A 49,817-nucleotide genomic window follows, 5' to 3' on the forward strand; every position below is an offset into this window, starting at 1 on the left:
CTACCGGCCCCTCCCGGCCCACCGCCCGGCCCTTCACCCCCGCCGGCGGGGGTGAAGGGCCGGGCGGTGGGCCGGGAGGGGCCGGTAGGGCCTGCGAGGGGCCCTGTGGGGCCGGAGGGACCGGCCGGCCGGGGCCCGAAGGGCTCCCATTCCTGGTCGCTCATGCCGTGATCCCCCTCTCTTCGAGTGCGAGCTTCATGGAGCGCAGTGCGTAGAAGACCCGGGACCGCACCGTGCCACTGGGGATGCCGAGCACCTCGGCCGCCTCGTTGACCGTGCGGCCCTTGAAGTAGGTCTCGACCAATGCTTCCCGGTGGGCCGGGGTCAAATCGTCGAGCGCGTCGGAGAGCGTCATCAGCCACAGCGCCTTGTCGATCTCGTCCTCCGCGGGAATGACCTCCAGTGGCGACGGGTCGACCTCGTGCGGCCGGGCCTGCCGGCTGCGGTGGCCATCGATGACGATGCGCCGGGCGACCGTCACCAGCCAGGGCCGGACGGAACCGGTGGCCCTGTTGAGCGAACCGGCGTTCTTCCAGGCACGGATGAGCGTTTCCTGCACCACGTCCTCGGCGCGCTGGCGGTCGCCGGCGACGAGGCGGAGTACGTACGCGAGCAGGGGTCCGGCGTGTTCGCGGTAGAGCGCCCGCATCAACTCCTCGTCGGGGACGTCGGAGGGTGACGGGGGCGGCCCACTGCGATGCCGGGCCCTGTGCGGACGGTCATCGGCCACGGCCGCATCCTTGCGCACCCGAACCTCCCGGTCGAGACCTGTCGAGCTCCTTGGCCATCGATACGGGGATGCGGGGCGAACCATTCAACGCGCGTCCAAGATTCTTTGGAACGGCCTTACGGACCGGGGGGCTTCGCGGTCCGCGAGGAGGCCATGCGGACCGGGGGCGTCGCGGTCCGCGAGGCCCGCCCTACGCACCCGGGGCGTCGCGGTCCGCGAGGCCCGCCCTACGCACCCGGGGCGTCGCGGTCCACGAGGCCCGCCCTACGCACCCGGGGCGTCGCGGTCCGCGGAGCCGGCGGCCGGCTCGGTGTGGCGCCTGCGGTGCCGGGCGACCCGTTCGCGGTTGCCGCAGACCTCGCTGGAGCACCAGCGACGGCGCCGGCCGCGTGAGGTGTCCAGGTAGACGCGGCGGCAGTGGTCGCCCTCGCAGCGGCGCAGGCCGGCCAGGGCGGTCGGATCAGTGAGGAGTTCCACGGCGTCCCGCGCCACCGCGGCCAGCAGCGCGCCGCAGCCGGGCTCGGCGCTCAGGCCGCGGACCAGGGCGCCGTTCCCGGCGCGCACGGCGCACAGGCCGGGCGGTGCGCCGGCCGCGAGCGCGTTGACGCGCTCCAGCGCGCCGTCGGCTCCCCGCCCGCCGAGCTGCGCGGTCAGCAGCCGGTCGACGGCGCTCCTCAGCTGCCGGAACCGCACGAGCCACTCGTCGTCCACGCCGTCGAGCCGGGTGCCCCGGGGTACGGCCCCGGCGGCCACCAGCCAGGCGGCGAGCCCTTCTGGCCGCTCCAGCGGGTCGGCGGTGCCCGGGTTTCCGGCGCCCGTCGCGACCAGGTCGAGGCAGAGCCGTCCGGAGTCGAACCGCCAGTCGTACGAGCCCTTGCGCGTCGCCATGCGCATGCCCCCGCTTCGGGTCCGGTCGCCGTCCCCACCAGAGTGCCCCGCTCGGCTCCCGGCCGTAACCCCTGGCGCGCGGGCCGCGGCAACTCCCCTCATACGATGGGCCGATGAGCGACCAGCCGCGCAGTGCCCCCCTCCGGTCCGGTTCCCTGGTGCTGCGCCCGTGGCTGCCGGGCGACCTCCCGGCCCTGCTCGACGCGTACCGCGACCCGGCGATCCAGGCGGGGTCGCGCGCCCCGGTGGAGGACGAGGCGGCGGCGGAGCGCTGGCTGCGGGACCAGGAGGAGGGCCGGGAGTCCGGGCTGCGTCACAGCTTCGCCGTGGTGGACACGGTGCTCGGGACCGGCCCGGTCGGCAACGTCGTCCTCGTGTGCCCCGCGCCCGGCTCGGACCGGGCCGAGGTCGGCTACTGGACGGCGGCTCCCGCCCGCGGTCGCGGCATCGCCCCGCAGGCGCTCGAAGCGCTGACGGAATGGGCGTTCACGGTGTTCGCCGACGACGGGCTCGTCGCGCTGGAACTGCTGCACCGGGCGGACAACGAGGCGTCGTGCCGGGTGGCGGAGAAGGCCGGGTACGGCTTCACGGAGACGCTGCCCGCACATCTGCGGTGGCCGCGGGAGGGCCACCGCCACGAGCGGCGGTCCGCCTGACCCGCCCGCCTCACCAGGACCCGGGCCGGACCACCGCCACGCGCCGCGGACAGCCCGACCCCGTCCACCGCACCAGGCCGCGCCCCGGGCCACCCCCACAAGCACAAGCCACAAGCCGCGAGCCGCCAGCCGCCCGACCCGGCAGCCTCAGCGGGCTCCGGCCCCCGGCCCCGCCGGCGCCCCGGTCACCGGGCCGTCGTGCAGGACGCGCTGGAAGAGCCGGTGGTCGCGCCACGCGCCGTCGATGTGGAGATAGCCCGGGGCCAGCCCGATCCGCTCGAAGCCGCACTTGGCGAGCACCCGCTGCGACGCCTCGTTGTACGGCAGCGTGGCGGCCTCGATCCGGTGCAACCGCAGCTCGTCCCGGGCCAGTTCGCAGATCAGCCGCACCGCGGCGGTGGCCAGCCCGCGCCCCGCGAAGTCCACGTCCACCCAGTAGCCGAGGGCGGCGCTGCAAAACGGCCCGAGCACCACGCCGTTGAGCGTGAACGTGCCGATCGCCCGGTCCTGCGCGTCGCAGAGCACCCAGGGCATCGCGCGTCCCGCGGCGCGGTCCGCCAGCGCGACGGCCAGCCGCTCGCGCTGTCCCTCCTCGGTGTAGAAGGCATCGGGCCGCACCGGCTCCCAGGGCCGCATGTACGTGCGGCTGCGGGTCAGCGATGCGGCGAGAGGACCCGCGTCGGCGAGGACCAGGGGCCGGAGCCGTACCTCGGCGTCGAGCCGGTGTGCTTCCACGGTCATCCCCGCACCGTATCCCGGCACGCCAAGGCGCTCACGTGGAGCCGGGCCCCGTCGGCGGTCTGCCCCGTTGGACGCCCGCGAAGGCAACTGCGCGCCTGAACCATGGAGCGGGCGGGACCACGCCACTTGACTGGCTCCATGACAACCAGCGGGCCCGACCGGCCGATCTCCGCCCTCCACCATCTCGTCCTCGGTGCCGCCGCCGTCGCCACCGGCCTGATGGCGGGCACCTTCTACGTCTTCTCGTGCGCGGTCATGCCCGCGCTCGGCCGCAGCGACGACCGGACCTTCGTCGAGGTGATGCAGAACATCAACGACGTCATCGAGAACCCGGTCTTCTTCGCCGGCTTCCTCGGCGCGCTGTTCCTCACCGCGGCCGCCGCCTGGCAGCAGCGCCGATCCCCCGTTCCGCGCCGGTGGATCCTCGCCGCGCTCGTCGTGTACGCCGTTGCCTTCCTGCTCACCTCGGGCGTCAACGTGCCGCTCAACGACGAGCTGGCGCGGGCCGGGAACCCGGCACGCATCGCCGACCCGGCCGCCGTGCGCGACCGGTTCGAGGACGCGTGGGTCGCCTGGAACGCCGTACGGGCGGTCCTGTGCACCGCCGCGCTCGCGCTCCTGCTGCGGGCCACGTACCTGATGGGGCGCCGGCGCCCTCAGGAGTCCGCGTACTTGGCGTCGGACGCGGGGTCCAGGGCCAGCCGGTAGCCGCGCTTGACGACCGTCTGGATCAGCCGGGGCACCCCGAGCGCGGTGCGCAGCCGGGCCATCGCCGTCTCCACCGCGTGCTCGTCCGTGCCACTGCCGGGCAGGGCGCGCAGCAGGTCGGCGCGGGCCACCACCCAGCCGGGCCTGCGGGCCAGGGTGTGCAGCAGCGCCATGCCGGCGGGCGGTACCGCGCGCAGTTCGTCGTCGACCAGGACGGCGTGGCCGCGGATCTCGACCCGGTGGCCGGCGACCGGCAGGATCCGCGCCCGGGCGGGCAGTTCGCGGCAGATGAGCTGGACGAGCGGGCCCAGCCGGAAGCGCTCCGGCTGGGCGGTGGCGATGCCGCGGTCCTGCAGCGGGAGAGCGGTGACCGGTCCGACGCAGGCCGAGAGGACGTCGCCCTGCAGGACGGCCGTCAGCTCGTTCAGCAGGCCGCGCTCCCCGGCCCTGCGCAGCAGGGAGACCGCTGCCGGGGCGCTGGTGAAGGTGAGCGCGTCCAGGCCGCCCGCCACGGTGATGTCGATGAGCCGGTCGAGGGGGGCGATGTCCTCGGGCGGCATCCAGCGGTAGACGGGCACGCCGACGACCTCGCCGCCGGCCGCGCGCAGTGACTCGACGAAGCCGGGGAGGGGTTCGCCGTGCAGCTGGAGGGCGATGCGCCGGCCCTCGACTCCTTCCTCCAGGAGCCGCTCCAGTACCTCGGCCATGGACTCGGACGCCGGTGACCAGGTCTCGGTCAGCCCGGCGGCGCGGACCGCGCCCTTGACCTTGGGGCCCCGGGCCAGGAGTTCGACCCCGCGCAGGGTGTCCAGCAGCTGTTCGCCGATGCCCCAGCCGTCGGCGGCCTCGATCCAGCCGCGGAAGCCGATCGCCGTCGTCGCGACGACCACGTCCGGGACGGTGTCGAGGAGTTCCTTGGTGGCGGCGAGCAGTTCGCTGTCGTCGGCGAGCGGCACGATCCGCAGGGCGGGCGCGTGCACCACGGTGGCACCCCGCCGCCGCAGCAGGGTGCCGAGTTCGTCCGCCCGGCGCGCGGCGGTGACACCGACCGTGAAACCCGCGAGGGGCCCGTGCTGTGCGTCGTCGTGCATATGGTCTACCCGGCTCTCGTCCCGCTGCTGCTCAATGGTGCGGAGGTCCGAGCCTGCCAACGAAGCGTGACAGGCTCGGTTCACCCGTATTTCCCGCCCGTTACGTCACCCGACATGTCAGGGCCGGCCCAAGGTCATCATCACACTTCGGCGTAGCTGAGCTGGGGCTTCGCCGGGACGGCCGTGGTCCGGCGAAGGTATACCGCCCAGGTGAGCGCGAAGCACACGCCGTAGAAGGCGAGGAAGGACCAGAAGGCCGCCGTTCCGACCCCCGAGGTCTGGAAGGACTGCCGGAAGGCGAGGTTGATGGCGAGGCCGCCGAGCGCCCCGACCGCGCCGATGAGTCCCATCGCCGCCCCGGACAGCCGCCGCCCCTGAGCCGCCGCTTCTTCGCCGCGCAGTCCCTGGGCGATCGCCTTGGCGTGGAAGATGCCCGGGATCATCTTGAACGTCGATCCGTTGCCGAGCCCCGTGAGGACGAACAGCGCGGTGAAGCCGATCAGGAACACGGTGAGCGATTCGATGCCGGAGGCGTAGACGACGATGCCGGTCGCCACGGCCATCGCGGCGTAGTTCGCCAGGGTGATCCGGGCGCCGCCGTACCGGTCGGCCAGCCGGCCGCCGACCGGCCTGATCAGCGAGCCCAGCAGCGGGCCGACGAAGGTGAGCGAGGCGGCCTGCAGCGGGGTCCGGCCGAACTGGGTCTGCAGGACGAGCCCGAAGGCGAAGCTGTAGCCGATGAAGGAGCCGAAGGTGCCGATGTAGAGCACCGACATGATCCAGGTGTGCGGATCGCGTGCGGCGTCCTTCGCGGCCCCGGTGTCGTTCTGCACGGGCGTCAGGTTGTCCATGTACCGCGCGGCGCACAGCCCGGCGACGACGATCAGCGGAATGTACGCGCCGAGCACGATCCGGGGGTGCGTGGCGCCCGCGGTCCCGATCACGAGAAGCCCGATGAGCTGCACGACGGGCACGCCGACGTTGCCGCCGCCCGCGTTCAGTCCGAGCGCCCAGCCCTTCTTGCGCAGCGGGAAGAAGGCGTTGATGTTCGTCATCGAGGAGGCGAAGTTGCCGCCGCCGATGCCGGTCAGCGCGGCCACGGCCATGAAGGTGGTGTACGAGGTCCCCGGCTCCATCACCACGAAGGCGGCGACCGTCGGCACCAGCAGGGTGAACGCGCTGAACACGGTCCAGTTCCGGCCGCCGAACCTGGCCACGGCGAAGGTGTACGGAATCCGCGCGAGGGCCCCGACCAGCGTCGCGGTGGAGATCAGGAAGAACTTCCCGGCCGGGTCCACCCCGTACTCCGGCCCCATGAACAGGACCATCACCGACCACAGGGTCCAGATGGAGAACCCGATGTGCTCGGAGAGTACGGAGAACCAGAGGTTCCGGCGGGCGATCGGCTCGCCCTTCTCCTTCCAGAACGTCTCGTCCTCGGGTTCCCAGTGCTCGATCCAACGGCCAGCCATCACGCGCCTCCACGGGTGGTCGGGGTGTTGTCCCCGACGCTAGAGAGCGCGCGTTTCGGTGTGGTGCCGCGAGGTGACCGGTGCGCAACCTTGCTCTCACCGGGCCGGTCCCGGCCCGGTGAGACCGCGGTTCAGCGCCGGCGCGGGCCGGCCGGTGAGGCCTCGGGCCGGGCCCGCTCACGCGACTTCTTCACACCGTTCGGCCACAGGCGCGGCCGGCGTTTGGCGGCGACGTCCTCCAGCCAGCCGACGGTGACGATCATGATCCCTATCAACGGCCAGACGAGAAGGAACATGAGAACGGTGTACGCGCTCTCTATCTGCGTGCCGAAGTGGGCGTCGACGAACGGGATGTTCCAGAGCTGGTCCAGTATCGGTATCGTCGCCATGATCAGCAGGTTGTGCCAGAGGTAGATCGTCACCGCCCGGTTGTTGGCGAGGGTCACCAGGGGGTCCCAGGCCGCGAGCCTGCCGGGCAGTTGCTGCCACGAAGGGGCGTACTGGAGCAGGATCACGCAGAAACCGAACGACCAGGTGGCCTGGGCGAGCGGAATGTCGTTGAGGTCCCAGCCGTCGGCCGTGAGGTGCCCCGAGGCCCACCACAGCCCGAAGGCCATCACTATCGCGGAGAGCGACACCACCAGATAGCGCGGCACCTTCTCGAACAGCCCGTCGTTGTGGGCGAACCCGAGGATCCAGCAGGAGCCGAACATGGCGAAGTCCACGAGCGCGTTGCCCGTCTCGCCGGGGATCGTGACCAGGCCGGAGCCGATCACCGCGGTGAGCCCGATGGGGGCGAGCATCGTCGCCCACGGCAGCCTGCGGAACGCCTTCAGCAGCAGCGGCGAGGCCAGCACGAACCAGAGGTAGGCGCGGATGTACCAGAGAGGACCCGCCGCCTGCACCGCCCAGGTGTCCTCCAGGAGGCCTGCCTTGTCGCCGCTGAGCCAGGGGTAGGGAGGGGCTCCGACCGGGAAGATGTAGCAGCCCAGCTTCAGGAACCACCAGATGCCCTCCTCCCGCACCGGTTTCCAGGTCAGGAGGAACATCATCGGCACGACGACAGCCGAGAAGGCCCACATCGGGGGCAGCAGACGGCGGATGCGGCCACGGATGACGCCCCAGGCCGGACGGGCCAGGGAGCGGGCCATCAGCGACCCCGCCAGGGCGAACATGACGCCCATGGAAGGGAAGAGGACGGTCAGCCAGGCCCAGCCGAAGATGTGGTAGACGACGACCCGGACCAGGGCGATCGAACGCAGCAGGTCGAGATAGCGGTCGCGGCCCGGCTTCTTGGCGGGCGGCGCGGCTTCGGGCTCCGGCGCGGGCGCCACCGGAACGGGGGCCTGCGTCCAGGGTGCGGGTCCGGGCTGTGCGGCCCACGCCCCCCGGCCGGGCGGCAGCTGCGTCCCGGCCTGCGGCTGGACCGGGAACGGCACCGTGTGCGGCTCCGGCGGCTGCTGGTGCGGGTACGCAGAGGGGTGGCTGGGATGGGTCATGCGACGGGCCTCCGGTCGGTGCTGGGCCGGCCCTGGCTCGGCATCGAACCGGGCGCCTCCACGACCCCGGTGCGGCGGAGCTTCTGCCACCGCAGCCGGCCGCCGGTGAGCGCGGTGATCCAGGACTGGAGCAGCACCACGTACATGAGCTGGCGGTAGAGGACCTGCTGGAGGGGCAGCGAGAGCAGATGGGTCATGCGCTCCCGGTCGAGCCGGAAGGCGTACGCGGCGCAGACGGCCTGCACCGCGAGGACACCGAGCCAGGCGACCACCGTCTGCCCGGTCGGGCCGAAGACGAGCCCGTACAGCAGGAAGACGTCGATGAGCGGGGCGAGCAGCGGCGCGACGACCATGAACAGGGCGACGAACGGCAGCCCGACGCGTCCGAAGCGGCCGGACGGGCCGCGCTCGATCACCGCGCGGCGGTGCTTCCAGATGGCCTGCATCGTGCCGTACGACCACCGGTAGCGCTGTGACCAGAGCTGCTGCACGGACTCCGGCGCCTCGGTCCAGGCACGGGCGTTCTCCGCGTACACGACGCGCCAGCCGTCCCGGTGCAGGGCCATCGTGACGTCGGTGTCCTCGGCGAGGGTGTCCTCGCTCATGCCGCCGATCCGGTTCAGCGCCTCGCGGCGGAACGCCCCGACCGCGCCGGGGATCGTGGGCATGCAGCCCAGCATGTCGTACATCCGGCGGTCGAGGTTGAAGCCCATCACGTACTCGATGTGCTGCCAGGCGCCGATCAGTGAGTCGCGGTTGCCGACCTTGGCGTTGCCCGCGACGGCCCCGACCCGGGGGTCGGCGAAGGGCTGCACCAGCTCGCGGACGGTGGACGGCTCGAAGACCGTGTCGCCGTCCATCATCACGATGATGTCGTAGCGGGCGTGCGCGATGCCGTTGTTCAGGGCGGCGGGCTTTCCGGCATTGCGCTGGCGCACCACCCGGACACCCGGCAGCCGCATCCGGTCGACGAGGTCCGCGGTGCCGTCCGTGGAGCCGTCGTCGATGACGATGACCTCCAGCGGGTAGTCGCTCGCCACCAGGGAGCGGACCGTGTTGGCGATGCACTTGCTCTCGTTGTACGCGGGCACCAGGACGGACACGGGGCGGGTGAGCGGATCGCCCCAGCTGAAGTCCTTCTTGCGGACCCGGCGGGCGTGAGCGAAGGACAGCAGCAGCATCAGGCCGAAGCGGGCCAGGACCAGCACCCCGATGACGGCGAGGCCGACGACCAGGACGTCGGTGATGTGCTCCGAGACCTCGACGGCGGAGACGAACGCCTTGCCCTTCCAGAGCGCGTACCCGGTGACGGGCGTGTGCGCGCTGGGGGCGCCGAGGGCGTCGGTGAGGTTGGTGAACTCGTACCCCTTCTCCTGCATCTTGGGCAGGAAGTGGCCGAGGGCGGCCACCGTCTGGGACCGGTCCCCGCCGGAGTCGTGCATGAGGACGATGGCGCCCTTGCCGTGCTTCGGGGTGGCGTTCCTGGAGATCACGCCGACCCCCGGCCGCTTCCAGTCCTCGCTGTCGGTGTTGTTGACGACGGTGAGGTAGCCGCGGCTGCCGACGTACTGGGTGACCGGCCAGGACTTGTCGTCCATGGCGTCGGCGAACGAGGAGTACGGCGGCCGGAACAGGGAGGTGCGGATGCCGGCCGCGCCCGCGAGCGCCAGCTGGTTCTGCGACAGCTCCCAGTCGATGCGTCCGGTGGACTGGTAGGAGAGGTCGGGGTGGTTGAACGTGTGCAGCCCGACCTCGTGTCCCTCCTTGACCATGCGCTCCACCAGATCGGGGTAGCGGGAGGCCATGGTGCCGGTGACGAAGAAGACGCCGTGCGCGTCGTACTCCTTCAGCTTGTCCAGCACCCGGGGGGTCCACACCGGGTCCGGGCCGTCGTCGAAGGTCAGCACGATGCGGTGGTCGGGGATGCGCAGCGTCTTCGCGGGTTCGGTGGTGCTGCGCGCGTCGATGACGGGGCCGCCCTCCAGCACCTGCTCGGGCACCCGGTCGGTGGCCGCCGGCGGCTGGATCCGGTGGTCGGCGAGAATTTCGCTGTGCACGTAGCCGCGCAGCATCAACATGGCGAGCAGGGCAACGAGGAAGAGGAACGGCAGCATGTAGCGCATGGGGAGTCTGCGCCGCCGGCTCTGCTTCTTACGGTGGTTCCTGACCCGCGGGGCGGGTGTGGTCATCTAGCTGGCGCCTTCTTGCTCTTGCACAGGGGGATCAGGTGTGGTGACCGGCGGAGTGACGGGGTCCGCGCCGGGGTCCGTGGACGGTGGTGTCGGATCGGCGCTCGGTGTCCCGGACGCCGCGGTCGTCGCGGAGGCGGACGTCCCGTCGGCCGGCACACCGCCGGCGGTGCTCGCCCCCGCGGCGGTGCCCTGCGCGGACGGTTCGGTGCGGGCCGAGGCGGAGGATCCGGTGCCGGGCACCGAGGAGCCGCCGGCCCCGACGGCGCCGCCCGGGGCTGCCGCGCTCCCTCCGGTCTGCGGGACGGTGGACGGCGAGACGCCGGAGGTCGCGCCCGGTGTGACCGCGGCTCCCGGGGTCGCACCCTCGGTGGCCGGCGTGCGGACCTCTTCCGTCTTCTGGTGTTCCTCCTGGCCGGACAGCGGCAGGAAGGGGGCGGTGGAGTTGCCTCCGAGCAGGGCCACGACGAGTGTCACGGCGTAACCGACAAAGATCGCGGCCAGGACCCAGCCGAGCCGCCGGAGCGACTTGCTGCGCCGGCCGCTCTCGTCGACGAAGACCGGGCCGTCGGAGCCCTCCGGAGCGGTGGGTTCCGGGAGCAGCTCGGAGAGCTGCCGTCCCAGTCCGTCGAGCTGAATGGTGACTTCGTTGGGCTCGTGGGTGTGTCCCGCACGGGCACCTTCACGCCAAGTTTCCACTGATGTACGCACTTCCCCCACTCAGGATCGGGTGCGCGCAACTGACCGTCTGTGCGTCGCCGGACCGGGCCCCCACCCTGTCCCACGCGCCCCCTACCACAGTGCACCCGGGCCATGAATGTAGCGCACGCCGACGACACTCCGACCCCACGGACGGGTGTTGTTCATCATGAGAGATACATCTGTTTTCGAACCGTGGTGCGGGCCCTGCCCCGGACGGGCCGACCCGCCCCGGGCATGGGAGCGCGGTGCATGACACACGCCGGGGGCGCACGCCCCCTGGGCGCCGACCGCGGTCCCGCACCCCGTCGGGCCGCAAAAAACGAGGACCCCGCTGCCGGTGGCAGCGGGGTCCTCGTTCACATGGGAATTGTGGAGATGGCGGGAATCGAACCCGCGTCCAACGGTGCGGAACCAGGGCTTCTCCGAGTGCAGTTCGCTACGCTTTTCTCGGCCCCGGAGGTCACACGAACAAGCCTCCGACAGGCCCAGCCACTGTTTGATTTCCTTCCAGGCCCCGTGACCGGGCTTAGAAGTTTAGATCCCTTAGTGATGCCAGGATCCGGGTCGGGATCACCCCCGGGCTGACACTCCGCAGAGTCTTCGCTTAGCTGCTAATTAGGCAGCGAGGGCGAAGGCGGAGGAATCGCGCTTGGAATTGGCGATTATTGTTTGCGACATATGGTTTACGAGATCATTGCCGCTTCCTCGACTCGCTTCCCCTGCTTCGACATCCGCTGTCGAAACCGATCATCCCCATGTTGATTTTTCAAAGGTGGTGCACACCCCGTGGGGTGCAGTGCCATCGTACGTGACCAACGCACGACGATGCCAGCGTATTCCTGCCGCACCGGCCGGCAGCCACTGGCGCGGTGCGCTCAGGCGCTCCGCTGACGGCGGCGGGCCGCCGAGATCGCCCGGTTCGTCTCCCTCGCGTCCTGCTTCTCGCGCAGCGTCTGCCGCTTGTCGTACTCCTTCTTGCCCTTCGCCAGCGCGATCTCGACCTTGACCCGGCCGTTGGTGAAGTACAGGGCGAGCGGCACGATCGTGTGTCCGGTCTCCTGGGACTTCGACTCCAGCTTGTCGATCTCGGCCCGGTGCATCAGGAGCTTGCGCTTGCGCTTGGCGGAGTGGTTGGTCCAGGTCCCCTGGACGTACTCCGGGACGTGGATGTTGTGCAGCCACGCCTCGCCGCCGTCGATCTGCACGAAGCCGTCCACCAGGGAGGCCCGGCCCATGCGCAGCGATTTGACCTCGGTCCCCATCAGGACGAGCCCGCACTCGTAGGTGTCGAGGATGGTGTAGTCGTGGCGCGCCTTCTTGTTCTGCGCGACCATCTTGCGCCCGGTGTCTTTTTCCTTAGCCATAGTGCGGCCATTTTCGCACTACGACCCACCCCCGAGGCCACTCAATACCGTCTCGGCCCGCTCCTGGGCCCGCGCGCTCACCGCGAGGTCCGGTGTGATGCCCCGGCCGTCGACGCTACGGCCCGCCGGAGTGCTGTAGTGGCCCACGGTCAGCTCCGCCACGGAACCGCCCGCGAGCTTGCTCGGCATCTGGACGGATCCTTTGCCGAAGGTCCGCGAACCGACCGTGACGGCCCGGCCCCGGTCCTGCAGGGCACCGGTCAGGAGCTCGGCCGCACTCATGGTCCCGCCGTCGACGAGGACGACGAGAGGGCGCTCGGTGTCGCCCCCGGCCTCCGCGTACAGCGCGCGCTGCTCCCCGTGCACGTCGTACGTGGCGACCAGGCCCCCGTCCAGGAAGGCGGAGGCGGCGGTGACGGCCTCGGTGACGAGTCCACCGGAGTTGCCACGCAGGTCCAGCAGCACACCGGCACCCGCCGGGGCCTTCAGGACCGCGTCACGGACCGCGGTACCGGATCCCTTGGTGAACGAGTCCACCTCGATCAGCACAGCTGCGGAGGAATCGGAACGGTACGGTCCGAGCCGCCGCACCGAAACGGCCTCGGTGGTGAGCCGGGCCCGCCGCAGCGTCTCGGTCCGGGTGGCGGACCCCCGCTGGACGCCCAGCACCACGGTGCTCCCGACGGCGGCGCCGGTACGGTCGCCCCGCAGCAGGGCCACGACATCGGAGACCGCGCGCCTGTCGACCCGGTGGCCGTCCACGGTGCGCAGCAGATCTCCGGCGCGGATCCCGGCCCGCTCGGCGGGGCCGCCCCGCTGGACCCGGGTGACCGTGACCAGCCCGTCCGCGGAACGCCGGGCGGCGAGCCCGACGCCCGTGTACGAACCGTCGAGGGCCTGCTCGAACTCCTGGTACTCCCGCTCGTCGTAGACCGCGCCCCAGCGGTCCCCGCTGCGGCTGACGGCCTCCTCGGCCGCCTCCGTACCGGACTTGCCGTCGGCGACGGCCTCGGCCGCCGCGTCGGCCACGGCGTCGCGGTCGGCGGAACTGGCGACGGACCGGGTCTCTATCTCGGTGCTCCGCCCGTCCCCGCGCGGCAGCGCACCGGTGGCGGCCGCGGTGGCGAGCACGCTCGCGAAGACCAATGTCAGGGCCGCCCCGCGGCGGACGCCGCGGGACCCGAAACTGTTCTCAGGGCCCGGCATGGCGCCGAGTCTAGGACAACGCCCCGCCGGCGCACGGCCCGTTGGCCGCGCGCCCCACGGGGCGCATGTCACACCTTGAGGTACTTGCGCAGCGCGAAGAGCGCGGCAACCGCGGGCATCAGCAGGCCGATCGCCAGGACCAGCGGGAGCTTGGTGAGGACGGCGTCCCAGCCGATGAAGTCGATCAGGTTCAGCTTGTCCTGGAGGGCGAGTCCGCCGTCGATCAGGAAGTAGCGCCCGGCCAGCAGCATCACGCAGGCCAGTACGCCACCGATCAGGCCGGCGAACGCGGCCTCCATGATGAACGGCATCTGGATGTAGAAGCCGGAGGCCCCGACGAGCCGCATGATTCCCGTCTCGCGCCGTCGGCTGAACGCGGACACCCTGACCGTGTTGACGATCAGCATCAGGGCGATGACGAGCATCAGCGCCATCACGAAGAGCGCGGCGACGTTCATGCCGTTCATCAGGCCGAAGAGGTTGTCCAGGATGCTTCTCTGGTCCTGGACGGACTGCACCCCGTCACGCCCGGCGAAGGCGGTGGCGACGACCTTGTACTTCGTGGGGTCGTCGAGCTTGACGCGGAACGACTCCGGCATCTGGTCGGGCGTGATGTTGCCCGCCATCGGGGAGTCGCCGAACTCCTCCTGGTAGTGCTTGTACGCCTCGTCGGACGACTCGTAGATGACCGTGTCGACGACGTCCATCTTCTTGAGGTCGGCCTCGATGTCCTTCTTCTGCTGCGCGGTCACCGCACCCTTGGCGCACTGGACCACCGTCTCCGCGTCCCCCTTGCCACAGAGGTAGATGGAGACGTTGACCTTGTCGTACCAGTAGTCCTTCATCGTGCTGACCTGCTCGCGCATGAGCAGCGCGCCGCCGAACAGGGCAAGCGAGAGGGCGACGGAGACGACGACGGCGAAGGTCATCGTGAGGTTGCGACGGAGGCCGACGCCGATCTCCGACAGGACGAACTGGGCGCGCATGGCGTCCTTTCAGTGCTGGGTGCTCAGTGCTGGTAGCCGTAGACGCCGCGCGCCTGGTCGCGTACGAGACGGCCCTTTTCGAGCTCGATGACGCGTTTGCGCATCTGGTCGACGATGTTCTGGTCGTGGGTCGCCATGATCACGGTGGTGCCGGTCCGGTTGATCCGGTCCAGCAGCTTCATGATCCCGACCGAGGTCTGCGGGTCGAGGTTGCCGGTCGGCTCGTCCGCGATCAGCAGCATGGGCCGGTTGACGAAGGCCCGCGCGATCGCCACGCGCTGCTGCTCACCACCGGACAGCTCGCCGGGCATCCGGTCCTCCTTGCCGCCGAGACCGACGAGGTCGAGGACCTGCGGGACCGCCTTGCGGATCTCGCCGCGCGGCTTGCCGATCACTTCCTGGGCGAACGCCACGTTCTCCGCGACGGTCTTGTTGGGAAGGAGGCGGAAGTCCTGGAACACCGTGCCCAGCTGGCGGCGCATGTGCGGCACCTTCCAGTTGGACATGCGCGCGAGGTCCTTGCCGAGGACGTGGACCATGCCCTGGCTGGCGCGCTCCTCGCGGAGGATGAGACGCATGAAGGTGGACTTGCCGGAGCCGGAGGAGCCCACCAGGAAGACGAACTCGCCCTTCTCGATATCGAGAGACACATCCCGTAGAGCGGGACGGCTCTGCTTCGGGTAGGTCTTGGAGACGTTGTCGAATCGGATCACGGATGCACCACGGTCGGCCGGGAGTAGGTGTGCGTGACCATACGCGAACCCGGCTCACGCGTGCAGGCGCGCGTACCGGGATGGGTGATTTACGGTGAAACGGCATCGGTCCCGGCTCCGCCGCGAGCGGAACGGGCCGGGAGGTATCCGGTGGGCCGAGCCGAAACCCGTGCGAGCTGGCACAGTGGTAGGGGGAACGGTTGCGTTTCCGTGAGCGTTGTGCGGAGAGAAGGCTTGTGCGGCTCCGCCGCGCGGGAGGAGGAATGCGCATGACCTATGACCGACTGGTGTGCGCGAACTGCGCGGCGCCCGTGAACGAGGGGCGCTGCCCCGTGTGCCGGGCCAGCCGCGCGCGACTGGAGCAGCAGGAACAGGAGCAGGGACCGTTCGCCGGGCTCAGCCCGGCGATGCTGGTGGCCCTGATGGTGGTGCTGCTGGCCGCGCTGGCGCTGCTGGCGCACCAGACCGTGTAGTGCACCGGACCGTGTAGCGCACCCGCCTCGTTACCGCTCGCCCGCCCTTTGCCGGGCCGGCAGAAACGTTCGTCCAGAAACGTTCGTCCTCGTACGCGCAGACGCATGCAGGGGCCCCGGATGCCGATCGGCGTCCGGGGCCCCTGTGTGTGTACGTGTTCCGCTGCGGCCCGTCAGGCGGCGGTGCGGCCGTTCACCAGGCGCGGCAGGATCCGGAAGCCGATGCCTCCGGCGATCATCGTCGCGGCGCCGACCAGCAGGAACGTGGTCTCGGCGGCACCGGTCTCGGCGAGCTCGTCCTTGCCCTTGCCCTGCTCGGCCGGCTGGTTGCCGACCGAGTCGGTGTCGGTGTTGTCGGAGTCGACGCACTCGGCACCGTCGAGGGAGACGGTGCAGGTGCCGGTGTCTCCGGTGGAGCCACCGTTCGTCGCGGAACCGGTGGTCCCGTCGCCGCCACCAGCGGCGCTACCGCCACCAGCAGCCGCGTCACCACCACCGGCAGCCGCGTCACCACCGCCGGCGGCCGCGTCACCGCCACCAGCAGCCGCGGCGTCGCCACCGCCGGCAGCCGCGTCGCCACCACCGGCCACGTCGCCACCACCAGCAGCGTCACCACCACCGGCCACGTCACCGCCGCCGGCCGCATCGCCACCACCAGCAGCGTCACCACCACCGGCCACATCGCCGCCACCAGCAGCGTCACCACCACCGGCCACGTCACCGCCGCCGGCCACGTCACCACCACCAGCAACGTCGCCACCACCAGCAGCGTCACCACCGCCGGCCACATCGCCGCCACCAGCAGCGTCACCACCACCGGCCACGTCACCGCCGCCGGCCACGTCAGCGCCGCCGGCCACATCGCCGCCACCGGCCACGTCAGCGCCACCGGCCGCGTCGCCACCACCGTCGGCGTCACCCTCGCCGTTGATGCCGATGTTCAGACCGTCTTCGTTGGCCTCGGCGTTGATACCGATACCGGCGACATCGACACCGATGCCGACGGCCTGGGCCGCACCGGCGGCGGTCAGCGAGGCGCCTGCGGCAATGACCGCGCCCGCGGCTATCCGCGCGACGCGGACTCGCGTCTTCTTCGTCATGTGCTGCTACCCCCAGTAGCTGTTCTCGTCAATGGAGCAGCCATATGCGGGTCGCGGCCCAGCGGGGTTTGCTCCGAGCGCCGGCCCACGTCGCGCCGTGGCCATGCCGCCCGCCCCCGATCACACCCGTCCCGGACATACGCATGCTGCCCTAGCACCCTGTCCAGAGTTAAGGACTACGTCAAGGCCGTTCTGTACAATGTGCACCGGTTTGGCAAGAGTTGACCCTCATTCAGCACCACGACTGTGACGCACCCACCACGCCATCTACGCAACTCGTCCGGCCAACTCCCTTTTCCCTCAGGCCCGTTTCGGACGCCTGCCGGTCGCGCTGCGGCCATATCCGGTTCATCCGGAACGCTCACGATGCGGAGGTCCGGCCCACCCGACCCGTCCCGAACCCGGTGAACCCATGCAGAAGAGAACCGCCGCACTCTCCCTGACGCTCGCTGTCTCCGCCTTGCTGCCGGCGGCCCTGCCCGCGCAGGCGACGGCGGGCTCCTCCGGCTTTTACGCCACCAAGACCCCGTACGCGCCGCAGCAGAACCCGCGGTCGTACCAGCAGGCCCCGAAGGGCTTCGTTCCGGTGTTCACCGAGAACGTCTCGCGTCACGGCTCCCGGGCGGCGTCCGACAGCGAGGACGGTGACCTGATCCTGGCCCTGTGGGAGAAGGCGAGGAGCGAGGGGCAGCTGACCCGCGACGGCGAGCGGTTCGGCGGCGAGACGAAGTCCATGCTCGCCGCCATGGACGCGATCGGATACGGACAGCTCACCGGGCGCGGTGTGCGCGAGATCCAGGACACCGCCGCACGGCTTGAGAAGCGGCTTCCCGGGCTCTTCGAGCAGATCGCGGAGAACTCCGAGAAGATCAACGTCGTCAACTCCGGCAAGGACCGTGCCGTCGACAGCGGGAACCTGTTCGCCGAGGCCCTCGCCGCGAACGACCCGGCCCTGGCGCCCCTCATCACACCGGCCAGGACCGATGCCGACCTGCTCTACTTCCACAAGTCGGCCGGTGGCGCGGAGTACCGGGACTACGTCGAGAACGACGAGCGCCTCGCCGACACCCTGGACACGATCACCGACCAGCCGGCCTCGCACACCGCGGCCCGCAACGTACTGAAGAAGATCTTCAAGCCGGCCTTCGTCGCACGGATCGCGGCCGGCGAGTTCGGCTCGATCGCCACCGAGGTCGAAGCCGCGCAGGCGGTCTACGCGCTCTACAGCATCGCCCCGGCCATGGCCGACGAGGGCGACTGGCACATGAAGCGCTACCTCGCGCCCCGTGACGCGCGGTGGTTCGCCTACCTCAGCGACGCCGAGGACTTCTACGAGAAGGGGCCGGGCTTCGCCGACAGCGACATCACGTACAGGATGGCGAACGTTCTGCTCGACGACTTCTTCACGAAGATCGACGCCAAGCGGAACGGAACCAGCGACGCGGGCGCGGAGCTGCGCTTCACCCACGCGGAGGAGATCATCCCGCTGGCCGCGCTCATGGGTCTGCCCGGCAGCACGAAGGCCGTGTCGGAGGCCGAGCCGTACACGTACGCCGACAACCCGTGGCGCGGCGAGTCGGTGGCGTCCATGGCCACGAACATCCAGTGGGACCTGTTCCGGAAGGGGAACAAGTACCTGGTGCGGATGCTCTACAACGAGAAGCAGACCGCGTTCAAGAAGGGCTGCGACCCGGTGGCGAAGGGCAGCTACTTCTACGCGGTCGACGAACTGAAGCAGTGCCTGGGCCGCAGCGCGTCCTGACCCGGTAGGCGAGGAGGGGTGCGGGAGCCGTGGCTCCCGCACCCCTCCTCGCGTACGTCCCGGTCGGCGGGACTACTTCTCGCTCTGCTTGCGCCAGCGGATGCCGGCCTCGATGAAGCCGTCGATCTCGCCGTTGAAGACCGCTTCCGGGTTGCCCATCTCGAACTCCGTACGCAGGTCCTTGACCATCTGGTACGGGTGCAGGACGTACGAACGCATCTGGTTGCCCCAGGAGTTGCCGCCGTCGCCCTTGAGCGCGTTCATCTTGGCCTGCTCCTCCTGGCGGCGGCGCTCGAGGAGCTTCGCCTGGAGGACGTTCATCGCGGACGCCTTGTTCTGGATCTGCGAGCGCTCGTTCTGGCAGGAGACGACGATGCCGGTGGGCAGGTGGGTCAGGCGCACCGCGGAGTCCGTGGTGTTGACGCCCTGGCCGCCGGGGCCCGAGGAGCGGTACACGTCGACGCGGAGCTCGGACTCGTCGATCTCGACGTGGTCCGTCTGCTCGACGACGGGCAGCACCTCGACGCCCGCGAAGGACGTCTGGCGGCGGCCCTGGTTGTCGAACGGGGAGATGCGGACGAGCCGGTGGGTGCCCTGCTCGACGGAGAGCGTGCCATAGGCGTACGGCACCTCGACGGCGAAGGTGGTCGACTTGATGCCGGCCTCTTCCGCGTACGCCGTCTCGTAGACCTCGGTCTTGTAGTTGTGCCGCTCGGCCCAGCGGAGGTACATGCGCTGGAGCTTCTCGGCGAAGTCGGCGGCGTCGACGCCACCGGCCTCGGCGCGGATGGTGACCAGGGCCTCGCGCGCGTCGTACTCGCCGGAGAGGAGCGTGCGGACCTCCATCTCGTCCAGGGCCTTGCGGACGGACTCCAGCTCGGACTCGGCCTCGGCGAGCGCATCGGCGTCACCCTCGTCCTCGGCGAGCTCGAAGAGGACTTCGAGGTCGTCGATCCGGCCGCGCAGGGTCTCGGTCTTGCGGACCTCTGCCTGGAGGTGCGAAAGCTTGCTGGTGATCTTCTGCGCCGCCTCCGGGTCGTCCCACAGGGACGGAGCGGCAGCCTGCTCCTCGAGCACGGCGATGTCACCCCTCAGCGCATCCAGGTCCAGGACGGCCTCGATCGACCCCATGGTCGAGGAGAGGGACTTCAGCTCTTCGGAAATATCGACGACTGCCACGGGTCCAGCGTAACGGCTGTCGGCGCGGGCATTCCTCGGACCGCATGATCACGGCTCCCCGGCCGCCGTGACCGGGGCGGATCAGGGGGTGGCCGGGGCCGAGTTCTCCGTGTCCTGCGGGGTCGCTCCCGCGTCGTCGCCGCCCAGCGCCAGCCAGCCGCCCACCCCGGCCGCCACGACCAGGACCAGGGCCGCCGCGCCCAGGGTGAGACGCCGCTTGCGGATGGCCGCCGACTTGTTGCGGGCCGAGCCCGGCCGGGGCCTGCCCGGGGCGCGCGGGGCCCGGGCGGTGCCCCGGGGGCCGCCGGACAACTCGTCGGGGGCCGGGACGCGCATGCTCGTGTGGGTGTCCCGGTTGGAGTCGGGCGACGATCCGGGGACCAGCGGCACGGCACCGCGGCGGCGAGGTTCCTCGGCCGCAGGGGTGTACTGCTGCTCGTCGTAGGCCTGGCCGTGCGGCTCGGACCCGGCCTCGTCGTCCGGTTCGTCCACGTCCAGCGGCGGGATGCCGGCCAGGTGCGGGAGCTGCTCGCGCAGCCGGGCCGCCAGCTCGGAGGCGCGCAGCCGGGAGGCCGGGGCCTTGGCCAGGCACTGGAGCAGCAGCTGCCAGAGCTCCTCGGGGATCCCGGGCAGCGGTACGACGGTCTCGGTGACGTGGCGGCGCAGGACGGCGCCGGGGTGGCCGCCGCCGAAGGGAGTGAAGCCCGCGAGGAGCTCGTACAGCACGGTCGCGAGGGCGTAGATGTCGACGGCGGCGCGCGGCGGGAGGCCCTCCACGATCTCGGGGGCCAGGTAGTCCGGCGTACCGATGATCTTGGTGGCCTTGGTGCGGCGCGGGGTGTCGATCAGCTTGGCCACACCGAAGTCGGTGAGCAGCGCGGGATGGGAGTTGCCGGGGCCGAGCGGGCCCTCCATGTCCAGCAGGATGTTCTCCGGCTTGACGTCGCGGTGGACCACTCCGGCGGCGTGCGCCGCGGCGAGGCCGTCGGCGACGTCGGCGACGATCGCGACGGCGGCCTCGGGGGCCAGCCGGCGCTCGCGGTCGAGCCGGGTCCGCAGATCCGTGCCGCGGACCAGGTTCATCACCAGGGCCAGGTCGTTGCCGTCCACCACGAGGTCGCGGACGGCGACGACGTGCGGATGATCGAGCCCGAGCAGGGCGGTGCGCTCCTGGACGAAGCGGCCCACGAGTTCCTGGTCGGACGCGAGGTCCTCGCGGAGCAGCTTGATGGCGACGGGCCCCTCGGGGCCGTCGCCGAGCCACACCGTGCCGGCGCTGCCGCGCCCCAGAATCTGGTGGGCGGTGTACCGGCTGCCGATATTCCGTGCCAAGACTGCTCCCTCAGCGGCTGGCGATGGACCGTCGCACAACAACCCCCGGCCGACAAAGCTACGCGGCGATCGGGGGGTTGCGTGCCCCGGATGGCGCCAACCTTCACTTCTGCGGGCGAATTGCCGCGGAATCGGTCCGCAGAAGTCGATATGGCTACAGAGTCACGTCACCGTCGCGTCAGGTTCCGCTGCCACCGCTGTCGCCGCCCAGCTTCGAGATCCAGTCGGTGACGGTGGAGACGGCGTCGGTGATCGCGTCCCAGTAGCCCTGCCCCTGACCGATCCAGTCCTTCAGCGGCGTGAGCTCCCAGATCAGCCAGCTCGCCACGACGAGCAGCACCAGCGTGAACAGGCAGCCCTTCAGGCAGCCGAGGCCGGGGATCTTCATCGGGTTGGCGCTGCGCTGCCTCGGCTCGCGGGGCGGGCGCCGGTCCGGCTGCTGGGGCTGTTGGGGTTGCTGCGGCTGCTGCGGCGCGTACTGCTGGCGCTGTGGCTGGTACTGCTGCTGCTGGGGCTGCGGCTGGTACTGCTGCTGCTGAGGCTGCTGGCGGTACTGCTGCGGCTGCTGTTGCTGCTGGGGGTACTGCTGTTGGCGGCGCGGTTGCTGCTGCGGTTGCGGCTGCTGGCGCTGGGGCCGGCGGCGCAGCGGGTCCTGGCTCGGGTCGAGGTACTGGACCTGCGTCTGCTCGTTGCGGTCGCGGGCGGCCTGGAGCTGGGACTGCCAGGGGTGCGGCCCGTCGGGCTGCGGCGCTCCCTCGGGACGCGGCGGGACGGGCGGCATGACCGCGGTCGGGTCGGCGTGACCGCCGCCCGGCCCGGCGTTCTGCTGCATGACGCTGGTGGCCGCGTTGGGGTCGTAGCCGTTCGGGTCGTACGAGCCCGCGTTGCTCGGGAGTACCTGCGTGGGGTCGGCCGCCCCCGGCGTCTCCGGGACCGCGGTGGGCGCCGGGTCGGGCGCGAGCAGGGCGCCCACGCCGTCGGCTGCCGCGATCTGCGCGGAGTTCGCGTGCACGCCGATGCCGGCGGCGACGGTACGCAGCGCACGGGCGAGGTTCTCGGCGCTGGGCCGGCGGTCCGGCTCCTTGCTCAGGCAGCGCTCTATCACCGTCCACAGCGGGGCGGGGACGGTGCTGGGGCGTCGGGGCTCCTCGCTGAGGTGCCGGTGCAGGACCTCCAGCGCGGTGCCGCCGGCGAACGGCGGGCGGCCGGTGAGCAGCTCGTACAGCAGGATTCCGGCGCCGTAGATGTCGACGGCGGAGGTCTGCGGGCGGCCCTCGGCCGACTCGGGCGCCACATAGGCCGGTGTCCCGACGAACTCATGGGTCCGGGTCAGGCCCGGGGAGTCGGCGAGACGGGCGATGCCGAAGTCGGTGAGCATCGGGTGCATCTGGCCGTCGCGCTCGTCGAGCAGCACGTTGGCGGGCTTCAGGTCGCGGTGGACGACGCCGTCGGCATGGCTGGCGGCGAGCGCGTCCGCGATCTGCGCGGTGAGCAGCGAGGCGGCGACCGGGGTGAGCGGGCCGTTGTCACGGAGGTAGCGGTGCAGGTCGGGGCCGTCGACCAGGTCCATGACGAGGGCGAGGAGATCGCCCTCCACGACCAGGTCGCGGGTGCGCACGATGTTCTCGTGCCTCAGCCGCAGCAGAACGGAGCGCTCGCGCAGGAACCGCATCACGACATCCGCGTCGTTGGCGAGCTCCTCCTTGAGGACCTTGATCGCCACGGTCTCGCCGGGCTGGCCGGCGACGGCCGCCTCGGCGCCCGCGGTCTCTCGCTGGCGGGCGCGCCAGACGGTGCCCGTGGCGCCGCGTCCCAGCGGCTCCTCGAGCAGGTACTTGCTGCCTACCGGCCGCACGTCATGCGCTCCCTGCTGATCGTGGTGCTTGCGGTCCCCCGGATCCGTCCCGAGTTCCGGCCCACTCTAGTGGGGCGGGAGGAGTGGACGACCGAGTCGGGCAGGTTACCTTTTTGTCTGCATTGCTCGCCCTTTCCCGCCACTCCCTGGAGGAGTGCGGTCTGCCCGCCGCCCGCCGGCACCGCCTGTGGGCGGAAGACGCCCGTCCTGTGGGGGAAGACGCCCGTCCCGCTCCGATGGTTGCCGCCGCGAAGTCCGGACGGAACGGCTCCGGGGGCCGGTCCGGCTCCCACGGAGCGCCGCCCGGACCGGTTGCGAGCGCCACGGAGAACCGGCCAAGCAGGCACTTTTGTGCGCACAGCAGACCTTTCAAGATCACTTAGCGGTGACCCCCGGGCGTGTTGTCAGTGGCAGGTGCGAGGATGCCTCCAGCACGGAACTGTGGGGGCGGGAGCCCCGCGTGACGTGACGAACCTGTACCGGACGACGCGTCCGTGCCGGGTGGGGGGAATCACAGGGCGTCTCCCCTGCCGGACACCGCGCGCAGAAGGGACCGCTGACGGCGATGCAGATCCGGCTGACCGTCCTCGCGCCGCGCAGCGGCCAGACCCCGGCGCGCGCCTGCGACGTGCTGGTGACCGCCCCCGCGGGGACGGCGCTGGCCGCCGTGGCGTCCCATCTGGCCGCCTCCGTCTCCGGGCCCGACGGCTCCCTCGGCAGCGGTGCGGTGGTGCTGTTCGCCGGACGGGAACGGCTCGACGCGCAGCGGTGTGCGCTCGGTGAGCCGCCCCTGGTCGACGGGGCGGTGCTCTCGCTCCAGGTCCCGGGCGGGGACGAGACGCCGGACGACACCGTCCCGGCCCAGCTGCACGTGATCGCGGGGCCGGACGCGGGCGGGGTCCATCTGCTGCACGGCGGGCAGATCCGGATCGGCCGGTCGGCCGACGCCGACGTCCCGCTCGACGACCCCGATGTGTCCCGGCTGCACTGCGCGGTGACGGTCTCCGCGGAGGGCCGGGTCTCCGTCGCCGATCTCGGCTCCACCAACGGCACCTTGCTGGACGGCACGGACGTCCGCGACCGCCCGGTCCGGCTGAACCCCGGCGCACTGCTCCGCCTCGGCGAATCGACGCTCCGGCTCACCTCCGGTGCGCGCACGCCGGCGCTGGGCACGGCACCGGACGGCGAGGGCCACCTCCGCGTGGCCAGGGCGCCGTCCGCGGCCCCGGCGGCCCCGGACCACGGCTACGGAGCCGCGCACGGCGGACCGGAGGAACACGACGGGGCGGACGCCGCCCAGGAACACGAGCGCTCCACGGGCCCCGACGGCCCGGCCCCGACGCGGCCCCACCACGGCTCCGGGCGTGCCGGCCGGATACCGGACGACGGGGCGGCCCGGCGCCGGCGTGCGCGCACCGGAGGTGAGCCGGAGCGTCGATTCGCCGAGGCGGAGCAGTGCGCCGGGGTTCAGCCGGACCGGGCGGTCGCGGACGTCCGTGCCGTCCAGCAAGGTGCCGTTGGTGGAGCCGAGATCGGCGACGGAGACCCGGCCCTCCGCGGAGACCGTCACGGCCGGGCCGCACCCCGTACCCCAGCGGCAACGACACCGCAGGCTCGGGCCGCACGCCCTACCCCGACAGGACCGGATCAGGCTCGGGCCGCACCCCGTACCCCAGCGGCAACGACACCGCAGGCTCGGGCCGCACGCCCTACCCCGACAGGACCGGATCAGGCTCGGGCCGCACCCCGTACCCCAGCGGCAACGACACCGCAGGCTCGGGCCGCACGCCCTACCCCGACAGGACCGGATCAGGCTCGGGTCGCACCCCGTACCCCCGCGTCGGCGCGCAGCGCTACGACGGCGGCCCCGGAGACACGCCGAGTTCCCGCACCCTGCCGGGCTCCGACACCCGGTCCTGGGGCGGGGCCGGAGACGCCCAGGGCGCCGACAGCCTGCGGAGCACGGGATCGGGACGCTCGTCGAACCGGGTCAGCGGGCCGCGCCAGGGCGACGGGCCCCAGGTCGCCGCGCGCGGTGCCGAATCCGGACGGGCACCCGCTGCCCGGCCCACCTCCGCCGGCGGTCCCGTCGGAGCGGCCGGGCGGCCCGTGGTGGTCCTCGGGGCCGGGCCCCGGGGCCCCGTGAGCGTGGATCTCTCCGAGGAGGGGCCGCACCTGCTCATCGAGGGGCCGGGCGGCAGCGGGCGTACGGAACTGCTGAGGGCGGTCGCCGCGTCGCTGGCCGCCGCCGACCGGCCCGACCGGCTCGGCATCCTCCTGGTCGACGGGGCGGGCGGCGAGCGTGGGGAGAGCCTGCGCCCCTGCACCGAACTCCCGCACGCGTTCGCGCACTTGGTGGCGTCCGATCCGGTCAGGATGCGGGAGTTCGCCCAGGCGCTGGGCGGTGAGGTGAAGCGGCGGGCCGAACTCCTCGGCGGGCTCGACTTCACCGAGTGGCACAGCCGGCACGAAGTGGCGCAGCGGATGGTGGGACAGCGTCCGCCCGGCCCGTCCGAGCAGCGCGGTGACGTGGAGTCCGCGATGAGCGGCACCCTGCGGCTGCGGCCCGCCTCGGCCCGGTCCTCGGACCCGGGCCCGTCGCCGCTGCCCAGGCTCGTCGTGCTGGTGGACGACTTCGACGCGCTGATCGCCCCGGCGCTGGGCAGTCCGGGCCGCCCGGCCGCGGGTTCGGTCGTCCGGGCGCTGGAGGCCGTGGCCAGGGAGGGCGGCAGGCTCGGCATCCATCTGGTCGCGGCGTCCGCCCGCCCGGACCGCACGGAGGACACCGAACTGGCCCGCGGGGCGCGGCTCCGCGTCGTACTGGATCCGCCCGTCATACCGCCGTCGCCGGACGAGCCGGCGCCGGGCCGCGGGCGGCTGGGCCATCCCGACGGGCGGGTCACACCGTTCCAGGGCGGCCGGGTGACCGGCCGCATTCCGCGTACGGCGACGTTGCGGCCCACGGTCGTCCCGCTGGAGTGGGAGCGGATGGGCGATCCGCCGACGCGCCGCCCGGTCCGCGAGCTGGGCAACGGGCCGACGGACCTGGCCCTGCTGGCCAGCGCGCTGGAGCGGGCGGCCCGTTCGGTGAACGCCGAACCGCTGCCGCCGCTGGCACCCACGCACCCCTGACGAGCGGCGGGCCCACCCGGATGGGCCCGCCGTCCTCAATCGCCCCATACCTGCACTGACCTCACGTCACGAGCCCATCACGATCAATGAGTTGGGCCCGATGGCGGTATTGCGGCGCCCCGGTGCCGGGCGTAGGACTGTCCGTACAGGACGACGTGACAAGGCCGACCGGCTATTGAGGGGTGGGTGAAGGAGCGGGGCCGGCTGCGTGCAGCTGCGAGGCGGCGGATTGAGACATGGCGGAGCCATGGTGATGGACGACAACGCCGCAGATGTGCGTGCCCAGCCCCGCGACGCCGCCCCCCGATGGCCGGTCGGTCCAAGAGGGCGGCATCACTGGGGATCCGGCCGGTGCCGCCGTGCACGCGCACAGGAGAGACGGGGCAGGAATGCGCACAACGGTTCGGATTCGCAGGGCCGCCTTGGTGTTCACCGCCATCGGCGCGCTGGCCCTCACCGGCTGCGGCGACGACGGTGACGGCGGGAAGGACACGAAGGACGGGGGCGGCTCGGCCAAGGAGACCGGAAGCACGCCGAGCGTCGTATTACCGAAGCTGGACGGTGAGAAGATCTCGGTCGCCGCGGTCTGGACCGGGCCCGAGCAGGCCAACTTCGTCAAGGTCCTCAAGGAGTTCGAGAAGCGCACGGGCGCGACGGTGACGTTCGTCCCGGCGCAGGACCCGATCGTCAACTTCCTCGGTACGAAGATCGCGGGCGGCCAGCCGCCGGACGTCGCGATGATCCCGCAGGTCGGCGCCATCAAGCAGGCCGCCGAGAAGAAGTGGGCCAAGCCGGTCGGGGCCGAGGCGAAGGCGCAGCTCGCCAAGAACTACTCGCAGGTCTGGCAGGACCTGGGCGCGGTCGACGGCACCCAGTACGGCGTGTACTTCAAGGCCGCCAACAAGTCCCTGATCTGGTACAACGCCAAGGCGTTCGAGAACGCGGGCGCGTCGGAGCCGAAGACCTGGAAGGACTTCCTGGCGACCGCCGAGACGGTGTCCGCCTCCGGCGTCACCCCGGTCTCGGTCGGCGGCGCGGACGGCTGGACGCTCACCGACTGGTTCGAGAACATCTACCTCTCCCAGGCGGGCCCGGAGAAGTACGACCAGCTGGCCCAGCACAAGATCAAGTGGACGGATCCGTCCGTCAAGGACGCGCTGACCTCGCTGGGGCAGCTGTTCGGCAAGCCCTCCCTGATCGCGGGCGGCGCCGACGGCGCGCTGCAGACGGAGTTCCCGGCCTCGGTCACCCAGACCTTCACCGGCGGTGACCAGCCCAAGGGGGCCATGGTCTTCGAGGGAGACTTCGTCGGCATCAACATCGCCCAGACGAAGGCCAAGATCGGCACGGACGCCAAGGTGTTCCCGTTTCCCGCGGTCGGCGCCGAGTCGCCCGTGGTGACCGGTGGCGACGCGGCGGTGGCCCTGAAGGACAGCAAGGGCGCCCAGGCCCTGCTGACCTGGCTGGCCTCCACCGACGCCGCGAAGATCTGGGCCGAGCAGGGCGGGTTCATCTCGCCGAACAAGGCCCTGGACGCCGCCTCGTACCCCAACGAGGTGCAGCGCACCATGGCGAAGGCGCTGATCGCGGCCGGTGACGCCGTCCGGTTCGACATGTCCGACCAGGCCCCGCAGTCGTTCGGCGGGACACCCGGGAAGGGCGAGTGGAAGACCCTCCAGGACTTCCTGAAGAACCCGAAGGACATCGCGGGGACCCAGGCGAAACTGGAGTCCGACGCGGCCAAGGCGTACAAGAGCTGACGCGATGACGACAGCCGCAGCGGGGGGCGCCGACGAGGCGCTCCCCGCCGACAAGCAACCGCCCGGCGGGACTTCGGTGCCCGCCCCCAGGAAGCCCGCTCCCGGCACGCCGTCCGGTCCGCCGGACGGCGTGCGCACCCGCGGGAGCGTGACCGGCACCCGCAGGATCATCGCGGCGCTCTTCCTGCTGCCCGCGCTGGTGCTGCTCGGCGCGCTGGTGGTGTATCCGATCGTGTACTCCGTCTACCGGTCGTTCTTCGACCAGGCGGGCACGGGATTCGCCGGCTTCGACAACTACAAGGCGCTGTTCACGGACGACACCATCCGTACGGCGGTCAAGAACAACGCGATCTGGGTGGTCTTCGCGCCGACCGTCGCCACCGCGCTCGGTCTGATCTTCGCGGTGCTGACCGAGCGGATCCGCTGGGGCACGGCGTTCAAGCTGATCGTCTTCATGCCGATGGCGATCTCGATGCTCGCCGCAGGCATCATCTTCCGGCTGGTGTACGACGCGGCACCGGAGCGCGGGGTCGCCAACGCCGTCTGGGTGGGCGTGCACGACACGTTCGCCGAGTCGGCGGGCTTCCCCAAGGCGCATCCGCTGCCCGTCCATCCGCTGAAGGCGGCGAGCGGCGGCTCCTTCGTGACGAAGGTGCCCGTGCGGGCCGGGGAGCCGGTCCAGCTGCCGCTGGTCGGGGTGCTGCCCGCGAAGATGCCCACCGACGCGAAGCCGGCCCGCGCCCCGGAGACGAGCGGGGACGGGAAGATCACCGGTACCGCGTGGCTGGACTTCACCAAGGGCGGCGGCGGCAAGCCCAACGTCATCGACGCCAAGGAGCTCGGGCTCAAGGGCATCAAGGTGGAGGCCGTCAAGGACGGCAAGGTGGTCGCCTCCGCCACGGCGGGCGCCGACGGCGTCTTCACCCTGCCCGCCTCCGCGGACGGAGCCGAACTCCGCCTCCCGGCCTCCAACTTCAAGGAGCCGTACAACGGGGTCGACTGGCTCGGACCGTCGTTCGTGACGCCCGGCATCATCGGGAGTTACGTCTGGATGTGGGCGGGCTTCGCCATGGTGCTGATCGCGGCCGGCCTGGCGGGCCTGCCGCGTGAACTCCTGGAAGCGGCACGGGTGGACGGGGCCAACGAGTGGCAGGTGTTCCGCCGGATCACCGTGCCGATGCTCGCCCCGGTCCTCGCGGTGGTCCTGGTGACACTGATGATCAACGTCCTGAAGGTCTTCGACCTCGTCTTCATCATCGCGCCGGGCTCCTCCCAGGACGACGCGAACGTCCTGGCGCTCCAGCTCTACCGGTCCTCGTTCGGCACGGACGCGGACCTGGGAATCGGCAGCGCCATCGCCGTACTCCTGCTGCTGCTGGTGGTCCCGGTGATGCTCTTCAACATCAGGCGGATACGGAAGGAGGGGCGCCGATGACGACATCCTCGACCACGGCCCCGCCCGCCGGAGCGGGCGACGCCCCGGGCGCCTCCGCGGCGAAGACCGGACGGTCCCTCGGCTCACGGATCGCGGCGCTGGCCGGCGGCGGTGTGATGCGGGTCGTGCTGGTCCTGGTCGCCCTGTTCTGGCTGATGCCGACCGTCGGACTGTTCCTGTCCTCGCTGCGGGGCGCGGACCGGATCGCGGCGACCGGCTGGTGGAAGGTCTTCACGGTCCCGTCCGAGCTGACTTTCGACAACTACCAACGGCTGCTGGACAATTCGACGATCACCGACTCGCTGTTCAGCACGGTCATGATCACCGTTCCGTCCACGGTCCTGGTCGTGGTGATCGGCTCACTCGCCGGATACGCCTTCGCCTGGATGGAGTTCCCGGGCCGTGACTGGTGGTTCCTGGTGGTCGTGGGGCTGCTGGTGGTCCCGGTGCAGGTCGCCCTGATCCCGGTCTCCAAGCTCTTCGGCGCGGTCGGGATCTTCGAGACGACCTTCGGCGTGGTCATCTTCCACACGGCCTTCGGCCTGCCCTTCGCGATCTTCCTGCTGCGCAACTTCTTCGCGGAGATCCCGCGCGAACTGCTGGAGGCGGCACGGCTCGACGGGGCGGGCGAGATCCGGCTGTTCACCCGGGTCGTGATGCCGCTGGGCGGGCCGGCGATCGCCTCGCTCGGAATCTTCCAGTTCCTCTGGGTGTGGAACGACATGCTGGTCGCGCTGATCTTCGCGGGCTCCGACTCCCCGCCCATCACGGTGGCGCTCCAGCAGCAGGTACGGCAGTTCGGCAACAACATCGACGTCCTGGCGCCCGGCGCCTTCGTTTCGATGGTGATCCCGCTCGCGGTGTTCTTCGCCTTCCAGCGCCAGTTCGTCTCCGGCGTGATGGCGGGCGCGGTCAAGTAGCCGCGCCGTACGGAACATCGCACACCGGTACGTCAACCGGGGGCATCCCTGTGTACGCCAACAGGGGTGCCCCCACCTGGCGTTTCGCGTGGCAGGCGGCGTGCGGCGTAACCCTGTCACTCCATCGGGCGTTTACGGAGTACCCGCCTCCACGGTCGGCGCGCGTACGTCCGTGCGCCGCGCCCCGGCCCTGCCGCTCCGCACGCCCGTGTCCGAGAAAGAGTCCGTATGCCCCGCCTGAGTGTCATCATCCCCGTCCGCCGCGCCCGGGGAAGTCTGCGCGAATGCCTGGAGTCGGTGCTCTCCCAGCCGTTCACGGACATCGAGGTGATCGGTGTCGCCGACGGGTCGCCGGACGGATCGGGGCTGCTGCTCGACGAGTTCGCCGCCCGGGACGACCGGGTGCAGGCCATCCACCTGCCGGACGGCGCGGGTCCGGACGGGTGCCGCAACGCCGGGGCGGAGCGGGCCGTCGGGGACTACCTGCTGTTCCTGGACGCGCACTTCGTCCTCCTGCCGGGCGCGCTGGACGCCGTCGCCGGACGGCTCGTGGACGCCGGGGAACCCGATCTGCTGCTGTTCGGCCACCACAAGCGGCCGTTCCGCGGGCGGTCCCGGCCCAGCAGGTCGCTGGAGCGGCTGGGCGAACTCTCCGACGGCCCGCTGGCCGCCCCCGGCCAGTCCGCGCTCCTCGACATCGCCCCGGTGTCCTGGAACCGGGCGGTGCGCCGCGCCCTGCACGAGAGCGAGAAGCTGACCTTCGGACCCGGGCGGCACGGGGAGCGGATCTACGCCCTGCAGACCGTCGCCGCCGCCGAGTCCGTGGCCGTCCTGCCCACCGCCTGCGTGGAACACCGCCGGCAGCGCTACCTGCCGGGCCTCGGCGACGAGACACCGGAAGCGGCGTCCGCCGAGCTCGTCGACGCGTACGCCGGGCTGATGGAGTTCCTCCGCGAGCGCCCCCGGCTGCTCGCCGTGCAGCCGCTGCTCTTCGAACGGGCCGTCCAGGAACTGCTGGCCGACTATCCGTCCGTGACCCGTCGCCGCCGGAGGTACGTACGCTCCGTCGCCGCCTTCCACCGCACCTACCGGCCCGCCGGGTACCGCCTCCCCGGCGGCGCGCGTGGGCTGCGCCCCCGGCTGATCGGCGGCGGCCGGTACGCCCTGCTCGGCGCCCTCGACACGGCCCTGGCCCTGCGCCGCGGGCTGCGGGCCGCCCCGGACGCGGTGCGGGACCGGGCCAAGCGCAGCCTGAGTCGGCGCTACTACTGGTACTGGCGCAAGCTCCCGCTGGACCGCGGGCTCGCCGTCTACGCCGCGTACTGGAACCGCGGGGTCAGCTGCAATCCGGAGGCCGTCTTCCGCAAGGCCCAGGAGCTCGCGCCGGGGGTGCGCGGGGTCTGGGTGGTCTCGAAGAACCAGGTGGACTCGGTGCCCGAGGGCATCGACTACGTGGTGCCCGGCACCCGTCGCTACTGGGCCACGATGGCCCGGGCCACGTACTTCTTCAACAACGTCAACTTCCCCGACCACGTGGTCAAGCGCCCCGGCCAGGTACACGTGATGACACACCACGGCACCCCGCTGAAGATCATGGGCCTGGACCAGCAGGACTATCCGGCGGCGGCGCAGGGCCTGAACTTCGACCGGCTGCTCAAGCGGATCGACCGGTGGGACTGGAGCGTCTCCGCCAATCCGCACTCGACCGAGGTGTGGGCCCGCGCCTACCCCGGCGCCGCGCGGACCCTGGAGACGGGGTACCCGCGCAACGACGTCCTCGCCTCGGCGACCGACGAACAGGTCCGGGCGGTCCGCGAGCGCCTGGGCATCCGGCCCGGGCAGCGCGCCCTGCTGTACGCGCCCACCCACCGCGACTACGAGGCGGCCTTCACCAGCCGACTGGACCTGGAGCGGTTCTGCGCGTCCGTCGGCCCGGACACCGTGGTCATGGTGCGCGCGCACTACTTCTACGGGGGCGCGAAGCTGCCCGGGGGCCCCTCGGTCATCGACGTCAGCGAGCACCCGCGGATCGAGGACCTCTGTCTGGCGGCCGACGCGCTGATCACGGACTACTCGTCGGTGATGTTCGACTACGCGCACCTGAACCGCCCGATCGTCGTGCACGCCCCGGACTGGGAGACGTACCGCACGGTCCGCGGCGTCGTGTTCGACCTGCTCTCCGGCCGGCCCGGCGAGACCCCGGGTGCCGTGGCGACGACCACGGACGAGCTGGCGCGTGTCTTCAACGACGGCAGCTGGGACAGCCCGGCGAACCGGGAGCTCCTGGCCGCCTTCCGGGCCCGCTTCTGCCCGTACGACGACGGCCGCGCCGCCGAGCGCGTGGTGCGCCGGGTCCTGCTGGGCGAGGAGTCCGCCACGGCATGATTCCGTCGCACACGCTGTCGTGCACGCCGAAGGGCCCGCCGTGGCGGGCCCTTCGGCGTGCACGGGCTCAGCGTTGCTGGCCCGCCATGACCGTGGCGAGGCCGATCACCACGAGCAGCGAGCCGCCCCAGGTCCACATCGAGGTCCGCTCGTGCAGCACCGTCGCCCCGGCTCCGACGATCAGCAGATAGCCGAGGGCGTTGAACGGATAGGCGATGGAGAGCGGCACCTTGGCGAGGGTCGACATCCAGGCGAGTGCGGACACCGCGAAGACCACCAGGCCGAGGACGACCCACGGGCTGGTGGCGGCCCGCAGCGCGACCGAGCCGCCGTCCCGCCCGGCGGTCGCGACGGCGCCCTTCATCCCGTGCTTGAGCATGATCTGGCCACCGGCCGACGAGAACACGGCGAACAGCAGCAGGATCAGACTGGGAAGGGTCAAGGCCTTGCTCCTGACTGCGGCGGCCCGCGACTCGGATGCCGGGGCGGGGGTGGGTTCGGGGATCGTCGCCTCAGACGCCGACCCGGTCGGCAGGGACGTACTGTCGGTTGAGGATGTCCTGTACATCGACGTGCTCTCCAGCGATGATCGTCTCGGCCGCATGCGGGGTGAGCAGTGCGACGTGCTGATAGCCGAACAGCGTCGGCCGGATCCGGGTGAGCAGCCTCGACATCCCGCCGAGTACGGCGGCGAGCGGCCCGCGGCCCAGGAGTGACCAGAACGGCGCCCCGGTCGAGGCGATGTCCAGGACGTCGTAGCCCGCGGCGCGCACGGTGCGGCGCAGGCTGGCCCGGGTGAAGAAGCGCAGATGCGTTTCGTCGAGAATGCCGCGGCGGTCGTAGTCGAAGGCGCCGAGCGCGACCCGCAGCCGTGAGTACCAGTGGCTGAAGTTCGGCACGGAGAGCAGCACCTCGCCGCCGGGCCGCAACACGGTCGCGACCTCGGCGAGCACCCGCTCGGGACGGGAGAGGTGCTCGATGACGTCCCCGGCCACGACGTAGTCGAAGCCGGTGCCGATCTCCGCCGGCAGCCCCTCCTCCAGGTTGGCGAGATGGAAGTGGGTGCACTTCTCGCGCACCCCGGGCACCTCGACGTAGTCCACGCCGGTCACCTCGTGGCCGAGGGATTCGAGACGCTGCGCGAACAGCCCGCCGGAACAGCCGAGGTCCAGGACCCGGCCGGGGGGCATCTTCCGCATCTTCTCCAGGATGACCGCGTGCGAGGAGCCGTCGCCTTCCTTGAAGGCGTACTCCACGGGCTTGGGGATCCAGGCGCAGGTGCCGAACCCCTTGACCGCCAGCCGGTATTCGAGGACGTCCTTGACGACGTCCTTCGCGTACTTCATGCCGTTGACGTAGCAGATCTCGTCGCCGTAGTACGTGGGGACCGGGATCTCCTTGATCCGCATTCCCGCGTTCAGCAGCTGGACGATGATCTGGGTGTCGAAGTCGAAGGCGTCCGTGTTCCGGTCGATGGGAAGCTTCTTCAGCGCCTCGACGCTGTAGGCGCGGTAACCGGAGTGGAATTCGGTGAGCTCCGACCCGAGCAGCCCGTTCTCCAGCCGGGTGAGAATACGGTTGCCCAGCCACTTGTACATCGGCATGCCACCCTTGAGGGCACTACCGGATTTCATCATGCGCGATCCGAAAACCGCCTCGCATTCGCCGCTCTCGATCGGCGCGACCATTTCGGGGAGCAATTCGGGGGCGTACTGACCGTCACCGTGCAGCAGCACGATGATATCGAGTCCATGCGCGGCGGCCAGAGCGTACCCAGCTTTCTGGTTGCCGCCGTATCCGAGGTTCTTGGTGTGGCGCATGACCACGGTCCGCGGCATTCCCTCGGCCTGCGACCACCGGCAGCCCGCGGTGAAGGTCGCGTCATGACTCGCGTCGTCGAGAATGAGGATCTCGTCGACCCGGGACCGGAAATCCTCCGGAATCCGGTCGAGGGTCTTCTCCAGCGTGGTCTCCGCGTTGTACGCGACCACCAGGATGCCGATCCTGGGGCTCGGGCTTTCCTTCACGGGGCGTTCTCCAGTTGCGCTCGGTGCACGTGGCGGGGGTCGGGGAGGGGCGAGGACGGGTGCCGTTCCGGGGTCGCGGTCAGGTGACGGCGGACCCGGAGGGCTGGGAGGTACGGGGAACGGCGAGCTGCGCCCGCCCGGCGCGGCCGGACGGGTCCTCGCCGGGCCACGTGGCGAGAAGGCGGTGGACACCGGTGGCCAGCCCGGCCGCGAGGACGATCCAGCCGGCGGCGCCCAGGTACAGCACCGGTTCGCTCCAGCTCACGGCGGAGCGTCCGCTGTAGCCGAGGACGGCGGTCAGCCCGAGCACGGCGTTGTACGCGAGCCCCTCCCACGCCCCGAGGACGAACATTCCCGCCGCCGCCCAGGTCAGGTACTGCAGACCGGAGGCGGTGGACAGCAGGAGCAGCAGGCCCAGCGTGGCGGCGACGACGCCCGGCAGCTGCGCGGGCCGCAGCCACGCGAGCCGGGCCCCGGCGGCCACGCACAGCAGGACGAAGAGGAAGTGACCGCCGCCCTGCATGAAGGTGATGACGGACTCCGGCAGGCCGGACACGTCGGCGAAGCGAACCAGTCCCCAGAAGCGGTAGCTGCCGCCCGCGTACTCCAGCACGTTCCGCTGGAGGTCCTGCGGAACGGTTGCCAGGACCGGACCCCACACGAGCGCGAACACGGCGGCGAACCCGGCGGCGAAGCGGACCAGCACCGGACGGCCGCCCCGCAGCGCCGCGACGAGCAGCGCCGGGACCACCACGACCGGGATGAACTTGACGCTGATGGAGAGCGCCGCGGCCACTCCCGCGGCGAACGGGGACCTGCGGTCGGCCAGCAGATGGGCGGCGGCCAGGGCGAACACGACGGCGACCGCGTCGGTGTTGCCGTGGTAGCCGGACGTGGCGATCAGCACCGGGCTGAGGGCCACGCCCGTCCCGCACAGCACCGCGGTGCGCAGGGCGGCACGCCTGCGGACGATTTCGAACACGAGCAGGGCGCAGAGGAAATCGGCGAGCGACGCCGGCCACCTCATCAGCGTGGCGAACGAAATTCCGAAATCCGAAATACCGTCCAGTCCGAGCAGCATCCAGCCGGCCAGCGGCGGGTGGTTGTAGACGGGCAGTCCGGGCAGCTGCTGCTCATAGATTCGAATGGGCCCATGAGCGGCGACGGCCCGGGCGAATCCCTGGAAGAAGCGCACATCGGCGGGCCCCGGCACATTCGCCGCGATGAGCGTGCGAGTGAGAAGACCGACGGCCGCGGCAACAAGTACAGCAGCTCTGGCCCGTCGCACATCCCAGGTCTCGCACCACATTCGGATACCCATGAAAACAGAACGTAGCAACCCGAGGTCGCGATGCAACGCACCGATGAACATACTTATCCGGTCCGCGGCTCGGATTCCCTGCGCATCCGTGCAAACGCCACTTTCCCCGAATCACTCGAACGGTTCACCCAGTTCGGACAGTCCGTGCGTCAATGCGCGTTCACCACCACGCCACCCCGCACTTCACCGCGTGTCCGTGCCCGCCCGGCGCGGTGTCGCACGGGGCGCGGGCTACAGCAAACGGTCGGCCACCCGCGCGGCCGCCCGGCCGTCGTCGAGGTCGCAGAAGTCCCGCCGGAAGGCCTCGTACGCCCCCGCGTGTCCCGCGGTCGCCGGGACCGGGTCGCGCAGGGCCTCGACGAGATCGGCGGACTCGGGGATCAGCGGTCCGGGTGCCCGCGATTCGAAGTCGAAGGCGAAGCCGCGCAGCGTGTCGCGGTAGTGCTCCAGGTCGTAGGTGTGGAAGAGCATCGGGCGTCCGGTGAGCGCGAAGTCGAACATCATCGAGGAGTAGTCGGTCACCAGCGCGTCGCTGATCAGCATCAGCTCGCCGGCATCCGGATAGCGCGAGACATCGCGGACGAAGCCCGTGCCGCTGTCCGGGAGCCGGTCGGTGACCAGGTAGTGACGGCGCACCAGCAGGACGGTGTCCGCGCCCAGTTCCCGCTCGGCGGCGGCGAGGTCGAGCCGCAGGTCCATGGTGTAGCGGCCGTTGTTCCTCGGCCGGTCCTCGCGCCAGGTCGGCGCGTAGAGCACGACCCGCTTGCCGTCGGGGATCTGGAGGGTCTCCCGTACCGCGGCGGCGACCTTGCTCCGGTCCGGGGCGTGGAAGAGGTCGTTGCGCGGGTAGCCGCACTCCAGGACCTCGCCCTCGAAGCCGAAGGAGCGGCGCAGCACCGGCGTCGCGTACGTGTTCGGCGAAACCAGGAGGCTCCACTGACGGGCGCGCTGTTCGAGGGTGGCGATGTAGGCGCGGTTCGCCTGGGCGGTTCCGGCGAGCTCCAGACCGATGCGCTTGAGCGGGGTCCCGTGCCAGGTCTGGACGACGGTCTGGCCCTCGCGCCGTGCGAACCACTCGGGCAGCTGGGTGTTGGTGACGATGTGCCGGCTGCGGGCCAGCGCCTCGTACCAGGCGGCCGAGCCGTGCTCCACGGCGGTGGCCCCGGCCGGGATGCGCGCCTGGCTGTCGCGCACGACCCACAGATGCTCCGCACCGGTACCCCGCCGGGTCAGCTCCTCGTGAACGGCGCGCGGTGAGTCCGAGTACTGCCGGCCGTCGAAGCTGCTGAACAGCACCGCGTCGCGGAGCGCCGCGGTGCGCTGTGCCGTGTAGGCCACGCCGAGCAGCCGCCGGGCACGGGGGCCGCGCTCCGCGACGCCGAGCGGGGGCGCGCAGCTCAGCAGCAGTTGGTCGTGGAAGCGCCGCTCGATGACGTACGCGCGGCCTGCCAGGGTACGGGCGGCGGGCAGGGTGTGGTGGACGGCGGCCGGGAGGCGCAGGGCGGTGTCACGGGTCTCGTCGGCGGCGCCCTTCTCGCGGAGGAAGAAGTACCAGTTGCCCTCGCCCAGCGGCAGTTCGCCGCCGCCGCACCTCGCGACGGCGTCCGGCCGCAGCTCGGCCGTGAACCGCCGCTCGTCCTCGGGGCCGGTGCACGCGACGGGGAAGACCGCCTCCTCGTGATGGCCGCTGTGCCGGGCCACCAGCTCGACCGGGCGCCGGGGATCGTCCGGGAAGGTGCCCTCCAGGAGCAGCTTTCCGTCCTGGGTCCAGGCGGCCAGTTCCACGGCGGGCTGGACGGGGCGGTCGCTGATCAGCAGATTGCCGCGCGCGCTCACGGTGAGACCCAGCTCGCGGGGCTCGTCACCGGCCGGCGCGAGGGGATAGCGGCCCGGCGGGACGGGCCCCGGCACGTCGATGGGCGTGCGGCTGCCGCCCGGGCCGACGAGATGGACGCTGTACGGGATGCCCGACCGCCCCTGCGCGGCCGCGGGCCGGGCGTCCAGAAGCGCGGAGAGCGGGATCGCCGCCGTGAAGCGACGCCATCCGGTCGCCGAGGGCGTGGTGTCCTCCAGCACCGTCACGGGGCACTCGAAGGCGGTGCCGGAGGAGCGGTGGGTGAGGCTCAGCCGCAGGTCCTGACCGACCAGCCGGTTGCGGAGCATGCCGTCGACGACGACGGCGGCCGCACCGTCGGCCTGCTCGCCCGCGCGGTGGGTCTCGAAGCGTGCGTCGATCCGCTCGGCGTGCACGACCAGCCGGTCGCCGTCGAAGACCGGCACGATCCGGTGATCGCCGTCCGGCCGGTACACGGGCGGCGCCACGGGTGCCTCGGCGGTGCCGGGGGCGGAACGGCGCAGCAGCCCGCTCCGGGCGACGCCGAGCTCCAGGCGCCAGGCGACGTGGGCGGCCGGGCCGTCCACGGGGATACGGAGTCTGGCGGGGTCGAGCACCGTCTCGAAGCCCGACCGGTCGTAGTCGTGCAGGCTCTGCCGGGAGCGCGCGGTGGCCTCCGGCTCGGCGGTCCTGCGCAGCCGGAGCGGGATCACCTGCCGTCCGCCCGCCCGGAGCCATCCGGCCCGGAATTCGGAGGCCCCCGAGCCTGCGGGCAGATTGCGGATGTACGCGTACCCCTTCAGACGCAGCTTGCCGTCCTGCCAGCCGGCCTCCCGCAGCCGGGCGACCAGCGGCAGATCACGCTCGCCGACGCGCAGCACCCGGCCCGGCACCGGCCGGGTCAGCGGTGGGTAGACGGCCCGCCGGCGGCGCAGCCCGCGTACGGCGAACGCGCCGGGCTCGCGCTTGTCGAAGGCGAGCAGGGCCAGCAGTTCCTCCGTGCGGCGCTCGCGCACCAGGTGCCACATCAGCCGCAGCCGCAGCGGAAGCCCGTCGAGTACCGCCGGTTCGAGCTGGTCGATGAAGGCGTTGGTGTGCGTCAGGAAGGCTTCGCGGTACGCGTCGTCGCCGTCGGGCAGGACCTCCATGAAATACCAGAGGTCGTTGGCCAGCGCGTGCGCCTCGTAGTGGCTCTTGTCGTCGGCCGTGCGGTTCTCCTCCAGGAAGGCGCAGACACCCTGCACGTGCGCGACCCGGTCGCGGATGCCGCGGACGACGGCCCGGCCCGCGGTGATCGAGCCGGGGCGGTCACGCCAGTGGTAGACGGGGTCCTTCACGATGTCGACGGAGCCGGCCAGGAAGTGCGCGGGCAGCACGACCGGGATGTCCTCGTACAGCGCGCCGACGGGGAAGGCGAACCCGTGCTCGTTCCAGAACGAGCGGCGGAAGACCTTGTTGCAGGCGATCCGGTCGCCGGTGAGTTCCCGGTCGCGGGAGATGTGGGTACGCAGCCGCGTGGTCGCCATGGGCGCCCGGAACATGGGTGACTGCTGGAGCCTGCCGTCGGCCCGCAGCCGCAGCACGTTGCCGGAGGCGAGGTCCGAGCCCGTCTCCTCCAGGGCGCCGACCAGCAGTTCGTACGCCCGCGGCGGGACGATGTCGTCGCTGTCGACGAACGCGAGGTAGCGGCTCTCCGGGTCGCAGTGCCGGACGCCGGTGTTGCGGGCGTGCCCGAGCCCGCCGTTCTCCTGGCTGATCAGCCGGAAGCGGTCGTCCTGCTCGGCGAACCCGGCGGCCAGGGCCGCGCTGCCGTCGGTGGACCCGTCGTCGACCATCACCACTTCGAGGTCGGTGACGGTCTGCTCGGCGAGCGACTTCAGGCAGTCCGTCAGGAAGGGTTCCACGTTGTGGACGGGGACAACGACACTGAGCCGTGGCGGCATGGTGAGCACGTCCGTTCATCGGGGGCCTGGCTATCCGTATGGCTCAACCCCGTGAACGGCCGGGGGTCACCGGTTACGGTCCCCAACGAGTGATGTCGCGCTCATGCGTGCTGACGCCGGGCCCCGAGGGCTCAGCGCGTGAGGGCGGCCACGGCCGAGGCCGCCAGGTCGTCCAGGTAGCCCGCGGGCAGCTCGCCCCTGACGACCGCGAGCCGCCAGTAGAGGGGCCCGACGATCAGGTCGAGGGCGCGGTCCGGGTCGCTGTCCCGCGGCAGTTCGCCGCGTGCGACGGCGTCCCGTACGACCACGGCGGCGATGCCCTGCTGCGGATCGAGCAGGGCGGCCTTGATGGTGTCGGAGATCTCCGGGTTCCGGGCCGCCTCGACCAGCAGGTCCGGGATCACCTGGGAGGCGAGCGGGTGGCGCAGGGCGTAGGCGGCCAGTTCGAGCACGGCGCGGACGTCCCCGTACAGCGAGCCGGTGGCCGGGGCCGGCATGCCCTGCACGGCGACGGCGGAGACCAGGTCCAGGACCAGGTGCAGCTTGGACTTCCAGCGGCGGTAGACCGCGGTCTTGCCGACGCCTGCCCTGCGGGCGATGCCCTCGATGGACATCCGGGCGAAGCCGACCGCGGCCAGCTCCTCGAAGACCGCGGTACGGATCGCGTCGGTCACGTCCTCGCGCAGCACGGCGGCTCCGGCGGGGACACGGCGGCGGCTTCCCGGGTCGGTGGTCATGGCCGAATCATAGTCCGCGACGACGAAACGGTTGCGTAGCGACGTCCGGGCGTCCTACCCTCGGCGTTGCGACGATACGGTCCCGTCCCGTCGTGACCGTGCCTTCTCCGCCCTGCCCGCCTTTCCTCGAAAGCGATCGTGGTGAGCCAGACAACAGCCCAGGCCCCGGCCACCGGCTCGCTGTACGGGGACGTCCGCGCCGTGCTCGAACTGGCCGCCTGTGATCGAGGTACTGGTGAAGGTCCAGATGAAGACGCCGGTGACCAGGAACGGGACGAAGTCGCTGACGCCCTGCTTCGTCTTCATCAGGACGCCGAAGATGAAGTAGTAGACCGCCGCTCTCGCCGCCCGCCACGGACTGACCGTGAGCGGAGCCCGTCCGACGCTGCCGGTGTACGTCCGGCAGCTGTGGGGGCGGCGGCACTTCATCACGGCGTTCGCGACGGCCAAGCTCACCGCCCAGTACAGCCAGGCGAAGCTCGGCCAGATCTGGCAGATCATGACGCCGCTGCTGAACGCGGCGGTCTACTACTTCATCTTCGGCGTCCTGATGAAGACGAAGCAGGGCGTCAGCGACTTCGTCCCGTTCCTGGTCACCGGCGTCTTCATCTGGACCTTCACCAGTACCTCGATCACCGCGGGCACCCGTGCGATCAGCGGCAACATCGGCCTCGTGCGGGCCCTGCACTTCCCCCGGGCCTCACTGCCGGTCGCGATGGCCCTCCAACAGCTCCAGCAGCTGCTGTTCTCACTGGGCGCGCTGGTACTGATCCTGCTGGCCGCCGGCCAGTACCCGCGCCCGTCCTGGCTGCTGGCGGTACCGGCCCTGGCCCTGCAGGCGGTGTTCAACACCGGTGTCTCGATGGTCTTCGCCCGGCTGGCCGCCCGGACCCCGGACATCTCCCAGCTGATGCCCTTCATCCTCCGCACCTGGATGTACGCCTCGGGCGTCATGTGGAGCCTCGACGCGAGCCTGACGGGCGACCGCGTCCCGCACCTGGCGAAGCTGGCGCTGGAGATCAATCCGGCCGCCGTCTACATCGACCTGATGCGATTCGCCCTCATCGACAGCTTCCACGGCTCCCAGCTCCCCCCGCACGTCTGGGCCGTCGCCACCGGCTGGGCACTGGTGTGCGGCGTGGGCGGGTTCCTCTACTTCTGGCAGGCCGAGGAGAGTTACGGACGTGGCTGAGCACACGGATTCCGCGGTACCGACGGTCGTCGTCGACGACGTCCACATCACGTACAGGGTCAACGGCGCCCGTACGGGCAGGGGCAGCGCCACCTCGGCCCTCAGCCGGATCGTCTCGCGCCGGCAGGCACCCGGGGCGCGCGAGGTGCACGCGGTGACGGGGGTCAGCTTCGCCGCGTACAAGGGAGAGGCGATCGGTCTGATCGGCTCCAACGGCTCGGGAAAGTCGACCCTGCTCAAGGCGATCGCCGGACTGCTGCCCGCCACGAAGGGCCGCGTCCACACCCGGGGCCAGCCCTCGCTGCTCGGAGTCAACGCGGCGCTGATGAGCGACCTGACCGGCGAGCGCAACGTCGTGCTCGGCGGGCTCGCGATGGGCATGAGCCGCGAGGAGATCCGCGAACGCTACGCCGGCATCGTCGACTTCTCCGGCATCAACGAGAAGGGCGACTTCATCACGCTGCCGATGCGCACCTACTCCTCCGGCATGGGCGCCCGGCTGCGCTTCTCCATCGCGGCCGCCAAGGACCACGACGTCCTCCTGATCGACGAGGCGCTCTCCACGGGCGACGCCCGTTTCCAGCGGCGCAGCAAGGACCGGATCATCGAACTGCGCGAGCAGGCCGGCACGGTGTTCCTGGTCAGCCACCACAACAAGTCGATCACCGAAACCTGCGACCGGGCGATCTGGCTTGAGGCGGGGACGCTGCGGATGGACGGCCCGGCGAAGGAGGTCGTCGCAGCGTACGAGCGGTTCACTTCGAGCCCGTCCGGCGATTGAGGACATGGCCCGGCCCCGGGCGGGCCGCACCCTCTGCGGCCCGCCCGGGCACGTCGAGCCGTCCGGCGCAAGGACAAGGCGGCCGCCGGAACCCACCGGCGGCCGCCTCACCCCCGCGCGCTACGCGTGCGTCCGCAGCAGCGTCCGCATCGTCCGCATCGCCACCGACAGGTTCGCGAGGTCGAACGCGTCCGACCCCTGGATCTCCTCCAGCGTGGAGCGCGAGCGCGACAGGATCGCCGCGTTCTTCTCCTCCCACGCCTCGAACCGCTCCTCGGGCGTGGAGGACCCGTTGCCCACGCTCAGCACGTCGCCGGTGAGCGCCGCGTGCGCCGCGTACAGGTCCTCGCGGATGGAGGCACGGGCCATCGATTGCCAGCGGTCCGCCCGCGGCAGCTCGATGATCCGGTCCATCAGCTGCGTGATACCCAGCCGGTCCGCGAGGTCGTAGTACACCTCGGCGACGGACAGCGGGTCCTTGCCCGTACGGTCCGCGATCGCCACGATGTCGAGCGCCGGGAACGCCGACGAGAATCCGGCGACGCGCTGCGCGAGCGCGTCCGGGACCCCCGCCTCGGTGAGCTCGTCCAGGATTCCCTGGTACCACTCCTGGTCCGCGCCCTTCAGCATCTTCGGCAGCTCGGCCCAGACCTGCTCGACCCCGTCACGGAAGAAGTCGATCGTTCCGGCGATCTCCAGCGGCTGCGGCCGGTTGCCGAGCAGCCAGCGCGAGCCGCGCTCGACGAGCCGTCGCGAGTGCAGCCGGATCCGGGTCTGCACATCGGCGGCGACCTCGTTGTCGAGCGCCTCGACGGCGTCCCACACCTCACCGAGGCCGAAGATCTCCCGGGCCGCGAACTGGGCCCGCACGATCTCCGCGATCGAGGCGCCGGTCTCTTCCCGCAACCGGTGCAGGAACGTCGAACCACCGGTGTTCACCGTGTCGTTCACCAGGACCGTGGTGATGATCTCGCGCCGCAGCGCGTGCCCGTCGACCGCGTCCTGGTAGCGCTCGCGCAGCTGCTGCGGGAAGTAGGCGTGCAGCAGCTTCTGCAGATGTGGGTCGTCCGGCAGGTTCGTCCCGATCAGCTCCTGCGCCGCCGTGATCTTCGTGTAGGCGAGCAGGACGGCCAGCTCGGGCTGGCTGAGCCCCTTGCCGGCGTTCAGCAGTTCACGGATCTGCCGGTCGGTGGGCAGGAACTCCAGGGCCCGGTCGAGGTACCCGTCGCGGCCGAGACGGCGCATGAAGCGCTGCTGGGCGTGGAGCAGGGAGGGCGCCTGGGCGGCCGAGTTGGCGAGTGCGGTGTTCTGCGCGTAGTTGTTGCGCAGCACCAGGTGGCCGATCTCGTCGGTCATCTCGGCGAGCAGCTTGTTGCGCTGCTTGACCGTCATGTCGCCGTCCCGCACCAGGCCGTTGAGCAGGATCTTGATGTTCACCTCGTGGTCGGAGGTGTCCACACCGGCGCTGTTGTCGATCGCGTCGGTGTTGATCCGGCCGCCGGTACGGGCGAACTCGATACGGCCGAGTTGGGTGGCCCCGAGGTTGCCGCCCTCGCCGACGACCTTGGCGCGCAGGTCCTCGCCGTTGACGCGGATCGCGTCGTTGGCCTTGTCCCCGACGTCCGCGTTCGACTCGGCGGAGGACTTGATGTACGTACCGATGCCGCCGTTCCACGCGAGGTCGACGGGGGCCTTGAGGATGGTCTGCATCAGGTCGGCGGGCGTCATCTTGGTGACCCCGGCCTCGATGCCGAGCGCCTCGCGCATATGGGCGTTGACCGGGATCGACTTGGCGCTGCGCGGGTGGACGCCGCCGCCCGCGGAGATCAGCGACTTGTCGTAGTCGGCCCAGGAGCTGCGCGGCAGGTCGAAGAGGCGGCGCCGCTCGGCGTACGAGGTCGCGGCGTCCGGCTTCGGGTCGATGAAGATGTGCCGGTGGTCGAAGGCCGCGACGAGCCGGATGTGCTCGGAGAGCAGCATCCCGTTGCCGAACACGTCGCCCGACATGTCGCCGACGCCGACGACGGTGAAGTCCTCGGTCTGCGTGTCGTGGCCGAGCTCCCGGAAGTGCCGCTTGACGGACTCCCAGGCACCGCGGGCGGTGATGCCCATGCCTTTGTGGTCGTAACCGGCCGAACCGCCGGAGGCGAACGCGTCACCGAGCCAGAAGCCGTACGCGACGGCGACCTCGTTGGCGATGTCGGAGAACTTCGCGGTTCCCTTGTCGGCGGCGACGACGAGGTAGGTGTCGTCCTCGTCGTGCCGGACGACGTCCTTGGGCGGCACGACCTCGCCGGCCACCATGTTGTCGGTGATGTCGAGCAGCGCCGAGATGAAGGTGCGGTACGAGGCGATGCCCTCGGCCATCCAGGCGTCACGGTCGACGGCCGGGTCCGGCAGCTGCTTGGCGACGAAGCCGCCCTTGGCGCCGACCGGCACGATGACGGTGTTCTTCACCATCTGTGCCTTGACCAGGCCGAGGATCTCCGTACGGAAGTCCTCGCGCCGGTCCGACCAGCGCAGACCGCCGCGGGCGACCTTGCCGAAGCGCAGGTGGACGCCCTCGACGCGCGGCGAGTAGACCCAGATCTCGAACGCCGGGCGGGGCGCGGGCAGGTCCGGGATCGACTGCGGGTCGAACTTCATCGACACGTAGCTGTGCGGCTTGCCGCTCTCCGCGCGCTGGAAGAAGTTGGTGCGCAGGGTGGCCTTGATGACGGTGAGGAAGGACCGCAGGATCCGGTCCTCGTCGAGCGAGGCGACCTGGTCCAGGGCGCCGTCGAGTTCTTCGAGGAGCCCGTCGGTCAGCTCCGTACCGGCGCTCTGCCGCTCCGGCGACATCCGGGCCTCGAACAGCGAGACCAGCAGCCGGGTGGTGTGGACGTTGTTCTGGAGGGTGCTCTCCATGTAGTCCTGGCTGAAGGTCGATCCGGCCTGGCGCAGGTACTTGGCGTAGGCGCGCAGCACCATGGCCTGGCGCCAGTTCAGACCGGCGCTCAGCACCAGCGCGTTGAAGCCGTCGTTCTCCGCCTCGCCGGTCCACACGGCGGCGAAGGCCTCCTGGAACCGTTCCCGGGCATCGTCGGCCAGATAGCCGCCGTTGGCCGTGGCCTGCGGCATCCGCAGCCCGAAGTCGTAGATCCAGGCGTGCGTACGGTCCGCGCAGCGCAGCTCGTACGGACGCTCGTCGACGACCTCGACACCGAGCCGCTGGAGGGCCGGCAGGACGGCGGACAGGGAGACCTGCTCACCGGTCCGGTAGATCTTGAACCGGCGCTCGCCGGGGGCGGCGCCGACCGGTTCGTACAGGCTGAGGGCGAAGTCCTTCTCGTCCTTCTTGAGGGCTTCGAGGTGGACCAGGTCGGCCACGGCGGAGCGCGGCGAGTGGTCGGCCTTGTAGCCCTCGGGGAACGAGTGCCCGTACTGGCGCAGCAGCTCGGCGGCGCGTTCCTCACCGCATTCGGCGCCCAGCGCCTCCTGGAAGCCGTCGGCCCAGGACCGGGCGGCCTCGACGAGCCGGGCCTCGATGCGGTCGGCCTCGGCGTCGGTGAGGCTGGGCAGCTCGCTGCCGGGGGCGACCCGGACGACGAAGTGCAGCCTGGACAGGATCGACTCGGTGTTCCAGGCGGTGAAGTCGACGCTGGTGCCGTTCAGCTCCTCCTTGAGGATGTCGATCAGCCGCAGGCGCACACCGGTGGTGTAGCGGTCGCGCGGCAGGTAGACGATCGCGGAGTAGTAGCGCCCGTACTCGTCCTGGCGCAGGTAGAGCCGCAGCCGGCGCCGCTCCTGGAGGTAGAGCACCGACGTGACGATGGAGCGCAGCTGGTCGGGCGGCGTCTGGAAGAGCTCGTCGCGGGGGTACGTCTCCAGGATCTGCAGCAGGTCGCGGCCGTCGTGGCTGTTGTACGAGAAGCCCGCGCCCTCCAGCACCTCGGCGACCTTGCGGCGGATGACGGGCACCCGGCGCACGGACTCGGTGTAGGCGGCGGACGAGAACAGTCCGAGGAAGCGGCGCTCGCCGATGACGTTGCCCTCGGCGTCGAACTTCTTCACACCGACGTAGTCGAGGTAACTGGGCCGGTGCACGGTCGCCCGGCTGTTGGCCTTGGTCAGGACGAGGAGCTTGTGCTCACGGGCCTTGGCGCGGACATCCGCGGGCAGCCGGTCGAAGGAGGGGCTGACCGGGTGTGCCTCGTCCTCGCTGTGCTGCGGGTCGGCCCGCAGGATGCCGAGGCCGGTGCCGGGCACGGCGGCCAGCGCGTCGCTGTCCTTCAGCTCGTACTCGCGGTAGCCGAGGAAGGTGAAGTGGTCGGCGGCGAGCCAGCGCAGGAGTTCCCGCGCCTCGTTCACCTCGTCGTCGGCGAGGTCGTCGAGCGGCTCGCCGGGCAGGTCGTCGGCGATGCGCAGCGCGGCGTCCCGCATCTTCTCCCAGTCCTCGACGGTCTCCCGTACGTCGGACAGGACCCGCAGGAGGTCGAGCTGGATCTGCTTGAGGTCGGCGCGGTCGGTCTCGCGGTCGATCTCGACGTGGATCCAGGACTCGACGAGCGCGTCGTGCGGCAGCTCGGCCTTGGCGTCCTTCGCACCCTTGGCGTTCTTCCGGCCGGCCTGGGGGTCCGTCGAGATGCCGACGCCCTCGGTGAGGACCTCGATCAGCTTGCCGGTCACGTCGCGGCGGACGATGACCTGCGGGTGGATCACGACGTGGATGCCGCGGCCCTGACGGGACAGCTCGTTGGTGACGGAATCGACCAGGAACGGCATGTCGTCGGTGACGACCTCGACGACGGAGTGGCTGCAGGTCCAGCCGTTCTCCTCGACGGTCGGGGTGTGCACCCGGACGTTGGCCGTGCCCTGCGGACGGTCCTCGGCGAGCCGGTAGTGGGAGGAGGCGGCGCCGAAGACGTCGACCGGGTCCCGGCCCGCGATGTCCTCCGGAGCGGTGTGGAGGTAGTAGCGCTGGAGATAGGCGAGCAGTACGTCCTGACGCGAACGCTCCTGCCCGGCCCCGGTGCTGTCGTCGGCGCCGGTGGCCGCGACCTTCACCCGGGGGCTACCGCCCGGGCCACCGACACCACCGCCCGGGCTGTTGTCAGCTACCTCGGCAGCCCGTGCGAGCAGCTCGGCCTTGGCTTCGTCCAGCTTGGTCTGCATGTCCTCTGGCTCCTGTCGCGCGCCGTTGCGTGACGTAGGTGAAAAAGACGACGTACCGCCTCGACACGGGGTTTCCGGTCTGAGACCGACCGTCGCACGGGAGGGCGGCGTCACGGGGCTGGGCACGCGCATCTGCGGCGTTGTCGTCAATCACCATGGCTTCGCCATGCCTCGATCCTCCGCCTCGCAGCTGCGCACACCCCGCCCCGTTCCTTCTCCCACCCCCCATACGACGGTCGGCCTGCGTCGACGCTATGCCGCTATGAGAGACGCCCGGGACCTTATTGGCCATTTTTGGCGGTCGGGCCGGGCTGAGGGGATCAGTGAGGGCCCGGGTGCTGTGGCACTCCGGGCGCAGGCCGGGGGCTTCGCTGCCCCCGAGGCGTATCGCGCTGATCACGGGGTCCAGGCTATCTCGCCCGCCCCCGTCACCGTCACGAGCCGTATGTGTACAAAAGAAGACCCCGAACTTTGACACTCTGGACAGCGCGCAAGCCCTGACTGCCGCACTCTGGTACCGGTAAACAGAACAGGCCGACGCACCGTGGGGAGCCCCGCCATGGCACCGAAGATCCTGATCGTCACCGGCGACGCCGCCGAGTCCCTCGAAGTCCTCTACCCGTACCAGCGGCTGCGCGAGGAAGGTTACGAGGTCCACATCGCCGCTCCTTCCCGCAAGACGCTCCGCTTCGTGGTCCATGACTTCGAGCCCGGCTTCGACACCTACACCGAGAAGCCCGGCTACACCTGGCCCGCCGACCTGGCCTTCTCCGAGGTCGACCCGGACGATTACGTGGCCCTGGTCGTCCCGGGCGGGCGCGCTCCCGAATACCTGCGCAACGACGCCGGTCTCCGCACGATCCTCTCGGCGTTCTTCGACACGGACCGCCCGGTGGCCCAGATCTGCCACGGCCCGCTGATGACGGCCGCGACCGGCGCGCTGAAGAACCGCCGGGTGACGGCCTATCCCGCGCTGGAGCCGGACATGGCGACGGCCGGGGCCGCCTTCGAGGACACCGAGGTCGTGGTGGACGGCACCCTGGTCTCGTCCCGCGCCTGGCCGGACCACTCGGCCTGGATGCGTGAGTTCCTGACCGTGCTCCGCACCAAGGCCCCGGTGACCTGAGCCCCGTCCCGCGGCCCCGCCGACCGGGCCCGCCCCACGGGGCCGCCGGCTACTCGCTCAGCTGCTGGGCGAGGGCCGCGGCCTCGGCCAGGGTGTCCACGACGGGCACCCCTGCCGCCTCCAGGCTGCTGCGGCTGTGCGATCCGCCGGTGAAGAGCACCGCCTTCGCTCCGACGTGGGCCGCGGCCACCGCGTCGTCCACGGCGTCACCGATGACCACCGTGTACGTGGGCGATATCCCGTCCAGCGCCGCGAAATGCCGCTCCATGTGCTGCGCCTTGCTGCCGCCGGACGGCCCGGTGCGCCCGTCGACGCGCACGAAGTGGCGCTCGATGCCGTATCCCCGCACGACCGGGACCAGGTGCTCGTGCCCGTACATGCTCAGCAGGGACTGGCTCCGGCCGGCCAGCTGCCACTGCGCGAGCAGTTCCGCGGCCCCTTCGGTCAGTCCGCAGGCCTCGCGCTGCTCGGTGTAGTGACGGTGGAAGACCCCGTCCATCCGCTCCCACTCGACGTCCGTGGGCAGCCGGCCCATCAGGCGCTCGTAGAAGCGGGGTATCGGGATGCAGTACATCTCGCGGTACTGCTCCAGGGTGATCGGCGCGAGGCCGATCTCGGCGAACGCGGCGTTCGTCGCGCCGACGACCGCGGTGTTGTCGTCGAGCAGAGTGCCGTTCCAGTCCCAGACCAGATGCGTGCGGTGCTTCCCGTTCGTCCCCATGCGAGAAAAATACCCGCTGCCACTGACAACCGGCCGAACAGCCCTGCGCGGCCCTTCGCGGGCCCCGCTCACCCGATCAGGTTCGGGATCTCCTGGATGCCGAACCACAGGAGCTCGTGGTCCTCGGCGCCGTCGACGGTGAACTGGGCGTCGTCGTCCCCGAGGTCAGCCGCTCCCAGGGCGGCCGCGGCGGCGGTGACGTCCTTGTCGGCCTCGTCCGAGTCGACGTGCACGGCCGCGGCCTTGGCCAGCGCGACCGCGGAGGCGATGGTGACCTCACCGAGCGAGGAGGCGTCGAGGATGTGGTCCGGGTCGGCGACCGCGGCCCCGTCCGGCACGTCGACGGCGACGACGACACGTCGGCGGGCGGCTCCGGGGTCCCCCGCGATCAACCGCAGTGACGCGGACGCGGCCCGGTTGAGCGCCGCGTACTCCAGCTCCTCGATGTCGTCGGAGACGTACCACTCGCGCAGCGCGGGGGTCACCGCGTAGGCGGTCAACGGGCCTGGGCCGACCTCGCCGGCCCGGTGCGCCGCTGCGAGCCCGGAGAGGGTCAGGGGGACGTACACGCGCATGGCTGGGGTCGCTTTCGTAGTCGGAACGCCCTCAGGATACGTGCGGCGTCCCCCTTTGGGGTTACGTGTCCGGCCTCCGCCCCGTCCACCCGGCAACCGTCCCTCACCCTGCCCGGCCCGTCCCGGGC

At 71.1% G+C, this 49,817-nt stretch carries 35 protein-coding genes, 1 other RNA gene and 3 pseudogenes; 13 read left to right on the forward strand and 26 right to left on the reverse strand.

Annotated elements, in window-relative coordinates:
* Positions 1-160: 160 nt before the first annotated feature.
* Entirely contained in the window at positions 161-748 is a 588-nt protein-coding gene (locus EAO72_RS21420; RefSeq protein ID WP_148018927.1) for a sigma-70 family RNA polymerase sigma factor, read from the reverse strand.
* A gap of 246 nt (positions 749-994) precedes the next feature.
* On the reverse strand, positions 995-1,618 hold the full coding sequence (locus EAO72_RS21425; protein ID WP_148018928.1) for a CGNR zinc finger domain-containing protein: 624 nt from the start codon (positions 1,616-1,618) through the stop codon (positions 995-997).
* A 113-nt stretch (positions 1,619-1,731) separates the two neighbouring features.
* On the opposite strand from EAO72_RS21425, the gene EAO72_RS21430 reads away from it, so the two are divergent.
* Entirely contained in the window at positions 1,732-2,274 is a 543-nt protein-coding gene (locus EAO72_RS21430; protein ID WP_148018929.1) for a GNAT family N-acetyltransferase, read from the forward strand.
* Positions 2,275-2,421: 147 nt separating this feature from the next.
* Here the strand turns inward: EAO72_RS21430 and EAO72_RS21435 are convergent, their stop codons facing one another.
* On the reverse strand, positions 2,422-3,015 hold the full coding sequence (locus tag EAO72_RS21435; RefSeq protein WP_148018930.1) for a GNAT family N-acetyltransferase: 594 nt from the start codon (positions 3,013-3,015) through the stop codon (positions 2,422-2,424).
* 138 nt (positions 3,016-3,153) lie between these two features.
* Between EAO72_RS21435 and EAO72_RS21440 the strand changes: the two genes are divergently transcribed.
* Positions 3,154-3,723, forward strand: a complete 570-nt coding sequence (locus EAO72_RS21440) for an anthrone oxygenase family protein (RefSeq protein WP_148018931.1) — start codon at positions 3,154-3,156, stop codon at positions 3,721-3,723.
* On the opposite strand, the gene EAO72_RS21445 is transcribed toward EAO72_RS21440, so the two are convergent.
* The 10 genes from EAO72_RS21445 to ftsE all read right to left on the reverse strand — a co-directional run bounded on the left by EAO72_RS21445 (position 3,672) and on the right by ftsE (position 14,945).
* A complete protein-coding gene (locus EAO72_RS21445; RefSeq protein ID WP_148018932.1) occupies positions 3,672-4,814 on the reverse strand; it encodes a uroporphyrinogen-III synthase in 1,143 nt (380 codons plus the stop codon). The two genes, EAO72_RS21440 and EAO72_RS21445, sit on opposite strands and share 52 nt — an antisense overlap.
* A gap of 140 nt (positions 4,815-4,954) precedes the next feature.
* Positions 4,955-6,286 carry a nitrate/nitrite transporter gene (locus EAO72_RS21450; RefSeq protein WP_148018933.1) on the reverse strand — a complete coding sequence of 444 codons (1,332 nt, stop codon included), beginning with the start codon at positions 6,284-6,286 and terminating at the stop codon, positions 4,955-4,957.
* A 131-nt stretch (positions 6,287-6,417) separates the two neighbouring features.
* On the reverse strand, positions 6,418-7,785 hold the full coding sequence (locus tag EAO72_RS21455) for an acyltransferase family protein (protein ID WP_261991593.1): 1,368 nt from the start codon (positions 7,783-7,785) through the stop codon (positions 6,418-6,420).
* On the reverse strand, positions 7,782-9,908 hold the full coding sequence (locus EAO72_RS21460) for a bifunctional polysaccharide deacetylase/glycosyltransferase family 2 protein (protein ID WP_410090539.1): 2,127 nt from the start codon (positions 9,906-9,908) through the stop codon (positions 7,782-7,784). The genes EAO72_RS21455 and EAO72_RS21460 overlap by 4 nt, the downstream gene beginning before the upstream one ends.
* A gap of 66 nt (positions 9,909-9,974) precedes the next feature.
* On the reverse strand, positions 9,975-10,673 hold the full coding sequence (locus EAO72_RS21465; protein WP_148018935.1) for a hypothetical protein: 699 nt from the start codon (positions 10,671-10,673) through the stop codon (positions 9,975-9,977).
* Positions 10,674-11,043: 370 nt separating this feature from the next.
* Positions 11,044-11,431: a transfer-messenger RNA gene (ssrA, locus tag EAO72_RS21470) on the reverse strand.
* Between the two features lie 120 nt (positions 11,432-11,551).
* Positions 11,552-12,040 carry an SsrA-binding protein SmpB gene (gene smpB / locus EAO72_RS21475; protein ID WP_148018936.1) on the reverse strand — a complete coding sequence of 163 codons (489 nt, stop codon included), beginning with the start codon at positions 12,038-12,040 and terminating at the stop codon, positions 11,552-11,554.
* Between the two features lie 18 nt (positions 12,041-12,058).
* Positions 12,059-13,246, reverse strand: a complete 1,188-nt coding sequence (locus EAO72_RS21480) for a S41 family peptidase (RefSeq protein ID WP_148018937.1) — start codon at positions 13,244-13,246, stop codon at positions 12,059-12,061.
* A gap of 68 nt (positions 13,247-13,314) precedes the next feature.
* On the reverse strand, positions 13,315-14,232 hold the full coding sequence (gene ftsX / locus EAO72_RS21485; protein WP_148018938.1) for a permease-like cell division protein FtsX: 918 nt from the start codon (positions 14,230-14,232) through the stop codon (positions 13,315-13,317).
* Between the two features lie 23 nt (positions 14,233-14,255).
* Positions 14,256-14,945, reverse strand: coding sequence for a cell division ATP-binding protein FtsE (gene ftsE, locus EAO72_RS21490; RefSeq protein ID WP_148018939.1), 690 nt, complete (start codon positions 14,943-14,945; stop codon positions 14,256-14,258).
* A 269-nt stretch (positions 14,946-15,214) separates the two neighbouring features.
* Between ftsE and EAO72_RS21495 the strand changes: the two genes are divergently transcribed.
* Positions 15,215-15,418: a hypothetical protein gene (locus tag EAO72_RS21495; RefSeq protein ID WP_136330037.1), complete on the forward strand. Its 204-nt coding sequence runs from the start codon at positions 15,215-15,217 to the stop codon at positions 15,416-15,418.
* A gap of 173 nt (positions 15,419-15,591) precedes the next feature.
* Here the strand turns inward: EAO72_RS21495 and EAO72_RS42100 are convergent, their stop codons facing one another.
* On the reverse strand, positions 15,592-16,518 hold the full coding sequence (locus EAO72_RS42100; RefSeq protein WP_187285163.1) for a hypothetical protein: 927 nt from the start codon (positions 16,516-16,518) through the stop codon (positions 15,592-15,594).
* A 412-nt stretch (positions 16,519-16,930) separates the two neighbouring features.
* Between EAO72_RS42100 and EAO72_RS21505 the strand changes: the two genes are divergently transcribed.
* Positions 16,931-18,280 carry a histidine-type phosphatase gene (locus tag EAO72_RS21505; RefSeq protein WP_148018940.1) on the forward strand — a complete coding sequence of 450 codons (1,350 nt, stop codon included), beginning with the start codon at positions 16,931-16,933 and terminating at the stop codon, positions 18,278-18,280.
* A 72-nt stretch (positions 18,281-18,352) separates the two neighbouring features.
* Here the strand turns inward: EAO72_RS21505 and prfB are convergent, their stop codons facing one another.
* From prfB to EAO72_RS21520, 3 genes are all read right to left on the reverse strand, one after another.
* Positions 18,353-19,459, reverse strand: a complete 1,107-nt coding sequence (prfB, locus tag EAO72_RS21510; protein WP_148018941.1) for a peptide chain release factor 2 — start codon at positions 19,457-19,459, stop codon at positions 18,353-18,355.
* 81 nt (positions 19,460-19,540) lie between these two features.
* Complete coding sequence (locus EAO72_RS21515; RefSeq protein WP_148018942.1) at positions 19,541-20,791, reverse strand: serine/threonine-protein kinase; 1,251 nt, start codon at positions 20,789-20,791, stop codon at positions 19,541-19,543.
* Between the two features lie 178 nt (positions 20,792-20,969).
* Positions 20,970-22,646 (reverse strand): serine/threonine-protein kinase, encoded by a 1,677-nt coding sequence (locus EAO72_RS21520; protein WP_148018943.1) that lies wholly within the window; start codon positions 22,644-22,646, stop codon positions 20,970-20,972.
* Positions 22,647-23,211: 565 nt separating this feature from the next.
* Here EAO72_RS21520 and EAO72_RS44095 point away from each other — a divergent pair.
* From EAO72_RS44095 to EAO72_RS21550, 6 genes and pseudogenes are all read left to right on the forward strand, one after another.
* Positions 23,212-24,072 (forward strand): annotated as a pseudogene (locus tag EAO72_RS44095) (FHA domain-containing protein); the annotation flags it as partial.
* 95 nt (positions 24,073-24,167) lie between these two features.
* Positions 24,168-25,778 (forward strand): annotated as a pseudogene (locus tag EAO72_RS44100) (FtsK/SpoIIIE domain-containing protein); the annotation flags it as partial.
* A 389-nt stretch (positions 25,779-26,167) separates the two neighbouring features.
* Entirely contained in the window at positions 26,168-27,538 is a 1,371-nt protein-coding gene (locus tag EAO72_RS21535; protein ID WP_187285164.1) for an ABC transporter substrate-binding protein, read from the forward strand.
* A 148-nt stretch (positions 27,539-27,686) separates the two neighbouring features.
* Positions 27,687-28,973 (forward strand): carbohydrate ABC transporter permease, encoded by a 1,287-nt coding sequence (locus EAO72_RS21540; protein WP_148021945.1) that lies wholly within the window; start codon positions 27,687-27,689, stop codon positions 28,971-28,973.
* Positions 28,970-29,893, forward strand: a complete 924-nt coding sequence (locus EAO72_RS21545; protein ID WP_148018945.1) for a carbohydrate ABC transporter permease — start codon at positions 28,970-28,972, stop codon at positions 29,891-29,893. The genes EAO72_RS21540 and EAO72_RS21545 overlap by 4 nt, the downstream gene beginning before the upstream one ends.
* A 228-nt stretch (positions 29,894-30,121) precedes the next feature.
* The gene (locus EAO72_RS21550; RefSeq protein ID WP_148018946.1) at positions 30,122-32,278 is read left to right on the forward strand and encodes a bifunctional glycosyltransferase/CDP-glycerol:glycerophosphate glycerophosphotransferase; all 2,157 of its coding nucleotides are present in this window, start codon (positions 30,122-30,124) and stop codon (positions 32,276-32,278) included.
* A gap of 67 nt (positions 32,279-32,345) precedes the next feature.
* On the opposite strand, the gene EAO72_RS21555 is transcribed toward EAO72_RS21550, so the two are convergent.
* The 6 genes and pseudogenes from EAO72_RS21555 to EAO72_RS43215 form a co-directional block, all read right to left on the reverse strand.
* Positions 32,346-32,720 (reverse strand): DMT family transporter, encoded by a 375-nt coding sequence (locus EAO72_RS21555; protein ID WP_236064105.1) that lies wholly within the window; start codon positions 32,718-32,720, stop codon positions 32,346-32,348.
* A gap of 70 nt (positions 32,721-32,790) precedes the next feature.
* Positions 32,791-34,305, reverse strand: coding sequence for a bifunctional glycosyltransferase/class I SAM-dependent methyltransferase (locus EAO72_RS21560; RefSeq protein ID WP_148018947.1), 1,515 nt, complete (start codon positions 34,303-34,305; stop codon positions 32,791-32,793).
* Between the two features lie 79 nt (positions 34,306-34,384).
* Positions 34,385-35,614 (reverse strand): glycosyltransferase family 39 protein, encoded by a 1,230-nt coding sequence (locus tag EAO72_RS21565; protein WP_148021947.1) that lies wholly within the window; start codon positions 35,612-35,614, stop codon positions 34,385-34,387.
* A 243-nt stretch (positions 35,615-35,857) separates the two neighbouring features.
* Entirely contained in the window at positions 35,858-39,412 is a 3,555-nt protein-coding gene (locus EAO72_RS21570; RefSeq protein WP_148018948.1) for a bifunctional glycosyltransferase/CDP-glycerol:glycerophosphate glycerophosphotransferase, read from the reverse strand.
* A gap of 122 nt (positions 39,413-39,534) precedes the next feature.
* Entirely contained in the window at positions 39,535-40,140 is a 606-nt protein-coding gene (locus EAO72_RS21575) for a TetR/AcrR family transcriptional regulator (protein ID WP_148018949.1), read from the reverse strand.
* 174 nt (positions 40,141-40,314) lie between these two features.
* Positions 40,315-40,479: pseudogene (locus EAO72_RS43215) on the reverse strand (ABC transporter permease); the annotation flags it as partial.
* 19 nt (positions 40,480-40,498) lie between these two features.
* Between EAO72_RS43215 and EAO72_RS21585 the strand changes: the two are divergent.
* Both EAO72_RS21585 and EAO72_RS21590 read left to right on the forward strand, forming a co-directional pair.
* Positions 40,499-41,332, forward strand: a complete 834-nt coding sequence (locus EAO72_RS21585; protein ID WP_148018950.1) for an ABC transporter permease — start codon at positions 40,499-40,501, stop codon at positions 41,330-41,332.
* Positions 41,325-42,113, forward strand: a complete 789-nt coding sequence (locus EAO72_RS21590; protein WP_148018951.1) for an ABC transporter ATP-binding protein — start codon at positions 41,325-41,327, stop codon at positions 42,111-42,113. The genes EAO72_RS21585 and EAO72_RS21590 overlap by 8 nt, the downstream gene beginning before the upstream one ends.
* Before the next feature lie 120 nt (positions 42,114-42,233).
* On the opposite strand, the gene EAO72_RS21595 is transcribed toward EAO72_RS21590, so the two are convergent.
* Positions 42,234-47,267, reverse strand: a complete 5,034-nt coding sequence (locus EAO72_RS21595; RefSeq protein WP_148018952.1) for an NAD-glutamate dehydrogenase — start codon at positions 47,265-47,267, stop codon at positions 42,234-42,236.
* Positions 47,268-47,826: 559 nt separating this feature from the next.
* On the opposite strand from EAO72_RS21595, the gene EAO72_RS21600 reads away from it, so the two are divergent.
* Positions 47,827-48,393, forward strand: coding sequence for a DJ-1/PfpI family protein (locus tag EAO72_RS21600; protein WP_148018953.1), 567 nt, complete (start codon positions 47,827-47,829; stop codon positions 48,391-48,393).
* 49 nt (positions 48,394-48,442) lie between these two features.
* Here the strand turns inward: EAO72_RS21600 and EAO72_RS21605 are convergent, their stop codons facing one another.
* Positions 48,443-49,114, reverse strand: a complete 672-nt coding sequence (locus EAO72_RS21605; RefSeq protein WP_148018954.1) for an HAD family hydrolase — start codon at positions 49,112-49,114, stop codon at positions 48,443-48,445.
* Between the two features lie 68 nt (positions 49,115-49,182).
* Positions 49,183-49,689 carry a DUF6912 family protein gene (locus tag EAO72_RS21610; protein WP_148018955.1) on the reverse strand — a complete coding sequence of 169 codons (507 nt, stop codon included), beginning with the start codon at positions 49,687-49,689 and terminating at the stop codon, positions 49,183-49,185.
* Between the last annotated feature and the right edge of the window lie 128 nt (positions 49,690-49,817).

This window comes from Streptomyces sp. OR43 (assembly GCF_008042275.1).
Classification (GTDB): domain Bacteria; phylum Actinomycetota; class Actinomycetes; order Streptomycetales; family Streptomycetaceae; genus Streptomyces.

Bases quoted from the DNA above. Each gene is read 5' to 3' on its own strand.
- EAO72_RS21425 (WP_148018928.1), bottom strand. From the start codon at position 1,618: ATGGCGACGCGCAAGGGCTCGTACGACTGGCGGTTCGACTCCGGACGG.
- EAO72_RS21430 (WP_148018929.1), top strand. From the start codon at position 1,732: ATGAGCGACCAGCCGCGCAGTGCCCCCCTCCGGTCCGGTTCCCTGGTG.
- EAO72_RS21435 (WP_148018930.1), bottom strand. From the start codon at position 3,015: ATGACCGTGGAAGCACACCGGCTCGACGCCGAGGTACGGCTCCGGCCC.
- EAO72_RS21440 (WP_148018931.1), top strand. From the start codon at position 3,154: ATGACAACCAGCGGGCCCGACCGGCCGATCTCCGCCCTCCACCATCTC.
- EAO72_RS21445 (WP_148018932.1), bottom strand. From the start codon at position 4,814: ATGCACGACGACGCACAGCACGGGCCCCTCGCGGGTTTCACGGTCGGT.
- EAO72_RS21450 (WP_148018933.1), bottom strand. From the start codon at position 6,286: ATGGCTGGCCGTTGGATCGAGCACTGGGAACCCGAGGACGAGACGTTC.
- EAO72_RS21455 (WP_261991593.1), bottom strand. From the start codon at position 7,785: ATGACCCATCCCAGCCACCCCTCTGCGTACCCGCACCAGCAGCCGCCG.
- EAO72_RS21460 (WP_410090539.1), bottom strand. From the start codon at position 9,908: ATGCGCTACATGCTGCCGTTCCTCTTCCTCGTTGCCCTGCTCGCCATG.
- smpB (WP_148018936.1), bottom strand. From the start codon at position 12,040: ATGGCTAAGGAAAAAGACACCGGGCGCAAGATGGTCGCGCAGAACAAG.
- EAO72_RS21480 (WP_148018937.1), bottom strand. From the start codon at position 13,246: ATGCCGGGCCCTGAGAACAGTTTCGGGTCCCGCGGCGTCCGCCGCGGG.
- ftsX (WP_148018938.1), bottom strand. From the start codon at position 14,232: ATGCGCGCCCAGTTCGTCCTGTCGGAGATCGGCGTCGGCCTCCGTCGC.
- EAO72_RS21495 (WP_136330037.1), top strand. From the start codon at position 15,215: ATGACCTATGACCGACTGGTGTGCGCGAACTGCGCGGCGCCCGTGAAC.
- EAO72_RS42100 (WP_187285163.1), bottom strand. From the start codon at position 16,518: ATGACGAAGAAGACGCGAGTCCGCGTCGCGCGGATAGCCGCGGGCGCG.
- EAO72_RS21505 (WP_148018940.1), top strand. From the start codon at position 16,931: ATGCAGAAGAGAACCGCCGCACTCTCCCTGACGCTCGCTGTCTCCGCC.
- EAO72_RS21535 (WP_187285164.1), top strand. From the start codon at position 26,168: ATGCGCACAACGGTTCGGATTCGCAGGGCCGCCTTGGTGTTCACCGCC.
- EAO72_RS21545 (WP_148018945.1), top strand. From the start codon at position 28,970: ATGACGACATCCTCGACCACGGCCCCGCCCGCCGGAGCGGGCGACGCC.
- EAO72_RS21550 (WP_148018946.1), top strand. From the start codon at position 30,122: ATGCCCCGCCTGAGTGTCATCATCCCCGTCCGCCGCGCCCGGGGAAGT.
- EAO72_RS21565 (WP_148021947.1), bottom strand. From the start codon at position 35,614: ATGTGGTGCGAGACCTGGGATGTGCGACGGGCCAGAGCTGCTGTACTT.
- EAO72_RS21575 (WP_148018949.1), bottom strand. From the start codon at position 40,140: ATGACCACCGACCCGGGAAGCCGCCGCCGTGTCCCCGCCGGAGCCGCC.
- EAO72_RS21595 (WP_148018952.1), bottom strand. From the start codon at position 47,267: ATGCAGACCAAGCTGGACGAAGCCAAGGCCGAGCTGCTCGCACGGGCT.
- EAO72_RS21600 (WP_148018953.1), top strand. From the start codon at position 47,827: ATGGCACCGAAGATCCTGATCGTCACCGGCGACGCCGCCGAGTCCCTC.
- EAO72_RS21605 (WP_148018954.1), bottom strand. From the start codon at position 49,114: ATGGGGACGAACGGGAAGCACCGCACGCATCTGGTCTGGGACTGGAAC.
- EAO72_RS21610 (WP_148018955.1), bottom strand. From the start codon at position 49,689: ATGCGCGTGTACGTCCCCCTGACCCTCTCCGGGCTCGCAGCGGCGCAC.